The organism is uncultured Shewanella sp. (genome assembly GCF_947501225.1).
Taxonomy (GTDB): Bacteria; Pseudomonadota; Gammaproteobacteria; order Enterobacterales; family Shewanellaceae; genus Shewanella.
This window is the reverse complement of sequence record NZ_CANMUW010000022.1, coordinates 1-57,671: the sequence shown is the minus strand read 5'-3', so window position 1 is coordinate 57,671 and position 57,671 is coordinate 1. Positions and strand designations below refer to the sequence as shown.

Genomic DNA, 57,671 nt, shown 5'->3' with positions numbered 1-57,671 from the left:
TTTCGATGCTAAAGACTTTATCGATGCGCTTTTTACTCAAGAGAGTGATGAGAAGAAGTAGTCAGAACTCTTTTCAATAATAATGAGAGATAGATGATTCGATTTGAGCAGGTAAGTAAGGTTTATCCTGGCGGGCAGCAAGCTCTGTCTGATGTTAACTTTCACCTTAAGCGTGGCGAGATGGCCTTTTTAACGGGCCACTCCGGCGCAGGTAAGAGTACACTGCTCAAATTGATCACTGTGATAGAACGCGCTAATGCCGGACGGGTATTAATTAACGGGCATGATATAGCCGGCCTCTCCCGCGCAGATGTTCCATTTTTAAGACGGGACATAGGGATGATTTTTCAGAATCATCACCTGTTGATGGAGAAGAGTGTTTTCGATAATGTCGCCCTGCCTCTGGTTATTGAAGGCTTCTCACATGCCGAGATAAAGAAAAGGGTATTAGCGGCGTTAGATATGGTGGGCCTCTATGGCAAGGAGCGTCATCATCCCATTATGCTATCCGGTGGCGAACAGCAGCGTGTGGGCATTGCGCGTGCAATCGTTAATAAACCCCCGTTACTGTTGGCCGATGAACCTACCGGTAACTTAGACCCTAAGTTGTCCATGGATATTCTGAGACTATTCGAAACCTTTAATGACTCAGGTACCACAGTACTCATAGCGACCCACGATCTTGGACTCATCGCCCGGATGAAATATCGGACCCTGACCCTGAAGCAGGGAAGAGTACTGGGCGGTGAAGAGATCACCCCCAGGGCAGATGGAGTTAAGGGATAACTATGAGCAATAAACCTCAGTTAACCAGAAGCAAGTTGCCTATCTCGGGTCGTATTGTGATGTTCTTTATCCGTCATATACAACATGCCATGGCCAGCATGGGAGAGCTGTGGCGCAACCCGATCTCTTCTCTTATGACTATGGCGGTGCTTGGGGTCAGCCTGAGCCTGCCTGCGGCGCTACAGGTGTTGGTGAAGAATGCCGAAACTATCACTCAATCGTGGAACAGCGCCGCCGAAATTTCGCTCTTCATCGATGAAGGACGAAGTGAGAGGACGATTAAGAGTTTGATCACTCGCATCAAGGTATATCCTGAAGTGAGTGAGGTTAACTATATTAATCGTGATCAGGCTCTGGAAGAGTTTCAGCGTCTTTCGGGCTTTGGCGAAGCACTCTCATACCTCGATACCAATCCACTGCCCGCAGTTGTTACGGTAACGCCAAGTTTGAAATACTCCAGCCCGGTTGGAGCCCGTGAGCTATTGAAGAAGCTGGAGCTGGAACCTGAGGTCAGCTTTGGGCGGCTCGATATCGAGTGGTTAGAGCGTCTTCAGGCTGTTGTGCGGTTACTGGAGCGAACGGTTCTCGCTATTGCCGCGCTCTTAGTGTTGGCCGTGGTGCTGGTGATAGGCAATACGATTCGTCTGGCTATCATGAACCGCCGCACCGAGATTGAGGTGATGAAGCTCGTTGGTGCGACCGAAGCCTTCATTCAGAGGCCGTTCCTATATACCGGTATCTGGTATGGCATCATAGGCGGGGTCCTGGCATGGATTATCATCAACCTGCTCGTCTGGTACCTCGATAGCGCGCTGGCTGAGCTTTTGGGCTTGTATGGGAGTCAGTTGGAGATGCAGTCTTTGACCCTGATAGAGCTTGCTCAGCTAGTCGGCTTAGCTTCGTTTCTTGGCTGGTTGGGTTCTTATCTCTCGGTACGTCAACACTTAAGGGCAATAGAGCCTTCATAACTGCGGTGATAATTGGCGTATCATAGTCGGTGGAGTGGTAACCTACCGCTTACCTCCTATGGCATTCAAACTGAGTAACCGGAATTATCTTTTATGCCGATTGGTTTCTGAGTTCGGTTTCCCACCGTTTATGAACTAACTTTCATTTGCTTTGTTTACCGTGATAGGGCAAAAATAAACCACTCGCCGCAGGTCCAAGGTTGACATAACTTGTCAGATCGCCGATAGTTCATCAGCTTGACCTTAATCGATTCTAAGGCGGCAGATGAGGCTTTCTCGGTCTCATTGGAAGTTTTTTACTATAAACAGTGCCTTGTTGTATGGCCGGGTAAAAGACTTAGCTAACTTACGCAAAGTTGGCAGTTTGAATTTTTGAAGTATATGTAAGAGTAGGAGCGTGAATGACTAATCAAACGCAATCAATGGCACTGACTGTTCCTCAGGGAAGCGGTAGCCTGGAGGCTTATGTCCACTCGGCCCACAACATCTCTATGTTGGAGCCGGAGCAGGAGTATGAGCTAGCCAAGCGTTTGCAGGAAACGGGTGATCTACAGGCTGCGAAGCAGCTGATTATGTCTCACCTACGTTTTGTCGTGCACGTTGCCAAAGGGTACTCAGGTTACGGTCTACCGCAAGCTGACCTTATTCAGGAAGGCAACATTGGTTTGATGAAGGCGGTAAAGCGCTTCGATCCCGATGTCGGTGTTCGCTTGGTCTCTTTTGCCGTTCATTGGATTAAAGCCGAAATACATGAATATGTGCTTAAAAACTGGCGCATAGTCAAAGTCGCGACAACAAAAGCGCAACGTAAGCTCTTTTTTAACCTGCGTAAATCTAAAAAACGCCTGGGTTGGTTCAGCGATGAAGAGGTCGGCATGGTTGCCGATAATCTGGGCGTTTCCAAAGCCGATGTGACCGAGATGGAGTCGCGTATGGCGGCTCAGGATCCCGCTTTCGATCTCGCCAGCGATAATGATGACGATCAGGATTATGCTCCTATGCATTATCTGGAAGATCACTCATCAGATTTGGCGTCTCAGGTAGAAAACGATAACCTGGAAGCGAATAATCAGGCTCGCCTTCTGTCTGCCATCAAGACGCTTGATGAGCGTAGCCAGCATATTCTTCAGGCGCGTTGGTTAAATGAAGATAAGACGACACTGCAGGAGCTGGCTGCAACCTATCAGGTATCGGCCGAGCGTATCAGGCAACTTGAAAAGAATGCCATGAATAAGCTTAAAGGGCGAATGGAGGCTTAACCGCCTCCCAAAACGGAATAACTGAAACCTGCTACGGCAGGTTTTTTTGTGTCTAAGACTAAGAAGACGCTTCGCTGGTAGAGCTGAGACGATGCTTCGCTGGTAGGTTGTAGGACCGGCTTTAGCCGGGAAAGAATGAACCTTTGAACCTCGGGGCTAAAGCCCCTCCTACAGAATAGGGCGAAGCCCGTCGAATAGGCGGAGCCGTCATCTTAGCGTTAGAATCACTGACTCACATCTTTTTTAAAACCTCTTCAATAACCCGCTTTCTCGACACCTTCAGGCTGGTCGATTCAATTTTCGGCCAGGGGTAATAGACTCTGGGCCGTTTAAATCTGGCTACTCTATCGGCGAGGAACTGGGTTAACTCTTCATATGACGGCATAGCTGATTGAGAGTGGTTAATTTTTACTATTGCTGCGGGAAGGTGGCCAAACTCCTCATCGGGTCGTGGAAATATGATGGCATCTTCGATAACCGGGTGTTGCTTGAGTGCGGCTTCCACCTCTTCAGGTTGAAGATTTTCTCCGCCACAGATAAACATATTATCTATGCGTCCGAGAATGTGAAGCTTACCCTCAGTGTCCCAATACCCTCTGTCCTTGGTGAAGAACCACCCCTCCTCATCCGTTGGGCGTAGCAGTTTATGCTCTCTGATATCATTTTCGCCCTGAGCGTCGAGGTAGCCGAGAAAGAGTGTCTCTCCCCTCACATAGATCTTCTTATCGACAATCTTAAGTTCTCTTGCCGGCAGCAGCCGACCACTGCTGCCGTCACTGCTTGCCGGCCCTGTGGTGATTTGAGAAGCCATCTCGGTCATACCATAACTGGTAAAACAGCTAACCGAGAGCGCCTTCAGCTGCTCCAGGAGCGTCGGTGATATGGCTCCGCCACCGAGAAGCAGTGACTTTACCCCCTTGAGACAATCAACATCCTCTTTCAGTAAGCGCACCAGTTGAGTGGAAACCAGAGAGAGATGAGTGATCTTATCCCGTGATATCTGTATGGAGAGGCCTACACTCCTGTCTTGCAGTGCCACCGTAGCCCCAACTAGAGCGCTGCGGTTGATGATGGCAAGCCCGCCTATATGAAAGAGCGGCAGAGAGAGTAACCAGACATCACCGGGATCGAGCGCTATCAAGCTCCTCGAGCCCTCGGCGCTGACCCTATGATTATTCAGGCTGTGAACGGCGGCCTTAGGCTGGCCACTGCTTCCCGAGGTCAAAATGATATTGGCGGGGGCGAAGTAATCGACACTGGCCGGTGCTCTATCGCTTATTAAAGAGAAATCCAGCGTGACTGGTGTAGGCTCGACTCTGTTTGAGCCTCCACAGTCACTCGGTGCCGGGATTTCAGTTAGCAAGTCGGTGAAAGCACTACCCGTCCATAAAAAATTCAGGTGGTGTAACTCAATGAGCGCTGAGACCTGAGTCGCCGGAAAGCGGGGCGAGAGAGGGCAGAAGAGGATCTGATGATCGATACAGGCCCAGTAAAGCATGACTAACTCGACAGAGTTGTTATCGATACAGGCAAGGCGGTCGCCTCTGCCAAGCCCCTTTGCGGTAAGTTGCTCACCGAGTGCAATGACTCTCAGGCTCAAAGTCCGGTAATCGATCTCTTGTTTGACTCCGCCCAGAGTCTGAGTCAGTGCGATCTGGTTAGGGTATTGCCTGGCGGCCTGATGAAGTGGTGATAGTAACGCTTCCAAGGCCTGCTCCTAACAGCTTTTTATTAAGGTGAGATCGCTCAATGATTGGCAGCGAGCCTTTCCGGAACTGACTAATAGATCACAGCTAAAGGCGCTGAGAGTATCGAGCCCGGGGATCTCATCGGGCGTCATTATCCGGCTTAACTTAGCCAGTGCCTCTATGCCGAGAGTGGCTTCCAGACTGGAGCTTAAGATAAACCTGACACCGGCATGTTCAGCTTTGGCCTGAAGCTTTTGTAGTTTTTCCAGGCTGCCAATCAGCATCGGCTTTACAACCAGAGCGGTCAGCCCCGGCTGCATGGAAAATTGATACGTGGGATCATTCAGACTCTCATCCAATGCCCATGGCATTGCCACTGCCTGATAGAAGGCGGCGTTGTCAGCCGGTCTTTGGCATGGCTCCTCGATATACTCGATAGAGGCTGGAGGGATGCAAGCTGCGAAGTCGATAGCTTGTTCGAGGCTGAATCCCCGGTTTGCATCTAGTCTGAGTTTCAGATCCGGCCTGATGGCCAATATCTGATGGATGAGCTGAACCTCCTCTTCCAGCGAAGTTTGTGCGACTTTCACCTTGGCTGAGTGCACCTGCGCAGGCATGGCCCGGACGCGTTGATGCAGTGCGCTTAACGGTTCATCACTGTTACGGTAGAGCAGAGGGATTATCTTCTGTTCCTGAGATATCGAGTGGCCGTTGAGTTGTCCTGATAGCTTGGCGTGTAACAGGCTGAGACCGAAGGCCAGGGACGGAAGCGCTTCAATGGCAGTGATTTCCAACAAGTGATCTATCGGTGCGTCTACAAACTTTTCCAGCAGGCTTTCAAGCTTATCACTTACCTGAGCCAGACTCTCCTGACTGAAACCATGCAGCGGGTTACCATCGATATCCAGCCCGGAGAGCGGGGCTATCTCAACCCGCTCGGAGAGCGTCTCTCCTGTCTCTGCCTGGGCTTCAACTTGTAATACTAACCCTCTGCGAATATCTATGCGTTGACAGCCGACCGGCAGTAGCCTGTCTAGGGGGATCTGATACTGATAAAGCTGAAGCGCTGTGATGATCATTGCACATCCTCGATTAAGTGTTTGATAAGTTGCCGGCAGAAGAGTGCAGGAGATGCCAGATGTACATTATGGCCTGCATCGGCAATAACATGGACTTGGATACCTGCTATGCTTGCCCATTTCGATGCCACTGCTGAAAATTTGCTGTCATCTTTACCCGTGAAATAGTGGCAGGGCAGCTGTAGCTGGTTGGGTAGATGCCACAGATCCTGCTGCTTTGCGAGAGATGTGGACTCAAAAATAGTGAGCAGGGCTTTCGATCTGTTGTTACTGCGCTTGCGTATCAAAGCCTGGCGCTTCGATTCAGTCAGTTCGGCAAACACTCCCTGCAGATACCACTGTGAGAGAAATGACTCGATGGGTAAAGAGGCGAGTTTCTCGCTCCAGAGGTGGTCGTTACGGGTTCTTGCCTCTCTCTGCTCTTCCGACTGCAGCCCCGGGTGGGATGATTCCAGGCTCAGACTGAGCAGCTTATCCGGGTAAGCCTGTGCCAGGTGAAGCGCGATACGCCCGCCTAATGAATAACCTAACAGGTGGTATCTCTCTATGGATAAACTGCTGAGCGTAGCTTGAATCATATCTGCGACGCGTTCAAACCCTGATGGCCCGGGTGGCAGCGCCGGACTCTCTCCATGGCCGGGGAGATCGATACAGATACAGTAAAAGTGCGGCAGGAGATCGCAGAGAAGACAGTCCCAGTCGTGTTTGCTTCCCAGAAAGCCATGCAGCATCACTAAAGTGGGCTTACGGCTATCTCCGTGACACAAGTGGGCTAACATCAGCTCTGTTTAACCCAGGTTGCAATGCGGGATATCTGTTCACTAGCTTGATCCTGAGCTACCGAGACCTCAATTACCGAGGGCCCCTGAAAGTCTATGGCCTCTGTGTAGGCTTCGTTAAAACTCCCGAAGTCATCGACACGGTTATAGGCCAAGCCGAACATCGCCGCACCATAACCAAACTCCAACCCATGGGCCAGGCGGTAATAATCACTCCTGAGTTTCTCGTCGGGAACCGGCAGTAAGTTAAAGATATTGCCGCCATCATTATTCAAAATAACGATGACAAAGGGGGTCTCAATCGTTCGGGCAATAGCCAGAGAGTTTAGATCGTGTAGCTGGGATAAATCGCCGATGAGTAACGTGGTTGCCTTCCCCTCCTGTCTGGCGACTCCGCAGGCGGTGGCGAGCAGGCCATCGATGCCCGAAGCTCCGCGATTGGTATATATGCGGGGGGAGTCGGGGGTGATCGGAGCATACATGTCATATAGGCGTACCGGCAGGCTGTTACCGATAAAGAGCTGGCTTTGGCGGCCTTGAGCCTTAGCTATTGCACGAACGACCATGGCCTCGCCGAACTCGGCATTGTCAACCTGCTGCTGAAACAGGGTCTCAAGTCCATCATTAAACTGTACCAGTTGCAGTGCCCAGTTAGCGTCGGATGATCGTGGCCAATCAAGGGAGACAAATTCGGATATATCCGAATGCCAAATCTGCTTGGCGCTGTGACTCGGATCCAGCCTCATCTGTCGGGGTAATACCTGCCAGTAGCGCTTCCATCTCTGCTCGTCTAAGAAGCTGATGAGCCGCTTGGACAATAAGCGTCCGCCAAATACCAAAACAGATTCAGCCTGGGTCAGCAACGCCCTGGCCTTAGGTTGATGCAGGAGTTGATCTGCGTGCCCTATCACACCGCAGTGCTGTCTGAGCTGAGATTGGGCATCGGTGAGCAGTGGCCAGCCTAATCTCTGCGAAAGTTCGACAAGAAGTTCCGGCGACTCTTGTGGCGAAAGGGTGCCGGCAATGATGACACCTTTTCCATGAACGAAGCGGGCTAATGAATCCTGAGTTGGCAGGCTCTGCAGTGAGGCTTTACCGTATTGATTAAAGGGAGAGCTTGTGTGTTGCCAATTACCCAGTGTACTCAGGTATTGAGTAAAGTCGGCACTCATGGTCGACGGGTACAGTGGTTCCCGGTACATGCAGTTAATATGAACGGGTTGGCTCTGGTTGCTGATCGCTTCGTCTAACGTGGTTAGCAGCGCCTCGGGTCGAATAGCGATATCCGGTGTCGGCAGGTTAACCTGCCTGGCGTATTGTGCAAAGATAGCCGGCTGGATGATGGCCTGATTGGCACCACAATCGATCAACTCCGGGGGCCTGTCGCCGGAGAGCACAATCAAGGGAACATGGGTTAACCAGGCTTCGATTATCGCCGGATAGAGGTTCGCGACTGCGGTTCCGGAGGTGGTGATGATGGCCACCGGAGCCTGGCTCGCCTTTGCGAGGCCTAATGCCATAAAGCCAAGCCCGCGTTCATCGAAATGCAGATGTTGTTTCAGCTTAGATTGTTTTGCGGCGGCGAGTGTCAGGGGAGTCGAGCGTGAGCCCGGTGCCATACATACATGTTGAACCCCGAGGCGTGCCAGCTCCTCGAGTATTAGAGTGCCCCATAATAGATTTAGCTCTGCTGTCTTGTCGATTTGCATGGATAAGTACCCGGTGATTGATGCCGATATTGTACCCCGAATCAGTTTAAAGGAGTATTTTTTAGCAGGAGTTAGTTGATGGCCACCCTGAGGTGAATTTATATGCTTATGCTTTCTCGTCTTGCCAGGCTAAACACAGCTATTAACGCATATCTAAGATGAACCTTATTTTATTTCCTGATGAGCAGGGCGTGCCTTATATATTCACCATAAACTATGAATAAAACTTTTTACATTTCACTATCGATAAATAAAATCTTATGTAGTTTTATATTATGTTATATGAGTCGTAGATCACCTTAGTAATATCATTTGTTGGGGGGCGTAGCACATAACTATAGTTTCTATGTATGTCATTTACTCACCTGGCTCGATGCTGTTTTTTTATTCATTACAACAACATCTCATTATTTTGAACTTCATCATATTGCTACTGTTTTTGGCTCAAACTTACAGTTAACAAGCTGAGGTGCAGACTTTAACAAACGGTAACCATTGTAACTTGATCTGAGTCTCGACCTCCTTGTTTTTCAAATGGTTAAGTATGCATTTGTTGTATTTGGAAATGATATTCATTATCGGCTTTTGCGGTGTTATATCACAGGTTTTTTATATTTATTAATTGTATCTCAGTTCTATTTGATTATTTTTAACAAATGAAATTTCATATTTAATTCCCCTAAAATATTTATACCTAAACTGAATGTTATTAATTGTTTTATTCCGGTTAATAACTTTGTTTGTTATTTATCTAAGGTCGAGTTAATGATTTATCGTGTTTTCTATAACTTATTTTGTGGGGTGTTCACTGTCTTGTGTTTATCCCTAAGTGCACATGCTACTCCCTGGCAAAATCTCACCGGTGAACAACTTGAGCAAAAGTTAGCTGAAAAATTTTCGGCTGGTGACTATTCACCGAAAGGCGCCGATTCCTGCCTGATGTGTCATCGTAAAGATGAAGCCGTTATGGCTATTTTCGATGGTACCCACGGCAAGATGAACAATAAGCAGTCGCCGATGGCCGGCTTGCAGTGTGAAGCCTGTCATGGGCCTCAGGGCAAGCATAACAGGGGCGGAAAGGAGCCGATGATCGCCTTCGGTAAAGAGAGCAAGCTTTCAGCCTCGGCACAAAACAGTGTTTGTCAGGGGTGTCATAACGATCCTAAACAGATGGCGTGGCACAGCAGCACCCATAATCTTGAAGAGGTGGCGTGCTCTGACTGTCATACTCTGCATAGCGCCAAAGATCCTGCTCTGGATAAGCTCAGTGTGAATGACACCTGTAGCTCCTGCCATACCAAAGAGAAAGCGGATATGAATAAGCGCTCATCTCACCCGCTGAAGTGGGACCAGATGACCTGTATCGATTGCCATTCACCCCATGGCTCTATGAGTGAAAGCGCCCTGAATAAGCCGACGATCAATGATACCTGCTATTCATGTCACAGTGAGAAGCGTGGCCCGGTTTTATGGGAACACGCCCCGGTTACGGAAAACTGTGTTACCTGTCATAACCCTCACGGCAGCGTCAATGAGGGGATGCTGAAGAGTCGCGCACCTCAACTCTGTCAGCAGTGCCATGCGTCAGATGGTCATGCCAGTCGAGTCGTGCAGGAACCGGGAATGGATGCCTTCGGTGGCGGTAAGAGTTGCTTGAATTGTCACAGCAAGATCCATGGTTCTAACCATCCGTCAGGCAGCTTGCTGCAGCGCTAATAGGGAGCAATATTATGAGATTTAAACTCAATATCATCACACTGTCGCTCCTTGCCGTTTCAGGCTCTGCGATGGCGACAAACTTCGGTGTCGGTAACGCCAACACTGACTCGATCAACTTTGATAAGTACGAATGTAAACGCTGTGTCTCAAGTGATGGCTATAACGTTGAGGTATCGGTCTCGGCGGGTTACAACTCTGTGGATGATATTCATGCCGGTAACGTTCTTGGAACCGCCGAAGATGGTGTGATTGCTGCCCTGAGTGGTGATATCCGTTATCAAAATGAAACCGGCTATCAGGCGCAAATTCAGGCTCACCAATTGGGCATGGATAATGGCTTTGCCAACATCAAGGTGGGTAAATCTAGTCTGTATGAGCTGGAGTTGGATTATCAATCGCTTAAGAGTTATCAGGCGGGGGATGTGCAGAGTCAGCTCTGGCATAACAATGGAATCTTAACCCCGAGCCCCTACACCAATGAGTTCGATCTGGCGCTGAAACGCGAGAAGTCGGCGATAGGCTTCAGCTATGGAGAGGGGTTCTATGACACCTTCATCCGTTATAGCCAGGAAGATAAAACGGGCCATCAATCGAAGAGTCTTGTTGCCCCAAGTCCGGTTAACTTTGGCATACCTGTCGATGCTACCACTAAGCAACTCGATGCCGGCGCATCGCTAGCCGGTGATAACTGGATAACAGAGCTGAGCTATTTCGGCAGTTATTACAGTAATAACATCACAGATCTTAGCCTGCCTCACATGAATGATGTGTACTCGGCAACGCCGGATAATGAGGCGCATCAGGTGTCTCTTTCGGGTCAGTATCAGCTCAATCGCACCGTGATGAGCGGGCGCCTGGTTACGGGACGGATGATCCAGGATGACGCGCTTATTCAGATGAGTGGCAATCCGCTGCAGAGCTGGGATGGGCAGATAGATACTCTTGACGGTCGTTTTGCTGTGACCTCTATGTTGAGCAATCGTCTGCGGTTAGGCGGCAGCGTCGATTACAGTAAACGGGATAACAAGAGCTCTGTGTGGGAGTTCACCCAGTACAGCTACAACGGTTTAAGCGGCGCATTTAAGCAAAATGTGCCCCAGGATATCGAGCGCAACACCTATAAGGTCAATGCCAGCTATCGCATTGCCAGCGGTTACCGCCTGCAAGCCGGTTATGACAGGAAAGAGATCGACCGTAGTTATAGCGAGCGCGAGCAGACCAATGAAGATAGTCTGTGGGCCAAATTCAATGTAAGCGCCTTCGACAAGTTCAACGTCAACCTCAAAGCCAGCCATGGCAATCGCGGTGGTTCGGATTATGAGGTGAACGAGATCACCTCTTCACAAGAAAACGCCTTGATGCGCAAGTACTACCTTGCGGATCGTAAACGTAATGCCGTCGAGCTTAAGGTTAACCACACGCCCCTACCCTGGATGAGTATCGACGTAACCGGGCGTTACGCCAAAGATGATTATGATGCCACCGAGGTAGGTTTGACCGAATCGGAAGACTTTGGCTATGACCTCAATCTGAGTCTGCAACTTAGCAAGCAGCTGTCGGCCTATGGTTTCGCCGGTCAGCAGTGGATCAACTCGGCACAAGCCGGTAGCCAGAGCTTCTCCAGCCCGGATTGGAACGCCGATATCGAAGATGAGTTTATCAATATAGGCGCCGGCTTTAGTTATGGCGGCCTGATGCAGGACAAGCTCACCCTGGGCGGTGATTACCTGTTCAGCAACTCAATCAGTGACACCTCGGTCGGTGGCACCCTTGTCACGGCCAACAGCAGCCAGCCATATGGTGACTACTTCTCCTATAACCACAGCGTGCGTATGTATGCCGATTATGCCTTGAGCAAACAGATGGCATTGAAGCTGAGTTATCAATATGAACGTTATTACGACACAGATGCGGCTCAGGTCGCGACCAACGCTGTGCCGGGGCTAACCACGTTAGGTGAGCTTAACCATGACTATAACGCGCACCAAGTGATGTTGTCGTTTAGCTATTTGTTGCGTTAGAGCAATCGTAAGAGGAAATATTAATGGAACGTAGAAGTTTCTTAAAAATGAGTGCAGCCATGGGTTGTGCAGCAAGCGTAACAGGTTGTAAAACCAGTTCAGATGACGCCAATGTTGTGCCGCCGAAGCCGCCTGTAGGTGAAGAGCAGATCACCTGGTCATCTTGCCTGGTAAACTGTGGTTCAAACTGCCCGGTTAAGGTGTTTAGCCGAGACGGTGTCATCACCCGCGTCGAAACCGATCATGACGTTACCGATGGTGATGATGTCTACCAGGTGCGTGCCTGTGCCCGCGGTCGCTCACTGCGCCAGCGAACTTATGCCGTGGATCGCTTAAAAACACCGATGAAGCGTGTCGGTAAGCGTGGTGAAGGAAAGTTTGTTCCTATCAGCTGGGATGAAGCGGCCAAGACTATCGGCACTAAGCTGACCTCTGTGATCGCCGAACATGGTAATAAGGCTATCTTCCGCAGCTACGGCTCGGGCGCTTACTATGGTTTCGCATCTAATGCCTGCTTTAATCGCCTGTTTAACTTAAACGGCGGCTGCCTCAATGCCTATGGCAACTACTCCTGGGCGCAGCAGATGGAAGCGGCAAAGCATACATTCGGTACCGGCAGTACTTCGGGCTCATCGACGGTGACCCTGGCAAACAGTGACTTCCTGCTGGGCGTGGCATATAACCCCAGCGAAATTCGTCAGTCGGGTTCAGGCGAAGGTTATGACTACCTCAAGGCGCTGCAAAAGAGTAACGGCTTGAAAGTGGTGATGGTCGATCCTCGTTACACCGACTCTATGTTAGGCAAGGAGTCTAAGTGGTTGCCAATCCGTCCCGGAACCGATGCGGCCTTTGCCGAAGCCATCGCTTATCTGATGATAAGTTCCGGTTGGGTCGATCAGAACTCCCTTAACTTCATCAACAAGTATGCCGTCGGTTTCGATGCAGCCTCTATCTCAGCGCAGAAAGAGCTGTTTGCCGCCAGTGGCGATGCCACCAAGCAGGAATACGCTAAGGTGATGAAGCCGGAGGAAAACTACCGTGATTACATCTTAAGTCAGGGTATCTATGCCGATCAGCCGCTGAAGACACCTGAGTGGGCAGAAAAGATCACCGGTATTCCGGCTACGCAGCTCAAGCTGATTGCCGATGATCTGATGGCATCAGAAAAACCTTATATCGTTGTGGGCGCGGGTGTTAACCGTCAAGCCAATGGTGAGCAGAGTATGCGCGCCCTCTACATGCTGTCTGTATTAACGGCCAAGCTGGGTACGCTTGGTTCATCGAATGGTGAGCTGCCATATATGAGCAGCATGTCGCGCGCCGGTATTCCAACGGGCAGTAATCCGGTTAAAGAGAGCATCTCATTCTTTACCTGGTCTGAAGCGATCCATAACGGCAAGAATATGACTGCTCGCAGTCATGGTGTACGCGGTACAGATGGTCTGGATACGCCACTGGGTACCAATATCAAGGTCATCATCTCTGCGTCAGACAGTTCCTTGCTGAACCAGCACGCCGAGATCAACAACACGGCTAAGATCTTAGAAGATGAGACAGGTGTGGAGCTGATTGTCAGCTGTGACTGCTGGATGACGCCGGGGGCTAAGTTTGCCGATATCATCCTGCCCGATACCAGCTGGTTAGAGTCAAATGACCTGGTTAACGACAGCTACGCCTCGGGGGCAATGGGTTATATCACCGCGATGAAGTCTGCGATTGAGCCTATGTGGGACTGTAAGTCTATGTACGAGGCCGCGGCGCTGATTGCCAGGTATATGGGGTGTGAAGCCGAATTTACCGAAGGTAAGACCGAGGAGCAGTGGCTGGAAGAGCTGTACCAGAAGACGAAAGACAACAGCAACAACTTAGGTGTTGTGCCTGCATTCCCGGCGACCTATAAAGAGGCGCAGAAGGTCGGTTTCTTCCGTAAAAACATGAACGATAACCATGTTGCCCTGGAAAGCTATATCAAGGGTGGGAAACCCCTGTCGACCCCAAGTGGCAAGATTGAGATCTACTCAGCCGAGCTTGCATGGCGCGCGACTAACTGGGATCAGGAAAACAGTGTCGACAACCCTACCAAGATTAAGGGTGACACCATCACGGCTATTCCTCAGTACACAGTGACCTGGGATGGCTATGAAGATGAAGACACCAGCACCGATTTCCCAATTCAGTTAGCGGGTTATCACACTAAGGGACGCACTCACTCAAGCTATCACAACGTGCCCTGGCTACGTGAGGCGGTAGAAGACGCCGTATGGGTTAACCCTATGGATGCGGCAGAGAACGATCTGAGCTCCGGCGATAAGATTGAGATGTATAACGAGCGTGGTTCGGTTGCCGTTAAGGTGCGCATCACTCCACGTGTCGCGCCTGGCGTGTTTGCGTTGGGTCAGGGGGCCTGGTTTAAGCCTGGAAACACAGTTGGCAGCACGGGTCATATCATAGATGAAGGTGGTGCGATCAACACACTAACCCGTTATCAGCCGAGCCCTGTCGCTAAAGGTAATCCACAGCACACTAACCGTGTTGCAATTAAAAAGATTTAAGAGAGTAGTTAATTATGACTCAACCGACTCAATATGGTTTTTATGTAGACAGCACTAAATGCAGTGGTTGTAAGGCGTGTCATGTGTCTTGCAAAGACCGTCAAAGCAACAAAATTCGCAATAACAGCAATCCGGAGGGGAATGCTCTACCTGCTTTGGAGGGGGTAACCTGGCGCCGCGTGTATGAGTATGGTGGCGGGGAGTGGACCAAGGGTAACAACGGCTGTTTTGAGCAAAATGTATTTGCTTATTACATGTCTATCGGCTGTAACCACTGCTCTGAGCCGGTATGCGTTAAAGCCTGCCCTACAGGGGCCATGCATAAGCGTCGTGAAGATGGTCTGGTTCACGTGGCTCAAGAGCTGTGTATCGGTTGTGAGAGCTGTGCACGAGCTTGTCCTTATGATGCGCCGCAGATTGATCGCGAGCGTAAGGTGATGACTAAGTGTGACGGCTGTTTTGAGCGCATCGCAGAGGGTCGTAAGCCTGTATGTGTCGAGTCTTGTCCGCTACGTGCATTGGACTTCGATACTATGGATAACCTGCGCGCTAAATATGGTGATGGAGACGGTCATATTGCTCCGCTGCCATCACCTTCAATCACCTCTCCTAACCTGATCATCAAGGCTAATGTCAACGGCCGTCCGGCGGGTAGTGGCGAAGGACAGATCTTAAACTTGTCAGAAGTTTAATTTTAAGCCGGTTCATACATGGTTGAACCGTATCAGGCGCCCACCGGGCGCCTTTAATCTGTATATTGGGTCTATTATGCCATCAATCAACACATTCGATTTTCAAGCCGGTCAAGGCGTTGCACGTATTCTGCATAACACTTTACTCAGCTACCCAACCGATGAGTTATTAAATAGCTTTAAGCAATTTGACGTCGCAGAGACCTGGCCTGGGTTCGGTCAATCGAGTGCCAACCAAACGGGAAGAGCGGCACTGAGTCAATATCTGTCAGAGTATTCGGCTGAACGGCTCGATGAGTTGAAACTCGATTATGGTCAGCTGTTTTTCGGTCCCGAAGAGCCCAAAGCCATGCCTTGGGGTTCGGTGTATCTGGGAGAGGAGCTGCTACTCAATGACAAGTCCACACTCGAGTTGTTAGCCTTCTATAAGCAGCAAGGGATCGATTTTGAGTTGGAGTATAATCAGCCTCAGGACCACATCGCCCTGTTTTTTGGTGTGATAGACCAGCTTCTGGGCTTGTTAGTCGTAAATCCCGATGATGAGTCCGTTCGTAGAACAGTGAGTGTGCTACTGCAGCATCATATGTTGCCCTGGTCCCACCGCTGCTTCGAACTTGCCATCGAACATTCTCAAACCGATTTCTATCGTGGTATTGCTCATCTGGCACTGGATTTTCAGACGGTACTGGCAGAGGTTTTTCAGGTGATCCCAATGCCGGTGCGTTTATACCGATAAAGAGGTTGAGATGGGTGTGATTAAGGCATTTGGGCAGCAGCATGCAAAAGCCGAGTGTGCTTACCTGCTGCAGGGTTATTTAAGTCAGGATATCGAGGTGTGCGAGCTGTTCACCGGTGCCACTAACATGACTACCGTGGTAAACCTTGTCGCCGCGTTGAGCTATCGGGAGGGAGATGAGCGTTTTACCCTGACCTCACTCGACGATGCACTGCTGTTTGACCTGCTGTTCGATAGTTTTCATCTGCTGTTTATCAAAGAGGTTCAGCACGGCACTTTAAATCAGGCCGAGCATCTTATTCTGCGACTGGCTCAACATTATGCGGCGAAGCTTGAATCAGGATCTGTAACTGAAGAAAAAAAACAAGTTCAGTCGGAAGGTGATATTGAGCTTGGCAATAAAATAAAGCAGGTGCTTATCGCATCGTCTCAATTGGATCATCTATATCTGCAAAGACGAGAACAGCAGAGTAATATGGGGCGTTAATTTGATTCTCAGCCTTGATTATCTATCCATTCGCTGAGTACTACGTGGGTTTTTATCTTGATGATATCAGTCTGTGCATCGATATATTCACGTATCTCATGTAGCCTTCTCATCGAACTTGCCTGCACATAGACAAGTAGATCCATATCGCCGGTAATGCCGCGGCAGGTCACGACTTCGGGAATGTTCTGAAACACATGTACTACGTCGGCGCATCTGGGACACTGGTGCTGAATCTCGAAGTAGGCCGATACCCCCTCTTTTTGAGACTCACTGAGCAGAACCTGGTAGCCCCTGATCACGCCGTTATGCTCCATTTTTTTTATCCGCTCGGAAACTGCAGAGCGTGACAGGCTGACGGCATCGGCGATATGAGAGATGCTTTGTCGGGCATTTTGTCTGAGCTCTGCGATGATCGCGTTATCAAATTTATCTAATTTGTCCAAGATCTGTTCCCCATTCTCGTGGTGACAATATTGTTGGCCGACATTATGATGGTATTGGTGTCTATTGCCGACATTATGGCGGTTCATGCTGTGTTTGTGCGGGTTAACAACGGCAGCTTGTATGTTTGTTAACATTTATACTTAGGCTATCAATATCACTGTAGTAGTACAAATGAATCATATAAAAGGCACTATAGGGCGCTGGCAGGGCGCAGGTCTGATGGCCACCACTTTGTTGGGAACCGGCGTTTTTATTCTTCCACAGATGACAATCGCTACCGCAGGCAGCGGGGCCTTGCTTGCCTGGTTGCTGCTGACTTTGGCGATTATTCCGGTGACACTCGTTTTTGGTCGACTCGCGAGTGTGTTTCCCCATGCAGCGGGTCCGGCCTACTTTGTGGAGAAAGCATTTGGGCGAACGGCGGGACGGACCATAGGTCTCATTTTTCTGTTGGTCGTGCCTCTGGGTGCACCTGCTGCCATATTAATGACCTTCCAATTTGTAAATGCGCTTGTTCCTCTGTCCGGTTGGGGTCAACTAGGGGCTGAGATGGGGCTGCTAGTCCTGCTTTTTCTGCTTAATTTCAGAGGCATCCATATATCGGCCAAGCTACAGTTTGCCTTAACCTTGGCGATTGTAAGTGTCGTAGTACTGATGTGTGGTGCCGGAGGGATGAATATCGGCAAGCTCGGGGATTTTGTCTCAGGGAGCTCGACCGACTCGACCATGGTACTGGCTGCCGCAGGGATAGCCTTCTGGAGCTTCCTGGGGGTTGAGGCCATGACACACCTGGCTAACGATTTTAAGGATCCCGGTAAAGATATGATCCCGGCGATGATGATCGGCACAGTGCTGGTGGGGTTGGTGTACATTGCCTGCAGCGCACTGCTCTTGTTGACATCATCTGAACCTGAATCTGGGCTGGCTATGGTGAGTGCTTTCGATACTCTTCTCGGAGGGTTTGGCGCAGAGGTTATCGGTGTTCTTGGCATTGCCGGAGGCTTGGCCACCGTAAACGTGTACACGGCGAGCGTGTCCCGGCTCATCTGGAGTTTTAGCCGGGAGGGAATATTGCCGCGTTATTTCGATTCATTAAACTCCCATAGTGTACCGGTAAGGTCACTTAGTGCGGTACTGTTGGCTATGGCTTGCGTGATAGTGCTGACTCATATCTCCGGCCAGGAGCTTGAGCACCTTATTGCCTGGAGTAATGGCGTGTTTGTTATCATCTATCTGGCCTCCATGCTTGCCGCAGCTAAGCTGTTGAGCAAAAAGTATCTGCCCTTGGTGTGCCTAAGTAGCGTTTTTTGCGTCATGTTAGGCGTCGCTCTCGCTGAGAGCATGTTATATGCCATCGTTCTGATCCTGCTGTTGGCGCCACTGCTTTGGTGGCAAAAGCTACACCTTGCCCGTAACGAGATCGTCTCAATGAGCTAGTGCCACCCTTGGTGGCTGTATATATCCTGAATAGTCACCTTGCAGCTTCACAGGCATATCGAATTAATTTCTTACAAATAGTTCATCTTAGCCCTATGAGTTAGGGCTATCATTTTAAAGATATTATTTTGAAGGGAGCTCAAATGAAGTTAATTAAAGGGATTTTATTTACGCTTTCACTGCTTGGTTTCAGCTCGGCTTCGTCGGCCCGTCAGGCGTTAACCTACGACATCTACCACCTTGCGGTTCAGTCTCAATCCCGTCTGGAACGGGATATTAAAAGAGATGCGACTCGTCACCCCAAAGAGGTGTTGGCCTTCTTTGAGATAGAGCAGGGGCAAACCATATTAGATCTCTTTTCCGGAGGTGGTTACTATTCTGAACTTATCTCCTATGTTGTCGGGCCTAAGGGGAAAGTGATCGCTCACAACAACCAAGCCTACCTCCCTTTCGCTAAGGAAGATCTCGATGAGCGGCGTTATGCCACCAGACTGCCTAATGTGACGACTCTGTTGAGTGAGGCCAATGACCTTGATTTGGCAGCCGGCTATTTCGACAGGGTGTTTTATATTCTGGGTTTCCATGACATCTATTACCGCGATGAAACCTGGCCGGAGATAGATGATGAGAAATTGATCGCCAAGCTGTTTCATAGCCTGAAACCGGGAGGAATAGTGGCGATAATCGATCATGATGCTATGCCCGGAACCGGTCTGGAGACGGCACAAGCGTTTCATCGATTATCATCAGAACACGTTATTAAAAAGATGACTCAGGCGGGCTTTATACTGACCGATAGCGCCGAAATTCTGAAGAATGAGGCTGATCCTCTTACCATCTCAGTATTCGATAAGGCTATCAGGGGCAAGACGAGCCGTTACATGTTGAAATTTACAAAGCCGCAGCTCCACTGAACCAGGATGAATCTGAGACCGGTTAAACGGGAGGGGGAGTGTTCAGCGCTGGCTCTCTATGGCCAGATTACGCATCTGAATGAGTTCGCTATGCTTAAGGTGAAGCAGGTCTGATGTGCGGCGAATGATCTGATCTTCATATCGACATAGCTGACCGTCGGCGTAGGCGAGCTTCCACATGGCCAGGATTAGTTTCTGTTTCTGCTCTATGCTGCACTGCCTGTTGATCTCACTGGTGAACTCATACAGTGAAGTCGAGCTTCCCTGTATCTTTTTCGCCTCCTCTATCAGCTCCTCAGCCTCGGCTTGAGTCAACGACAGCGCCGAGGTTAACAGTGCCGGCAGTAGCTTAGCCTCCTCGTCTGATAGTGTCTCATCGGCAAATACGACCTCTAACAGTAAACTCACCGCGGCCAAATTAAGCTGACGAGCTTGCTCTTCCGGCGACACGGCTTGCGAGTGAGAGCTCAGAAACTTTTTTAATTTCGCGATCATGAGTAGGTTACCGTTAATAATCTTCAGTTAAAGCATACAAGGTTAGAGTCGCAGAAGGGGGAAGAGTTCACTTTACCTGATGATGACAGCTGAAAAGTGAACTCCGAAGAGGTTATAGGATGGCGCCTAACCCCTGTATCAGTAGATCTGTGGTGCCACTTTCGGCGTTGGCATCCAGATAACCTTTGACAATCTCTATCATAGGAACCGCCAGCTCCTTTGAGATCCCAAGCTTCTCGAAGGCGTCATAGATCTGTGCACCGCCTTGCAGCGATGCTCCCAGATCGCCGGCTTGAGAAAGAAGTCCGGAGAGACCAGAGTCACCATCGAGAACCGGAGCCGCAGAGAGCAGGCTGTCCATGTTTGGAATGGCGCCGGCAATAGGGCCGAAATCATCACTGCCCAGGGTCGATTGTGCCAGAGAGAATAAGCTTCCCAAACCACCCTCAGCCTGAGCCTGGTTGAGCCCGAGTTGTGACATCACACTGCCAACAAGATCGTTATTCTGGGTTTGAATGACCTGAGGCTTCGTCTCCTCTTTTGATGTCAGAGAGTCAAACCAACCTGCCGTTGCAGGTGAGCTTATCATTAGTGTGCCGAGTAGTACGCCTGTCACAGCAGATAGTTTCATCATTAGCCTTCCGGTGGTGAATTAATCCGAATATTGCGAGTATTCTAGCTTTTTTAACAAAAACATTGCAGCTTTTTTACGATAGATAGCTCACCAAATGTCCATTTCTTCTGTGCAAAAAATATGAAACTTGGGTATTCTATTGGCCCTATTGTCTTATTTAATTTATTAATTGGAAACGCGCATGTCATTGTCCGCGATATTTACCGAAGCATATAACTTCTTTCGCAATCATATTAGTCAGTTAGCTGCTCTTACCGTTCCTATTTTATTTATTCAGGTGGGTATCCAACTTTGGTTGGGTATGGAGATGGCGAACGCAGACCTGGAAAACCCTCAGTTTGGTGCGCTGCATATGGCGGCCGTGATGGCGCTGTTACTGGTATTTTCTCTGTTGATCGCATCTTTAACCCTCTTCATGGAGATACGCTCACAGGGACACGATGCGAATACGGGGCTTATTCTTAAAACGAGTCTCAGTTTCGTACCTCCTCTGCTGCTGGCCGGGGTATTCTCCGGTTTAGCTATCTTAGCGCCCGTTATGCTTTTTGCCGCATTCGGTCCGCTATGGCTGGTGGGACTGGTCATCAGTATCTACGTTTTCGCCCGATTGGCTTATGTGAACTTTATGGTGGTTGTCGAGCGACTGACGCCTCTGGAAGCGATAAAGGGGAGCTTTAAGTTCAGCGGCCCTATCGCATTCAAAACCTTGTTGGTTCTGATGCTCTATATCCCGATCTCTTTGATAGGTGGCACGTTTTCCGCAGCCGCACAAAGCGTCGGATTCCCGCTTCAGTTGATTGTCGAAGTCTTCGTTGCCTTCATCGGCCTTTTCGTCAACGTTGCCCTGTTCCGCTTATATATGGTTTCTCGTCCTAAAGTGGAAGAGCAGGCCTAAGCTGAAAAACCTCTCTGGCTCAGATAACAGACAAGAGTACCTGAGCCAGAGATCTGCAAGTTTCCAGTAACTCGTTAGAGTTGGCATGCTCACTGTTCGGAGTCACCGCTGTGCTTACTGATGTCGAATTCGTTACTCAATTTTCAGCTGAGCTGGGTCATGATTACACAGTGGCCAAAAGCTATGTCCGGGATGTTCCTACCCAAGCCCTGCTGCAGATCCGTAGTTTTACGCATAAGTTAACCGAACTGCTGGCTCAGCCTGAGGGGATAAGCTTCGATAGTCCTAACCTGTACGACAGGATCGAAACGCTTAACCGGAACCGTGTGATCAATGTGCGCACGACCAGAGCGCTGCACAAGTTGCGTGGCGACGGAAATCGTGGTGCGCATCCGGAAAAGTATCACCTGACATCTGAACAGTTGCTGGCGTTGAGTGAAAAGTCGATAGAGAAGCTGCTGAATCTGGTCGAGTCTCTGTTTGTTCAGGTCACCGGTAACTCTCTTCCCGAATACCGCTTCGAACCCTTCGACTCATTTGCCGGACGGGATCTCTGTTACCGGGCTGTGATGGAGTCAGATCCTCAGGCGCAATACCTGGTCGGTATGTCACTTAAGACTAAGGCTTTGATGCAGCGTGAGCAGGAGCAGGCGCTAGCCGAACTGGAGCAAGAGCCCGAATCCCGGAAGAGTCTCTCCGATAGCACATTTAAAAAAGCCGAGTACTGGTTCTCTCAAGCTGCCGACAGTAATATGGATGCGCTCTATGAATCCGGCGTAGCCCTGATTCATGGCTATAGCGGTAAGGTAGATGTTGCTGCCGGTGAGCAAGCAATTGCCACAGCCGCGGCAGCCAATGTGGCCAATGCCATGGCGCTGCTGGGGTACTTCTATCTGGCCGGTGGACAGAGCATTAATCCCGATAGCGAAAAGGCTAAATATTATCTCCAACAGGCTGCGGATCTTGAGCAATCAGAAGCGATAGCCAACTTAGGTGTCCTGTTTTATCAGCAGGGCAACCTTGAACAGGCAAAGCATTTTATCGCGAAGGCGGCTCAGGCTGGATTTCCCCACGCTCAATATCATCTGGCTTTAATGCTGGCTCGTGGTGAGGGTTGTGATGTCGATAAGATTGCCAGTGAGCAGTGGATGGCCGAGGCCGCGGAACAGGGGCAGATAGATGCCATGCTCGCCCGGGCACAATCTATGCTGAATGACGATAACGCCTTCGGTTGCGATCTTTCTCAGGCAGAGCTGTACCTGCGACAAGCGATTAAATATGGTCACAGTGTTCCTGCCATGGTTGAGTTGAGTATCGCCCTTGCCGACGGTATGTTGGGGAAAATTGATGTGGTGGGTTCTGCCGCCCTGCTGAAGTTGGCTCGTGAGCGGGGGAATGCCCAGGAACTGGCAGTGATAGAGCCTTTGTGGGAGTCACTGTCACTCCAAATCGACAACGTATTATCTATGACAGATAGCAAGGAGGAGTTAGCCTCTCTGCAACGTGCAAAAGAGTTACTCTCCTGGCCGGCTTAGTTTAGATACATTGTAAGTACACCTGACCGTATCGATTCCCTGGATATAAATATGCACTTTGCATGCAATATGCAAAATGATAGCATTGTTCATTTATGATCTGTGAATGGACATGACTTTGCCTACCGCAACTCAAGCAGTAAATAACCGACTCAATGATCTGGCCCAGTCCTATGTAAAACTAGTGCTGGCCGTCGGTATGCATGATCCCCTCTATGTAGACGCCTATTATGGCCCTGAAGTATGGCGCAAGGAGTGCGGGCTTTCTTCCCTAGAAGCGCTGAGAGTCGAGGCTCAGGCGCTGCTTAGTGCGTTAGATGAGGTCGCGCTGCAGAATGTAGCCGACAAGCTCATACTTCGGCATCAATTCCTTAGAAAACAAGTTGACTCCATTGGGTATTTTATTCGTCGCCTGTTGGGGGAGAGGAGTAGCTTCGCTCATGAGTCGATAGGCTTATACGATACTCAGGCTAATAAATTCAGTCTGGAATATTATGAGTCGGTATTGCGGGAGTTAGCCGAATTATTGCCTGGGGAAGAGGGGGTAGCGGGGCGCTTCGAAGCGTTCAGATCCGGTTTCATCGTACCTCAGGATAAGGTGCCGTTAGTGTTCGAGGCGGCGGTTGAGAAGGCAAGGGCGCTCACCGCCGTTCATATCTCCCTGCCCGAGAGTGAAAGTTTCAGCATCGAATTCGTCAATGATAAGATCTGGACGGCATACAACTGGTATCAGGGAGACTATCAGAGCCTGATACAGCTCAATCAAGATCAACCTCTCTATATTGAGCGCTGTCTCGAGCTGGCCAGTCATGAAGGCTATCCGGGTCATCATCTGTTTAACCTGCTGCAGGAACAGAGTTTAGTCAGAGGTGAGCAGTGGATCGAATATGCCATCTACCCTCTCTATAGTCCTATCTCATTCTTGTCAGAGGGTAGCGCTAACTACGGATTGCGCCTGCTCATGGCAGAAGATGAAGTGATCGAGTTCGAACGTGATGAGCTGATGCCGTTAGCCGGTATAGAGGGAGATATTGAGCAGTACCATAGGGTGCTCAGCTGCTATAAGAAGTTATCCTACCTGGATAATCTGGTCTGTGAGCAGTTAACCGATGGCCATATATCCGTGAAGAGTGCCGAATCTCTGCTCCGGGATTATGGCTTATATAGTGAGTCACGGGCCAGACAGAGAGTTAAGTTTTTTCTCTCTAATCGTGCCTATGTGATTAATTATAATCACGGTGAAGAGAGTGTGGCGCGCTGGGTGGAGAGGGGGGGCAATGCTACACCTGCTGAGCGCTGGCAACGATTTGGAGCTTTGCTGAGAAGGCCACTGACCGCATCGCAATTTACCGGTTTAGAGTGAGTCGGCAGCAGTGAGAGGCAAGCGTTATTTCAGTTGTAGGCCATAAGCCAGCTAAACTAAAAACGCCTGCCGAGGCAAGCGTTTGTGCGGGTAAATAACGGCATAACCGGTTATTAGCTGGGGTCGTGTTCGAAGGTACGTCCCTGGTGGGGAGTTGGCTGAGGACGCCCACTGCTAAATGGACGCTCTCTGAATATTTGAGGCTCTCTCTCTACCTCTCCCTGCTTTGTTCCGTAGGCGCCCTGTTCCTGCTGGCGAAAGCGTGCGAGCTGCCTCTTAAGGAATAAACGTCCGAATAAGCTCAGTAAAATAAAGCTGACTGCACCGATAAGCAACACAAAAGGAAGCGCTATCAGTGTGAGTGTAATCACGGCCAGACCTATAGCGAAAGCCATCCAGCCTTTAACACCTGAGAATCTTGTCTGGAAGGGTGATTGCTGAAATTGACTGTAGATCATAAAAACTCCAAAAAATAGTCTGAAACTTAGTCTGCATATTTATTGACCTCAGATCACGTTAAATTCAGTTAATCTTGGGCTGAAAATGTAACAGATTGTCTTCAATGCCTCTGAAGTCGTGTTCAGAGGCGATGAATATCCTATGATACGGTATGGATGATTAATGCAGGCTGAATAGCCTTATATACTACTGAAGGCATCGGCAACACTCCTGCAGATGGTTTCCCGTATCCATCTATGTCCGGGCTCGTCATTATTTCGCTCATGCCATAGCAGTACATAGGCCAGGGGAATAAATTCAAAAGGTAGTGGCAGCTCAACCAGTGGGTATAACTTCTTTGCGTGACGAGCGAAGCTTGAGGGGACGGTAAAGATCAGATCGCTGTGGGCACAGACGCTTGCTGCACCGTAAAAGTCCGGTACTGTAGTGGATATGCGTCGGTGCTGTCCCTGCTCTGCCAGGTGATAATCTAACGCCCACCAGTCATTTCCCTCACAGCGAACCTGTACATGTGACATCTCCAGATAGACTTCCAGATTCCAGTTGCCTGTGCTGATGGCAGATAGGATAGGGTGCTCCTCTCTGACCAGGCATATTTGATGATCGGTAAAGAGTAGCTGGTGGGCAATGCCGTCGGGAAGGTGATCGAGGTGAACGTTTGATTGGGGGTGGAGATCGCGCCCGGCAATACCAAAATCGACCTGACCTTTTTGCAGATCTTGTATCGATCTCCCCATCCAATCATAGCTATCCAGCCTTAAGTTAGGCGCATTGCTGAGTAATGGCCCGATAAAGTTGGGCAGTAGAGTCTCATAGGCACTCTCGACCATAGCAAAGGAGAATTGGCGATCGCTGCTCGCAGGTGTAAAACTGGGTGGCTGTGTCAGTTGTGACAGGTTTTCCAACAGGCTTGGCAGCTTATCGCTGAGCTGTACTGCGTGAGCTGTGGGTTTTAAACCATGGGCGGTACGAACAAAGAGTGGATCACCCAATGTTTCCCGCATACGGCTCAGGCTTTTGCTCAGTGCCGATTGGCTCAGGTGTAATCGATTCGCCGCACGGGTGACACTCTGCTCTTCGAGTAGCACTTGCAGAATAACTAACAGGTTAAGATCGATTCTGGCCAGATCATTCAGGTGCATAGATATTCCTACAGGGAAATTCAGTTCTGAAATCATACCATTTCTGTTCATAACTTGCCTGAGATAAAATAGCAGCCATAGAATAACGTTCCAAAATAGAGAGAAATCATGCGTCGAAACCTGTTACCCGTCTTAATGTCTATGGTTATATTGAGCCCCTTAGCCATCGATATTTACCTGCCATCTATGCCAACCATGGCTGCCGAATTTTCGGTGTCGGCAAGTGAGGTGCAGTCGACACTGGTACTCTTTCTATTCGCTATGGGAGTCGGGCAGATAGTCATCGGCCCGTTGGCCGATAGATTTGGTCGTCGTCCCATCGCCCTCGGTGGTATCTTGCTCTACATCTCCAGCAGTATACTCGCGGCTGTCGCCATGGAGTTTCATTGGTTACAGATTGCCAGGGTACTGCAGGGCCTGGCGGCGTGTTCAACGTCGATTGTGGTCTTCAGCGCCGTGCGTGATTGCTTCACGCCAAAAGAGAGCGCCCGCTATTACAGTTACCTGAACGGTGTCATCTGTGTGATCCCGGCGCTAGCTCCCACATTAGGTGGTCTGTTGGCGCTGCAGTTTGGTTGGCGTTCTACCTTTGTCTTTATGATGCTTTACGCCATCGTTATGATGATCTTAGTCGGATATCGCCTGCCTGAGACTCGTCCGGCGAATACTGTGACCACGGGGCCGCTATACCGTTGGTCTCGTTACAAGCCCGTTATCATAGAGCCACACTTTCTTTTCTACGCCTTCTCATGCATGGCGGGTATGGCCGCGATTCTGAGTTATGTCTCATACGCGCCTGTTTGGATTATCGAAACCTTAGGCATGTCAGAGCTGACATTCAGCGGATTATTCGGCCTCAATGCCGGGGTGAATATCATCGCCTGTTTCGCGGCTCCCTTGATTATCACTAAGCTGGGTAATCGTCCCACGGTAATCGTGGCACTAACCACCATGCTGGTGTCGGCCATCATGCAGGTACTGTTGCAGCAGTGGGGACCGGCAACCGGGTTGCCTGCCGCATTAAGCTTTATGTTACCTATGATGTTGCTCTGTATCGGCTTCGCCCTGCTGCTTGGCCCGGCAACCAGCATGGCTCTGGCAGCATTCGGTGAGCGAGCGGGTACCGCAACGGCTATCCTGGGCTTTATCCAGATGAGTGGCGCATCGCTACTTACCGGCTTAGTACAGCAGACAGATCTAACCGCGCCCTATGCCGTAGCATTCGTGATGGGCACTTTGGCTATCACCCTGCTGACCATGATGGCGATGCCCCGCTTCGATAACTGGCATCAGGAGCAGCATGCTCATTGATTTTGAAAGGATTCTGGAAACTAGAACCTGAACACCCCCTTGCCCGTCGACTGCTGACCACAGCTGGCGGGCATTTTTTATGGGGTTAAATTTGGTGGGCTTGAAGCTTAGAAGCGACCATTTATGCCTATTGCGGCAAAAACACCATCGACATCGGGCTCTAACTGTTTAGAGAGATTAAATTTCGCGGAAATTCCATCGGTTAGGCGTAGGGTGTAGGCCGTGTTAATGCCGTAGGGGTCGTCCCAGTCGCTGTCGAACGTGGTCGCATAGGTAGCGCCGACAGACCAGGAGCGGGTGATATACCAATCTACGGCAACACTTAAGTTATCCGATGAGTCAGAAGAACGGTACTCATCACTTGCAGAGATCCCTTTGAAATCATCAGAGGAGTGGCTATACAGTCCGGAGAGTAAGATCCCCTGACCAGATGAGAGGGGAAGATAGCTCTTAACGCCTACTCCATAAGAAGTTGTATCGACTTCGGATTTTAAAACATCACCCATTGAGTCCAGATAATGCAGCTTTGTTTTATTTTCAGACTTGCCATAATTGAAAAATACAGAGGAGGTAGCGTTAAAGTAGTAACCCAGTGTGACTCCGTACGCATCTGTTTCACTCTTGGTGATGGCGTAGTCCGAATCTGCATTTTGATAACGGGCGCCAATGTACCACTTCTCTGCGAAGAGATACTCACCCTCGATAGCATAAGTCGTGATATCAAAATCACTATTTAGCTTACTGTAGTAGCCTCCTAAATGTGAAGTCTGTGCGAGAAACCCACTCAAGGCGTAGGGTACGCTATCCTGGCTGACCGGGGTGAAGTAGTATCGATACTGCCCGTTCCATACTCCATCTGAAAAGCTTTCGCTGGAAGCGGCATAGTTGACTTCGGCTTCATGTTGGTAGGCTGTATCTTGAACGGCGTAGATGTTTGTAGAGGTAAGCCCTAAGAGTACGGCTAGTGTTAGGGTTGTTTTGTTCATTTCTCTTCCTTGTGTTTTGTGAACTCAGGAAGGCTGAAATGTGGATGGCATCAATAATCACTGTCATCCATAATCTGATATTTTAAGTAAGAACAATCGGTTGCCTTCCTGGCGCTCAAACTATAACCGTTATCGGTTGGCTAAGTAAATAGTATAAGAGTCTTTATTCTATATCGGGTTGAGATACACTATAGATATTGATCTTATTGTCCGAGAAGCCTGTGTCCCGTCCCATCTGTCCTGAATGTCATTATCCGCTCAAGGCCTGCCTGTGTGAGAGTATCGAACCTATGCAGGTATCGACCGAGCTGATTGTGTTGCAAGATCCAAGTGAAGTGGGGCATGCAAAGAACAGTGTGCGTCTGCTCGAGTTGGTTATTCAGGATACTCGGGTGTATGTGGGCGAGGTTCCCGACGACTTTGCCCAGCTGCGCCAGCATCTTGAGCAAAGCGTAAAACCTGTATACCTGGTTTATCCTTCTGATCAGAGTCAGGATGTGGAGAGTGTCAGTTTCGAAAAGGATGTGGTTCTGCTCTTTCTCGATGGCACCTGGAGAAAAGCCTATAAACTACTGCAGCTCAATCCCTGGTTACAGGCGTTTCCCGCCCTGCATCTGAATCTTGAGTCGGCTTCAAACTATAAGATCCGCAAAGCGAGCCGGGCAGATAGCCTGTCGACACTGGAGGCCGCGGCTATGATGGTGAAAACCATCGAGCCGGAGCAGGAGGTGTCGCCTTTGACAAATGCATTAAATGCAATGGTAAATCAAAGGATTAGTTCTATGCCCGCTTCTGTAAGAAAACGGTATGAATGATAGATTTCCTGTTTTGTGACGAATATCAGCAATATCTGAATAAAACAATATTTAGATCACGCAAATCATTGATGAAATAGGTTTTAATGTGCGCGAATCATCTGTACTACAGGTGGTGTGAAAGCTGTGTTGGTATGCTGTCCATGCAGGGAGGCAGTGCCGGCTATTTGCCGGTATCGGCACAGCTTTCACTCTAACTCTCTTTCCCTCTTAGCTCTGCACTCTAAGCTATTATTTAGAATAGATTCGTGGATTATCTATCTAATAATTGGTCGAGAAGTTATCGGGGGTGAATCTGGCGGCCTCTTTAGGGTGGCCGAAGAAGTAACCCTGTCCAAAGCCTTTGCCCATCTTCTTCAGTATCTCTTTCTGCTGTTTAGTTTCGATACCCTCCACAACAAAGCTGATGTCCAGTGCCTGGGCAAGCTTTATCATGGCTTGGCACAGCTCCTTACCTTGGGGCTCACTGAGCCTGCGGGCAAAACCGGCGTCGATCTTTAAACTGTCGATAGGGAGGCTGCCTAACTTACTGAGAGATGAGAGGCCGGCACCGAAATCATCGATTGCGATGCTTATGCCCTTGCTCTTCAGTGTGGTCAGGGTCTTTCTGACCCTCTCCGGTTGCCTGAGCAGTGCCAACTCTGTGATCTCCAGAACCAGGGCGTTAGCCGGCAGCTTACTGTAACTCAGTGCGTCGGTGACCTGCTGCACAAAGTCCGGGTGCTCTAACTGCATAGGCGAAACATTAACACATGCTTTTAACTCCGGAGCATGCTGGCTTCGCCACTGCGCGACCTGCAGACAGGCTTGTTTTAGTACCCACTGCCCTATGGTGATAAGCAGTCCGGCCTCCTCCAGCAGTGGCACGAAATCCGTGGCGTTGAGTATCTCACCATCGGGTTTCTGCCAACGAAGCAGGGCTTCGGCACCAATCACCGAGTCACACTCGAGGTTGACGATCACCTGATAGGCGAGGGAGAACTGCTTGAGGTTGTGAGCGTGGCGAAGCTCACTGAGTATCGTCAGTTTCAGCTCGGCCTCTTCATGCATGGAGTTATTGTAAAAGAGCACGTGTTCCGGGCTCTGTTTAGCGCTATACATGGCCGTATCAGCAAGGCTGAGTAGCTTATTGGCTTCTGTGCTGTGCTGCGGGAATAGTGCTATTCCAATACTGGTTCCCAGGTAAAGTTTTTGGTCATCAATCTCAAATGGCGCCTCGAACAGAGACATTATCTGTCGGGAGATATCCTCCACCTCTTGATGATCGCTGCAGTCTCGCAGAACCAGAGTAAATTCATCTCCGCCTAGTCTGGCTATATCTGCCTTCTCAATGCAGCTGGCTTCCAGTCTGGCCGAGACAAGCTGCAGTACCTTATCGCCTGTGGCATGGCCGAAACAGTCGTTAATATTCTTGAAGCCATTGAGGTCCAGAAACATCAAAGCGCCCATCTTGCCGGGTGTCTCTTCGATCTCCAGCAGTGCCTGGTTCAGTAGTAATTTCAGGTGATGCCTGTTGGGTAAGCCTGTGAGTGTGTCAAACATGGCCTGCTCGGTCAGTTTTGCCTCCAGTTTCTTCTTTGTGCTGATATCACTGAAAATGGTGACATAGTAGACCCGTTCATCGGCGATGATCTTCCGGCAACTCTTCCAGGCGGGAAACTCTGTACCATCGGATCTCTGTTTCCATACCTCACCTTGCCAATTTCCACGCTCATCGAGCGCGTTATTGTGTTCCAACTCCTCAGCAGGGGTATGCCTCCTGAGATCGATAACCTCGGCATTTTTATGCAGCAGTTGGTCAGCACTATAACCGCAGATTCGGCACATCGCCTTATTTACGGCGATAATTGTATGTTCGGCATCTGTAATGTAGGCCGCCTCGGCGCTATCTTCCAGTGTGATAGAGAGTAGTGCCTTGGGCAGCGTATCGAAACCATTGTTCGCACTCTCGCGGCTTCTGCTACGTCGGTTTGAGGGCTCGAATAGTGCAACAATGACCGGGCTGCCATCGAGTTCAAACGGAAACAGCGATATCCTGGTGGGCAGCTCAGTGCCCTGCTGGCTCAAGTGAAGCCAGTTGAACTCAGTGACGCTCCCCTCCAATGCATGGCGCATCATCTGCTGGGCATATTCGATACTGTTTCGACCCGAAGATTGAATGCGGGGAGAGAAGTCATAGGGGGTGGCGTCGACGAAGTTATCCGTTTGAGTCTGAAAGTAGGCGAGCGTGAGAGGGTTGGCACCGATAAAATGGTAGCCTCGGATGATGGCCAGGGGCAGGGCGTTGGGTTGTTGCTGCCAAGCCTGAAGCTTCTGGGACAGACTCGGCCTGTCAGAACTCAGCTTAGATAATAAATGTGACCAGTGGTCCATCCTGATACTCCCCTGTCGTAAATCCCTGTTTCCAGCCTGGCCTTAAACTCGGCTAAAAATGCATTTTACATATAGTTAAAAGGCATTTGTCGTGTTAAAAATAACCTGATTTAAGTTTTGACTCAAATCTGAAAGGGTATTTTGTAATAAATAACCGATATTTAGGCCGAATCCAGGCTTTTTACCGTTTTTTTCTGGCATAGTGGTTAGGGGCTGTTTAATCATCAGGTTAGCAAAGTTAACCATGAGACTCATGATCTGAGCCAATTGAGGAGAGTTAGATGGTGTTTTCACTGAGTTCGAAACGTTGGGGGGGGATCCTGATAAGCGGGATGCTCTTTACGCTCGTCTCTGTTTCAGTTCAGGCCTCAGATAAGAGGAGTCTGACAGATAGGGCCGATGACGCGAGAAAGCAATCGAAAACGATCGAGCAGGAACAGTTACAAAAAGCCAGAGATGCCGCCAATGAGACTCAGAGCCGGGAGAGAGAGGTTTTAAAAAGGCAAGAGTCGGCAGATTGGGAGTCCGAACAGGTTGAAAAGGCCCGGCAGGATTTTAATGAGCGCGAGTCCCGGGAGCAGAGGTATCTCAGAGAGGCGAAAGAGGCTGCATCTAAAGAGCGAAAGCTTCCTAAGCCATGATGATGCCATGTACACACGGTAAGAGCCGGGAGGTTACTTGAACGCTTGCCCCCTTTGCGGGAGAGCTTCTCTTCTCTCTTTTTATCAAGATAGATGCAGATCGTATCTCAGGTGTGACAATTGCCATTTAGTCCTTGTCCCTCCTGAGTTTCTTCTCAGCGTCGAAGCGGAAAAAGCTGTCTACGATCAACATCAGAACGACCCTGCTGACGAGAACTATCGCCGCTTCTTATCCCGGGTCTTTGACCCGCTTATTTCGCAACTCCCCAAAGGAGCCAGAGGCCTGGACTATGGATGTGGTCCGGGACCGACCATAAGTGTGATGGCAAGGGAGAGTGGATTGTCGGTGAGTAATTATGATCTTTACTACCAGAATACACCTGAGGTGTTGGAGCATAGTTATGACTTTATCACCATAACTGAAGTGATTGAACATGTCGCCGATGCTAAAGGCTTGCTGGTACTTCTGAATGATCTACTTCGTCCCGGTGGCATTCTGGCTGTGATGACATCCAGGGTGGGAGATGAAGACACCTTTGGCCAATGGCACTATAAGAACGATCCGACTCATATTCGTTTCTACTCTATAGAAACATTTGAGTGGATCGCCCGTTATTTCGACTGGCAATTAGAGGTTGTCGATAAGGATGTGGTGTTTTTTTATAAGAAGTGACACCTTCGCCTGCTTCACTCTCTCAAAATTTAGCTTTAATTCCCGGAGAGCTCAACGCCGATGAATACTATTTTGGCTGTTGCAACAGGTGATTCAGTATCACCTTTTGAACAAAGGTTTCAGTCTCACTCTTTTCATCACTCAGCTCAAATCCGTACTGTCCCCGCATTTTGCCATAGTCAATGTCCTGAATATTCTTGATGGTGATAGGGATAGACATAGGTTCTGCCTCTTGCAGAACCTGAACTCGCAACAGGCACTTTGTATCTACGTTTATCTCCTGAAGTATCTTACCTACGAAGGCTCCGCCGTTAATAGAGATATTGCTTAACTGTCCCGATGAAAGAGGTTGGCTCTGCTCAAGGTCACCGGAATCCTCCACTGGGGGGATTTGAATGCTGGCTTCCAGATTGATAGCGATTCTTGAATGCTGCCTCAGGGCAACTTTTTGCAGTGCCTTAGGGTAGTCGATAATTAGCCAAGGCTCGGTACTGGTGAGTAACTTCCTGATAGAGCTGCGAAAAGCAAGAATATTAGCATCGGGCTCATCACTGTTTACGAGACGAACAATAATTGGCTGACCAGGCTTGAGAAATTTTTTGGCTTCCTGCCAACAGTTATCGGAGCCTAAAGCGAAAATAATTGAACGATGTGGATCGACGCCGATGAGGCGTGTTCTGAGCCTGATGGGCTGACCCGGCGTTACCACCTGAATCGTGACCTCAGTATTGCAAGGCATACTATTCAAATAAGAAAATTCGTAACTAGTTGAACTTCCCACCAATTATCTCCTATTTTTATTCATTGTCAGTATGATATTGCGATTGTGGTTCTTCATTATAACTAATGCCGGTTGCATTAGCTTACAAAGATTTTATGCTCCGGGGGTTGAAATTATTGTCTATTTAACCTCTTATAATTGCTTTGATTTTAACCTTATATGTTGGGCTATGCTCTCTATCGGTTAAAGTAATTTAATTGTCTGCTCATTTAGAAGGAGCTAAAAATGATCCGAAGATTATTGGCGCTGGTCATGGCCGTGGGGTTCATGATGACCTCGCTGGCGACTCAGGCGACGCAAGTAGAAGATATCAAGAGCTTTACGCTTGATAATGGCATGAAAATAATGGTCTTGGAAGATGCATCGATTCCAAATGCCAACATGTATCTTTTCTGGAAGGTGGGATCCAGAAACGAGGTGCCAGGCATCACAGGCATCTCCCACTTTTTCGAGCACATGATGTTCAATGGGGCAAAAAAGTATGGTCCTAAGATGTTTGACCGTACCATGGAGGCTGCCGGTGGAGCTAACAATGCCTATACCACGGAGAATATCACGGTTTACACCGATTGGTTTCCGGCCAATGCATTAGAGACCATATTCGATCTGGAGGCTGACAGAATTGCCGATCTGGATATCAATGAGAAGATGGTGGAGAGTGAGCGCGGCGTGGTTGCGTCTGAGCGTACTACCGGTCTTGAAAACTCTAATTGGCGAACAATTCAGGAGGAGATAAAAGGGGCAGCGTTCCGGGCACATCCCTATAGCTGGTCGGTGATCGGCCATGAATCAGATATCGCGGCTTGGACGTTAGATGACTTAGTTCAATACCACAAAACCTACTATGCGCCTAACAATGCCGTGGTTGTGATAGCCGGTGATGTAAAACTTAATGAGGTCAAGGCCCTCGCAGACAAGTATTTTGCACCAATTCCGGCTCAAGCTCCGCCAAAAGAGGTGAAGACGGTGGAGCCGCTACAAAAAGGCGAGCGTCGGGTATATGTGCATAAAGCATCGGTGAGCACACCCAATGTTATGTTGGCATACCATGTGCCATCCACATCTCATGAGGACTACTATGCGTTAGACCTGCTCTCTTCGGTGTTAAGCACAGGTAATAGTTCCCGCCTTTATCAGTCACTGGTTGAAAAGCAGGTTGCGATAGAGGTGGAAACTTATCTTCCGATGACTTTCGACCCTAACCTCTTCTATGTCATGGGGGTGGCAAATCCCGGGATCACGGCAACCGAGCTGGAGAAGGGGCTGATAACTGAAGTTAACAGGATTGCCCGTGAAGGTGTCACTGAGCAGGAGCTGCAGAAAGTAAAGAATATTAAGCTGATGAACTTCTACCGTTCGATGGAAACGATAAACGGAAAAGCGAATACCTTAGGAACCTACGAGCTTTACTTCGGGAGTTTTGAGAAGCTGTTTAATGCGCCACAAGCTTATGAAAAGGTGACGCCGGCCGATCTGCAACGTGTTGCACAAACCTATCTGCGTCGCTCAAATCGAACCGTTGCCGTATTAGCCGCCATAGAGGAGACAGATGAATGAAAACCTTAACTCATCTATCAAAAAGCTCAAATAAGCTTATTGCTGCCATTTTTGTCGCGGGCATGACTCTGACCGGTTGTGCCACTCAATCGGTATCTACACCGGTAGATACCGGTAGTTTCAGCATGCCAGCCTACGAGCAGTTTAAGCTTGAAAATGGCTTAACTGTCTATTTAATGCCGCAAAAAGAGGTGCCTTTAATCACGGTGAATGCGGTGGTGCGTGCCGGTGCCGTGAATGATACGACCTCAGGTGTCGCTGCAATGACCGCGCAAAGCTTGCTTCTGGGTGCCGGTGGTAAGTCCAAAAGTGATATCGAACAGATGGTCGATTTTCTCGGTGCCTCTATCTATGCCGACGCGGGGAAGGAGGGGAGCTACATAGGTGCCGATTTCATGGCTAAAGACAGTGATAAGATGCTGCCCCTGATCCAGAGTTTATTGTTATCACCTGACTTCGATGCCGCCGAGTTCGATAAGTTACGCCAAAGGGAGATCGCCGGGTTATCACAGGCCAAGGAGAGCCCCCGTGCGGTGATAAGTCGTTATTTTGATAAGCTTATCTATGGTGCACACCCATACGGCAATGCGACATCGGGCAATAGCGATTCGTTAGCCGAGCTCAATATCTCACAATTGAGGGCGTTTCATAAGAGCTTTTACCAGCCGACTAACACCGCGATTAGTATCGTAGGTGATTTTGACGCTCAGCAGATGAAGTCCAGCTTGAATCAGTTATTTGGTCACTGGGAAAATAGTGAAGAGATCGTCTCGCCGATGCTTAAATCCGGTCAGCCGGAGCTTAAGCACAGTCAGGTATTGTTGGTGGATAAGAGTGATGCCATAGAAACCACTTTCCTTATTGGTGGTAAGGGGATCTCACGTGACAATAGCGACTATGTCGGTCTGAAGGTGATAAATACCATCCTCGGTGGACGTTTCACCTCTTGGCTGAATGATGAGTTGCGGGTTAATGCCGGCTTGACCTACGGGGCTCGTTCCGGGTTTGTTCCTTACTCTGAAGGCGGCATATTCAGAATAAGCACCTTTACGAAAACAGAGACGACCAAAGAGGCAATAGACCTGGCGCTGAAGACCTATGCGCGTCTCTGGGAGCAGGGGGTGGATCAACAGACATTGGACTCTGCGAAGGCCTATGTGAAGGGGCAGTTCCCGCCAAAGTTCGAAACCAGTGGCCAACTTGCAGGCTTGCTATCTGACATGTACCTGTATGGTTTCGATGATGCGTTTATCAATGACTTTCAGTCGAAAGTCGATGGCCTGACTCTGGCCGAAGCGCAGCGGTTGGTTAGCACCTACTTCCCTCAGGAAAACCTGCAATATGTGCTTATCGGTAATGCTGACAAGATAGCGCCGATTGCTGCCGAATATGGTGATGTAACCCGCATCGGTATCAAGGCCGTAGGTTTTGGAGGATAGGTAAGCAGGCTCCGGGGCTGTATAGCCCCGGAGACTTGAATCCTGCTGTTTACCAGTGCCGTATCATTCGGCAACTTTCTTTCTCCTGTTCTACACTTTATACCGATCGGTATTATGCAGAGAATTAAGGACAAGGAAGGTCAACATGGTTTTGAGTCAGGTAATGGCTGGTAATGAAAGCAGAGATATTCATCGCAGCGATGATGCCGTGGATTGGTGCCATATCCAGGAGAGTCTCAAGATCTTACTGTTAGCCATGGCACAAATTGAGTTGTCGTTGACCGACGGCGAGCATAATGTCACTGAGTTAGGCTCGCTATTCACCAAGATGGCCAAACACCTGGATGGGGTGAACTCTTATCTGTCACAACAGGCCGATACCCCCGCCGAGATCACCTCTCACGGGGAGGATCTTGCCGCTTCGATCAATGAAGGAGTGGTCGCCTTTCAATTTTATGACCGGGTCTCCCAGCGTCTTCAACATGTCATCATGGGGCTGGCATTGATGGAGGAGGTGTTAAACAGCAAGCAGTTGCGAATATCGCCGGATGCATGGAAAAAGCTACAGCAAGAGATACAGCAAAGCTATTCACTTGATTGTGAGAGAAAAATGTTCGATCTTGTACTTCAAGGCACGCCAATTCACGAGGCATTGAAACTCTATCGAGATGAAAATCAGTCAGCTAAAGAAGATGATATCGAGCTGTTTTAAGTACAGCTTATTCTTATTAATCCCCTCTTTATCTTATGCCGATAAGGCCCGCTTCGGTGATTTCTGCCGGTCGATGGCGGGACAATGGCAGGGAACCTCGGCAAAATTAAAACAGCCGCCAATTCAGACCTCAGTCAGTGCAATTTGCTCGGCAGACGGGCGACAGCTACTGCTCTCTGTCAGCCGTAGTGCAAGGCACCCCTTCAGTGAAACCTGGTGGTTCAGAGAGCGCGGAGAGTCTACCTATCTTATCTACTTCGATGGGGTGGAAGAGGATAAGAGCCAGAGTTTTAGCCTGTATCAACAAAACGGGAGTTATTCACTGCTGGGGGAGGGGAAGCTGGATAAGCGTCCCGCATTAATTCAATTGAGGTTTGAAGCAAAAGATAAGGGGTGGATCTGGCTGCAAAATGTTCAATATCTCGACGATGATACCGATCGTTACCTCTTCTATCGCGGCATCGAGATGATGCCGCCAGCGCATTAATCATTAGTATTGCTGAGCTACGAGCTACGAGCTACGAGCTACGAGCTACGAGCTACGAGCTACGAGCTACGAGCTACGAGCTACGAGCTACGAGTTACGAGCTACGAGTTACGAGCTACGAGTTACGAGCTATACTGCCCCTTCGAATCCCAGTTGCCTCCATGCCTCATAGCTGATGATAGCCACGGCATTTGACAGGTTAAGGCTACGGCTATTAGCTGTCATCGGAATTCTCAGGCGCTGCGTCGTGGGAAGCGACTCTATGACCTCTATCGGCAGTCCCCGGGTTTCCGGCCCGAACAGCAGTACATCGTCTTTCTCATAGGTGAGTTCGGTATGGGGTCTGCTGCCCTTAGTGGTGCAGGCCATGATGCGCTTACCTTCCATCGCCTTTAGAAAGCACTCAAAGTCTTTATGACGGGTGACTCGGGTGAGGTCGCTGTAGTCAAGCCCGGCACGGCGAAGCTTCTTCTCCTCCAGATCGAAGCCCATTGGCTCTATCAGGTGTAACTGACAGCCGTTGTTCGCGCAAAGACGAATAATATTGCCTGTGTTGGGAGCGATTTCCGGTTCAAAGAGTGCGATATGAAACATGCTGACCTGCCTAAAAAATATTGGATGGTGATTATAAGGGAAAAAACAGGGAGCGGAAAACCTGAGCATCAAATTTAAGGTATATTATGACAGCCTAACTACAAGAGTTTTTACCTGTCAGGAGAATGATCGCTTTATGGACCTCATTAAACTCTCGCGGATCAGCATGAAGCATTTGATCACCTTGCATGTGATGTTAGATACCTTAAGTGTGACTGCCAGTGCCGAGAGGTTATGTTTGAGTCCATCTTCAATCAGTAAGACTCTGGGACAGCTGCGAGAAAGCTTAAATGATGAGTTGTTCTATCGCCATGGGAATAAGCTGGTTGCGACGCCATTAGCGCGCCGCCTTGGTCCCGGTGTACATCAGATGATCAATGATATGAACCAGATCATGACGCAAGAGGCCTTCGATCCCGCCCGTTATCGGGGGCGCTTCTCATTGGCCATGCGTGAGAGCACGTTTGAGCTTCTGGCGGCGAAGTTAAGTGCTCATGTGCTGGCCCATGCCCCAAATATTCGTCTAGAGATCTGGTCGAAAGACAGCGTCGGTTTCGATGGGCTGGTGAAGGGGACTTTGGATTTTATCATCTTACCTCATGATCGTAGCCAGCCTCCGAGCACTCACAGCGATCTAGTGTGGGAGACGTTGACCGATGATGAGATGGTTTGCCTGATGAGTCCGGAGCATCCCCTGTTGAGAAAAGACGATGCTGAGAAAACGTTTACCCTCGATGACTATCTGAGCTATGGCCATATCGGCATCACAGATACGGAGCTTAATACGCCATTTTTTGAGATGCAGTTGGCGCAGCAAGAGTTGCAGCGCAAAGTGGCTATCTCTGTGCCGGATTTTGGCGGCGCGGCCTTGATGTGTCATCACAGTGAGTTGTTGTTTACCTGTTCCCGTCGATGGGCCGAAACGGCATTTCAGGCAAAAGGTTTACAGATAAAGCCCCTGCCCTTTAATTATGGTGAGGTGGTGTATAGTTTGGTTTGGCACAAACCGAGTATGAATGATCCGGCGCACCGTTGGTTATATCAACAGATTTTGGAGTGCAGTATCCGGGATTTAAATATAAACGCTGGGTAAAATCAGCGGCTCTACTCCCCGTTCTGTAAGTTGGCTTGCTACTCTTTCGATACTCTCCTTCGAACAGGTTTGCCAGGCTAATGCCTCTCCCGTCACTCCATGGTGTTGAAATGCATTGAGCCTGATTCGTGTCGAGGGGGAAAGCCGGGTCAGCAAGCCCGCCAGCGAGTCGATCTCAGATTCGAAATCGGTGACACCGGGGATCTGTAACAATCGCACCTCATAGAGTTTGTCGTGTTGACTCAATAGCTCCAGGGATCGAAATACCCTGTGGTTATCCCGGCCAGTGATGTATCTGTGGGTCTCCTGTTGCCAGGCCTTCAGATCTATCATGGCGCCATCCATATAGGGCAGGAGCCTTAACCAGCCGGTTTCATTCAAGCTGCCATTACTATCTAGCATGCAAGACAGGTGTTGCAGATCATCATCCGATTTGATGGCCTTAAACAGGGCAGCAATAAAATGCAGTTGTAGCGTCGCTTCACCGCCGGAGAGGGTTACCCCGGAGATGAATAGTGTCTGTTTGCGGATCACCTCCAATAGCTCAGTGACGCTATATTCCCGGGTCTTAGGGCTGGATTGCCTGGGACATACGGTTAGGCAGGTATCACATTGGGAACACAGGTCGCTATTCCAACTGATGAGCGGTTTGCCACCGATTGATCTCATAGTCAGCGCCTGCGTGGGGCAATGTGCAATGCAATCACCGCAACTGTCACACATATCTATGGTATGAGGGTTGTGACAGTTCTTGCAGTTGTAGTTGCACCCCTGCAAGAAAATAACGAGCCTGCTGCCGGGCCCGTCGACACACGAGAAGTTGATGATCTGGTTGACTGTCGCCGTTCTATTTTGCGTAGACAGGGGATTGCTCATGGCTCGTGACTCTGGCTTTGCGATTTAAGATCCCGGTATTGTCCGCCGCTTCGGCGCCCAAACCTGTGGTATTGGTGCGGGAGCCCTGCCGTTTGAAATCGGCAATATCTGATAATTTAATCATGTAGCCAGTGACCCGGACTAAATCGTTAGAGGCTACATTTGCAGTAAACTCACGAAAACCTAGGCTAAGCGTCCCCTTGCATAGCTGGTACATGGCTTCTGGGTTAGATTTTACGGTCTCATCGATAGTTAAGATATCGCTGATCCCGGAGGTGTAATACTGATGATGCTCGGCCAAGGCCCGTACATGAGTGACAGGGTCTGGCTCGGTACCATAGGGGATCCGCACACCGGGAGTCACGTCAATATCGAGACTGATCCCCCCCTGAGAATGCAGCAGGGCACGTCCATGGTAGCCATAGGTGACGGGGGTAGACTTTACTATGCTGTCCAGCGCCGCCGAGATCCTATGACCTAGTTCATTGGCGGTCTTATCATGGCCGTAGTGCTTACTCGGCTTCTCCGAGGCCGTCTCAGACAGTTCCGGCTGCCCCAATAATATGTTTACCGCTTCCGCCATGCCATAGATGCCGAACATAGGCGCGAACCTTTGCTCTTCAATTAGCGCCTCTTTGACCAGAAAACTCCCGAAGAAGTGTGACTCTTCATGGAGGAACTTGCTACGGGCTTCGATCAGTTCATAGGTTAACCGGCAATAATGGGGCAGGGTGTGGCTAAAGAAGTTATCTATGCTACCGGCTTTTAGTGCAACCTCTTTAAGGTTAAGGCGAACCAGAGTATTGGCGCCACCCGCTAAAGGCAGTGAGTTATAACAGCTTACGATGCCAAACCCCTGAGCGTCATAGGCTTGCTTATGAACTGGATAGTTGGCGATATGGGGCTTACTGCACTGGCAGATATTACCCGTTGCAAGTTGCAATAACTCATCCGGTGTAATATCGGGATCGTACATAAAGGTCAGGTTGGGCGCCACCTGCTTGAGCTCGGCATCGACTCTCAGAATTGTGCGGCAGACGATGTTGTCGCTCGGGCCTATGTTTACATGCATAAAGGCATCGGGAAGCGTGCGATCCAGCATGATCCAGAAGAGCTTCAGCTTTCGGTAGACTAGCTCTTCATCAAGGCCATCAACGAAAGGCATAAGTATCTCGTCGAGTTGGCCAAGGTAGACCGGGATATTGGTTACCGAGGGGACATGGTGATAGATGATGGTTAATGCATTGAGTGCTTCATCGAGATCCTGAGCGGCTCGTAGCTCCAGATAATCCGATCCCTGCTGTAAAAATTTACCATAGTCGGGTAAAACGTACCGCGGTTTGAACGGGGCATTGCCCTCAAACATGTCGCAAATAATGCCGGTTTTCATGGCCTGAGTAACGGCCTCTGAAACTGTGAGATAAGCCAGGCTGGCGTCTGCCTCTAACGCCAGATAGTTAGACTTCTGCTTTGGCGACAGTGACGGGTCGCTAACGATTTGAACCAATTTTTCCTGCAAGGTCATCACACAATATCCACTTAAATATCAGGGTTACTAATCTACTCGGGGTTAACCATCTTCAAAAGTGAAAAACTGTGATTGAGAGATTTCCAAAAAGTAAATCCGTGGGTTGGTCTCACACTTGACTCTGTATTATCAGTCTGGATATGGAGTACAAACAGCCATGCCCATGAGGGCATGGCTGTCGCGGCTTCACCTTCTCGGTATTTACCCTCTATCAGAAGAATCCCAGAGGATTAACATCGTAACTAACCAATAGGTTTTTGGTATTCTGATAGTGATCTAACATCATCTTGTGGGTCTCGCGGCCGATACCCGACTTCTTATAGCCGCCAAATGCAGCATGGGCGGGATAGGCGTGGTAGCAGTTGATCCAGACTCGTCCGGCTTGAATGCCACGTCCCATGCGCTGCGCCTTGTTCATATCACGCGTCCACACACCTGCGCCTAAGCCATACTCGGTATCATTAGCGATGGCCAGCGCCTCGGCTTCATCTTTGAAGGTGGTTACCGAGATAACGGGGCCGAAGATCTCCTCCTGGAAGATGCGCATATCATTGGTGCCTTTGAGTATGGTGGGCTCGATATAGTATCCACTGCTTTGTGCTCCATCTAACTTGCACATCGCACCACCGAGTAGTACCTGAGCGCCCTCGTCCTTTCCTATCTGCAGATAGCTGAGTATCTTGTCGAACTGCTCCTGGGATGCCTGAGCCCCGACCTGTGTGTCGGTATCGAGCGGATCACCCTGTTTGATGGTTTTGGCGCGCTCGATAACTTTCGAAATAAAGGGTTCGTAGATAGACTCGTGGATAAGTACCCGGGAAGGACAGGTACAGACCTCCCCCTGATTAAAGAAGGCTAACAGTATGCCCTCGACCGCCTTATTCAGATACTCATCCTCCTGCTCCATCACATCGGCAAAGTAGATATTGGGGGACTTTCCACCAAGCTCGACGGTCGATGGAATTAATGACTCGGCTGCACACTTAAGGATATGGTGGCCAATTTCGGTCGAACCGGTAAACGCCAGTTTTGCTATTCGGTCGCTGGTGGCGAGAGCCTGTCCGGCTTCGGTACCAAACCCATTGACGACATTGAGTATTCCCGGGGGCAACAGATCTTCAATCAACTCCAGCATTACCAGAATAGAGACCGGGGTCTGCTCGGCGGGTTTGAGTACGATGCAATTTCCCGCTGCAAGGGCTGGGGCTATTTTCCAGGCTGCCATCAACAGAGGAAAGTTCCATGGAATGATCTGACCGACCACGCCTAAGGGCTCCGGGAAGTGGTAGCTGACGGTGTTTGAGTCGATATCGGCAGCACTCCCCTCCTGGGCGCGGATACAACCGGCGAAATACCTGAAATGGTCTACGAATAGCGGGAGATCGGCATTTATGGTCTCACGTACCGCCTTACCATTTTCCCAGCACTCTGCGACAGCAAGGTACTCTAAGTTTTGTTCGACTCTGTCGGCAATTTTCAATAGCAGGTTAGAACGCTCGGCTACCGATGTTAATCCCCAGGATTCACGGGCGGCGTGAGCGGCATCGAGAGCGAGTTCGATATCGCGCTCATCGGAGCGGGGGATCTGACAAAACGTCTGTCCATTTACCGGCGAGCTGTTGTCAAAATATTCACCACCGACAGGCGCTATCCATTCACCGCCGATATAGTTGGCGTATTTGGCTTTGAAGTTGACGAGCGCGTCAGAGGTACCTGGTTGTGCGTAGATCATGATTGAATTCCTTTTTTGTCTTGTTGATCGATCTTGTTGTTCTGCATACAGAGCTAAACGCCCTTAATATTAGCCGCTTTAAAACAGCCTGCAGGGAGATAGTTATCCCATCACTACCGGATTGGGTATGGCAAGTCGTGGGCCAGATTGGTAGTAGTTGTGGATTTTTATGGCTAACCGTATGATGAAAAGCTAATTTTGCTTTTTTGAATGTGTGTGGGCCGTCAATAGCAGGATGAGCTCAGAGGTCACACTGTGATAAAAGTGCACACCTGAGGTATGCCACAATACCTGACAATCTCGTTGAATCTGAGCTGTTTGGTTATCATTCCGGCGCCTTCACTGGTGCGAACCGCGGCGGTTATATGGGCAAGATTCGCCAGGCAGATGGTGGCTTTCTGTTTCTGGATGAGATCGGCGAGATGTCTCTGGGGGCCCAGAGTCGGCTATTACGTGTGCTGCAAGAGCGGGAGGTGACTTCGGTCGGGAGTAACAAGGTGTATAACGTCGACATTCAGGTGATAGGAGCGACACATACCGACCTGAAACAGCGGGTTGCCGATGGCCTGTTCAGGCCAGATCTCTACTATCGTCTCAATGGGTTACAGATCCGCTTACCTCCCCTGAGGCAGCGTAGCGATATTGAGCGCATCATAAAAAAATTACATAACAAGCATAAGACCCATGAACAGCGTCTATGTTGCAGCCTGCTGGCTCGGCTCTGTCACTACCGATGGCCGGGAAACCTCAGAGAGCTGGATAATTTTATGCAGGTCGCCAGTATCATGGCCGAAGGGGAAAGTGAGCTTAACTGGTCAGCCTTACCCGATGAGTTACAGGTGCAGTTGATGGATGGTGAAATCACCCAGCTTCCCGAGTCTGAACCTATGGAGCTGAGTGATACGGTGGAGGCCAATGTCCTTGCCGCTTATCACCGTTTTGAAGGTAATGTGAGTCGGTGTGCTAAGCATCTGGGGGTGAGTCGCAACACGTTATATAGAAAGCTGAAGCGACTCGGTTTAAAAAACTAGTGCTGGATCGATTCCTGGGTTATCTGTTCTACCGAATACGTGAGCGATAGCGGGTTCATGTAAATGGATAGGTGTTAATGTGCCGGGCGCATTATATTTATGCAAAATATGCAGTTCAGTCATGTAATATTTTCAACTATGCTTGAAAGTTCATAATTTCAGAGGCGTCCAACATGTTCAAAGCACTGGTATTAACACAAGAAGATAGGGTTACGTTAGCGAATATTTGTCAGCTTCCTGAGACTGACTTGCCTGAGGGCGAGGTGTTAGTCGATGTGGCTTGTTCTTCGCTGAACTATAAAGATGGTTTGGCTGTGACCGGAACCGGGCGCATCATACGAAATTTTCCTATGGTACCGGGTATCGATTTCGCAGGTGTCGTCACAGAGTCTGCCGACCCGCGCTACAAGGCGGGTGATAAAGTTATCCTGACCGGCTGGGGCGTCGGTGAAAATCACTGGGGTGGTATGGCCGAGAAGGCCCGCGTAAAAGCTGACTGGCTGGTACCTATGCCAGAAGCTTGTGATGCCGACAAGGCCATGATGATAGGAACTGCGGGCCTAACGGCTATGCTTTGTGTGCAGGCACTTCAAGATGCGAATATTAAACCTGAATCCGGTGATATCTTAGTGACAGGTGCCAGTGGTGGTGTAGGTTCGGTTGCCGTCACCCTGCTGTCGCGTCTGGGTTATAAGGTCGTGGCAAGCACGGGCCGTGCGGAAGAAAATGCCGATCTTCTCCGCTCACTGGGTGCAAATGAAGTTATGGAGCGTAGTGAACTCGAGCAGGACCCTAGGCCGCTTGAGAAGCAGCGCTGGGCCGGTGTGGTCGATACCGTAGGTAACAAGGTGTTGGCAACGGCATTAGCTCAGATGCAGTATGGCGGCGCGGCGGCAATCTGTGGTCTGGCTGGTGGCTTTGCGCTGCCAACGACTGTGATGCCATTTATTCTTCGCGGTGTCAGCTTGTTAGGCGTCGACTCTGTTTCATGTCCATTTGAGAAGCGCAAGGCGGCATGGGAGCAGGTACTCGAGTTGTTACCGGAAAGCTACTATCAGCAAGCGGGTCAGTCAATCACTCTGGACCAGGTTCCTGAGTTCGCCGATAAGATAGTGAAAGGCCAGGTAACCGGCCGCGTACTCGTAAAGCTTTAACCTGCGAGTAATCTCTGTGTAGCAGTGGTTATCTCCTGTCTGAGCCACTGCTGCCCCTTGTCTGATTCACATCTGGAATGCCAGAAGAGGTTATAGTTCACCGGTGGGAGCTCGAAGGGAAGCGGCTTAACCCTCAGTCTGTGTTTAGTGGCCGCCAGTTGCGCCATCCCCGCAGGTAGCGTGATTAACAGAGGCTGGAAGGGAAGCAGTGCCAGTGCACTATCTAGGTGCGACGTTCTCAGCCTTTCTGTTGGGGTGGGATGACCGGCAACCGCCGCATCTAACAGCGCCTTCACTCCATCACTGATCGCTATGGTTGCATGGGGATAATGCAGATAATCGTCCAGGGTTAACTCACTGTTTGCCAGGGGATGCTCCGGCGACAACAGACAACTCACCCCCACCTTTCCCAGAAACTCATGATTAAGCTGTAATGTCTGTCCTATGGCACGGCAAATCGCCATATCGGCTCCCTGGACACCGAGCTGAGACTGTAGCTCTTTATGCTGAACCGGGACGATTTCAAGCTTGATATTGGGTGCCTTACGATAGATATCCGGTAAGATAAACGGTACTAAGGCCTGCATGGCGTAGTCGGTGGCGGCGATGGTGAACTTTTGTTTGCACTCTTTCGGGACAAACAGCTTAGGCGAGAGCATCTCAATTAACTGACCCGTGGGTTGCTGCAGTTGTTGATAGCAATCGAGGGCAAAGTGAGTAGGCACTAACCTCTGCCCGACTCGTGTAAAAAGCGGGTCTTTAAGCATTTCACGAAGACGGGAGAGAATTCTGCTGGTGGCAGATTGACTCAGATGTAATCGTTTAGCGGCTTGAGTAACGCTGCACTCTTCGACCAGGATCTGTAAAGCGATAAGCAAACTCAAATCCTGTCGGTAGATATCTTCCAGTTCCATACACACTTATTTCGGTATCTATTCTCATAACAGTAACATCTAGATGTGGTCTACGCTTGGTTTTCGAAACCTTTCGAGTATTGTGTTTGATTTTGGAATCGAGTCCAGAATACCTCTAAAGTTGTAATTTCAGGTGAATTTGAACTTAGGCATAACTTTCACGATGTTATCAAATTGTTTTGAACACACTGTTCTGTAACTCCCGTTTTGGAACTCATTCCATCTTTATGATCACCGTGTCGATTAAAACAAATAAAGGTGATGACAGATGAGTAATGTAGATCTGCTTGGACGCCGTAATTTCATAAAAGGAATGGGAGCCGCTGCAGGTGTGGCGATGGCTACTCCAGCTATGGCCATTTCTGAGAAAGCGGACGGAGTAAAATGGGACAAAGAGGTTGAAGTCTTAATTATTGGTTCTGGCTTTGCCGGCCTGGCCGCAGCAATCGAAGCCACGCGCAAAGGTGCGAAAGACGTTCATATCTTCGAGAAGATGTCCTATTTCGGTGGTAATTCAGCCATCAATGGTGGCCTTTTCGCTGCACCGGGTACGCCTATGCAGAAGAAAGAGGGCGTGCAGGACTCTGTAGACAGAATGGTAGCCGATCAGATGAAGTCTGGTCGTGGTATCGCCGATGAAGCGCTGCTACGTCACGTCGCCGAGCACGCGGTCGAAGCGCTGCAGATGACTATGGATGCTGGATCTGAATATCATCCATACCTACAGCAGTTAGGCGGTCATTCGGTTGCCCGTACGTACCAGACTACGGTGAGCTGTGGTGCAGGTATCACTCAGCCGCTTTATAAAGAGTGTAAGCGCATCGGTGTCAAGACTCATAACCGCTCTAAATTTGAAGGCTTCATCATTGGTGAAGACGGTAAAGTTGAAGGCGTTAAGATGCGTGAAGGCTACTACTTCAAAGAGGAAGACTCAGGCAAGGTAGTTTACATCCGTGCCAAGCGTGGCGTGATCGCGGCAACCGGTGGTTTCGCTCAAAATATCGATCTACGTATGGCGCAAGATCCAACTTTGACATCTGAAGTGGGTTGTACCAACGCACCCGGTGCGACCGGTGAAGGCATGTATGAGATGTTCCGTATCGGTGCGATCCCTGTGCATATGGCGCATATCCAATCGGGCCCGTGGGCATCACCTGATGAAGGTGGTTTCGGCTATGTGTCTAACTACTCAATCTATAACTTCCCTCATTCAATGGCGATTAACCGTCTGACCGGCAAGCGCTTCATGAATGAAATTGCCGACCGTAAGACTCGTGCCGATGCGGAGCTCTCTTGCCGTGATGAGAAAGGTGAAGCCTTACCTCCTATCCTGATCACCAGCTATAAGGATTCAAAGAAGCATCCTAATACCAAGAAAGTGATCAAATACAACGTAGGTTGGAAGTTCGACACGATCGAGGAGCTGGCTAAGCATTTTGAGGTGCCACTGAAGCCGCTTAAGGCGCAGATCGAAGAGTACAACAGCTACGTGAAGTCCGGTGATGATAAGCAGTTCGGCAAGAACATGACGAAGGCGAAGGGCAAGTTTATCGAAGCGCCATTTACCGTCGTACGTCTGTGGCCAAAGGTACACTACTGTCAAGGCGGTGTGCAGATCACGACTAAAGCCGAAGTAAAAGATAGCTTCACAGGTAAGCCAATTCCAGGCTTATATGCAGCGGGTGAAGTGTGTGGTGGTGTTCACGGTGTGAGTCGTCTCGGTAGTTGCTCAATCCCTGAATGTATGGTGATGGGCATGACAGCTGCAAGAAGTGTCATGGAAGCCTAATCCGGCCAGATAATAAGAGGAATGAGTAATGAGTATTTTGAATAATAAAATGAATACCGCCCTTGCGCTGGTTCTCGGCTGTTGTCTTGCCCTGTCAGCACAGGCAAGAGATAAGCGTGATTACCACGAAATGGTTTATGATTCAGGCTGTAAGAGCTGTCATGATCAAGGCACTAAGACCTACCCATCAGATGACTCATGCCTGCAGTGTCATGATATTGATGAGTTAGCTGAGCAGACAAAGCGTAGCGAAGAGGATAAGTGGCAAAATCCACATAACAACCTTCACTATGGTAAAGATCTGCCTTGCATCGAGTGTCATGGTGAACATATGCCGAAGAAACCTTTATGTAGCAATTGTCATACTTTCAAGTTTGATAAGCATAAAGAGTAATAATTACATTTAGTTGTAATTAGTTTAAACCAACCGTAAATCCCCCCATTTTTACGGTTGGTATTTGATTCATCTCAAATGTTATTAATGCTGGCTATTAAAAAATAAACATCCCTGCAAAGATAAATTTATTTTTTGTTGGTTTTGCGACACCTTTCTTAATGTTATTAGGGGAGGTGAGTTATTAAATTTAAACAATTTCAAATGTTGGCTTGTTAAATGTGCTGCTGACAAAAGCTTATTAAGTAGGTTGCAAAAACGTTAGAAGTGTGAAGTCAATTCAATATTGTAAAGTTAATTTGAGTTGCTGTGTTAGTTTGAGATGTAAGTTCAGTTTTAAATTAAATGTTGTAATAGAATATATTTAAAGTTTTAAATTGTAGTGCAGGAAAAACTTCGTAGTTGAATATAAAAGTTAATTAATTAAATAAGAGATTACTCTTAATATAATACGATATGGTGATGGAACTATTATGAAAAAAAGTGCGATTTTTTTAAGCTTGGCATTAGCTAATAGTGCTTATGCAGTAGAGACTCCAAGTTTTCTCGATAACAATGATATAAAAGATGCTGAATTTAAGTGCTTGGGTGAAGTTCCAAATTACTCAAAAGCAGATCAGAAATATGTAGATATTCTATGGGATGAGACACTGACTTACTTGAAAGCCTATGCTCAAGCATTAACAAATGGCGAAGAGAGTAATTGCATTAACTCAGATGAGGCGCTGTTTGACTCCACTGAGGGTAAGAAGATGTGCATCATGGATCGCCGTGACATGAAGATCATGGTGAAGAACATCTACCAGGTGATCAATAATCCTGAAAAAGCCAAGCAATGCTTTGGTGCGCGAAGAGATGTTAGCTGGATCTACAGCCCGGGAGGAGAGTTAGAGAAGAATTCACCCGTAGCGCAGTGGGCCAAACGCACATCATTCGAAGAGTTTTTCAATACTAAAGTGACCAACAAAGAGGTCAGAAAGATAGGCCAGAAATTCACTAAAAACTTCGCCAAGATGGTAACCGGTGATGAAGTGAAAATGCCATCCTCTTTCCCATATGATGTGAGCGCCAATGCGCTGCCAAATTTATGGGCCGCTGCCGGTTGGTTCCCTATGTATGGCGAAGAGAGCAAGCGTAACGATAAAAATTTCAACAATATTCGTGGCGGTTACGCCTACGCCGAAGTGTTTGGTCATTGGGGCTTGCTGCGAATCGATGAAATTAACGGTGAAAAAGTAGGTGCAGAAGTGGGGATGACGGTGCAAGCTGTCGATACCCTGTACCCATATCACAACCACGCCATCTCAGAGATCTATTACAACATGCGCAAGCCCGCATGCGCCAATCAGTTCAAGAGCTTCGCAGTAAGAGAAGACTCTCCACTGGTTAAGACGGTAAAAGAAGATAATAAGATGCGCCGGGTACAGTTTGATGCGAGCCAGGCTAACGAAGCTTCTATGTGGAAAGCGGGTAGTGCCGAGCAAGATCCTCTGCTCTATTTCCACCAAAATACCATTCATGCATTCGATGTAGATGGCAGTTGTGAAGCTAAGCCTGAAGAGCGTGCAATTGTGTCGGTATGGGCAAGAAGTAATGCTCATGATAAACGCAATGACTATGGTACAACATTACTTTGCGAGTCGGCTAAAAAACCTGGTACACCAGCAAATCGCGGCGAAGTTATTCAATGTGACCTGACTAAAGTGAAGTGGTAAAGCTAATAGCTAATTCACATTAAAAGTATCCGGTTTATTGTATTGGTTGATATTATTTTTAATAAGCCGGACTTTAATCAATAAAAGTGCATGTGAGTTGGGTGTCTTAATTTAGATGCGTCAGCTTGTTGAAATGTAAAAAATATAAAGTAAATGATGGTGAGAATGATGAGAACAAATAAGTTTGTATTATCTGTGGTGGCGAGTGCTATAGCATTGTCTGGTATGTCGACTTTAGCTCACGCTGAAGATGGTATTAATATTGGCGGCGCAGTACGCGTTAACTATTCATATAAAGATTACAGTGAAAGTTCAAAAGATAAAGCTGGTGATCTGACGTTTGATATGGCGTCACTACGTTTTGACGGCAAGTTGGGTAACTGGGGATTAAAATCAGACTATCGTTTCACTTCCAGCACTAACTATATTAAATACGGCTACGCCTACTACGACCTGAACCCGGAGTGGGAACTGCAATTTGGTATCAACCAGGTGCCTTTCGGCAACATAGGTTATATCTCTAACAGCTACTGGTTCGGCCTGCCATACTACCTTGGTTTCGAAGATGATTATGATGTCGGTGTGAAAGCCACCTTCCAGAAAAATGGTTGGCATACAGATATGGCCTTCTACAAGAATGCCGAATATGCAGCGAGCGAGAACAAGCAGTACGCGGCAGACCTTTATACTGGCACCATCAACGGTACCGAGTATAACAACGAAGAGACAAATCAGATCAACCTTCGCCAGGCTTACACCATGGAACATCAGGGTGGCTCAACTACTTTTGGTGCCTCTGTTGAAGCTGGCCAGATCTACAATGCTAAAACAGGCAACAATGGTGACAGATATGCCGTTGCCGCCCACCTTGACAGCAAGTTCAATGGTTGGAATCTGCAACTTCAAGCCATGCAGTATGAGTATGATGCAGCGGATAGCATGGACGAAAACAAGATCGCTATCTCAGTGGTCAGCTGGCAGTATGAAATTGCCTCAAAGGGGCAGGTATACAGTGTCAACCTCGCAAAAACAATTCCTACCGAATGGGGTAGCGTGAAGTTCTACAACGATTTCGGTTTGATGACACCGGATGTTGCCGACAAAACTTACGATGACAGTATGCAGAACGTATTAGGTGCAGCGATTTCAGCAGGCCCTACCTATACACAGGTAGACTTCATCATGGGTAAGAACATGACCTTCTCAACGGCAAACAACGACCATATCGGTCTGCCTGAAGTCGGTGATGATTGGGACAAGCGATTCAACATCAGCATGGCTTACTACTTCTAAGGGATTTGGAAGTAAATGGCATGGGTTAGGTTACCAAAGCTCCCGGTAACTTATCCCTAACCATATTTTGGCAAAATTGCCGACACCAACCACATGCGCGTGGTTGGTGTTTTTTTGTTACTGAGCTGAGTTTTTATCGTTAAGCCGCAAATCTGCTTTAATGTTGCTTGTCTTGGAGATAACTCGATATTTACTCTGGCGTTGCCAGATTTTCAACATTAGCCTTTATCAGAGTGATTAACTGATTGGTTGCCTTCGTTTGAGTATCGGGATTGAGGTACAGAGACTCATTGAAAACTGGAAGAGGAGGTATGTTGTGCTCAACCGGATCCAGGATCTCCATCTGGTCGTTAATGCGAAACTCTGCGATAGGTGCTATGGCTAAGTCATTTTCAACCGCCATGCACAGAGCGTTTGGCGAGGGAGTGGAAAGCAAAACATTGATTGGGCGCATCGATATCTGATGGTTGGCAAAGACCTGAGCTCGAATGGGACAGTTTTCAGGATAGAGCGCCATGGGTACGGTATCGCGCATATGAGCATTACCTCCCTTGGCTGCTGCCCAGTGAAAACGGCGCTCAAACAGTAGCTCTCCATGCCCAGGTGCAGGGGCCTGCCAGTGTGTAGCGACTATAACATCGAACTCGCCCTGATGCAGACGCTTATAGAGGTTGCCGCTGACATCGGTATCTATCACTAATTCGATGCAGGTAAATTCACGGATAAACTCAAGCAGGCAGCTACTAAGGTAACGGTTAATGTAATCGGTAGGAACCCCGAAGCGTATCACCTCCTTGTTCTGGCACTCTTTGAGTTCGTCGAGTGCCTGAGAGTTAAGCTGCATCATCTTATAGGCGTAGTTGAGCAGGGTTTCCCCAGACTCTGTTAATGAAACACCTTTATTATCTCTCAACAATAATGGTTGACCCACACTCTCCTCAAGCTTTTTAATCTGTAAGCTGAGGGTCGATTGAGTCCGACAGATCTTCTCCGCAGCTTTGGATAAATTTCCGCACTCGGCGACAGCGATAAAACCTTCTAATAATTCAATCTTAAGCATAGGTAGCGGTTTGTTGATATCGAGATAGTAAATAGTGCTATCAGTATTACTCAATATCGAATTGTAGTGAAGCTTGTTATCTTACGATTGTGAAGTTGAAATCAGATTGTTTACTGGAAGTGTGTGAGGTTGATTATGAGTAACTGGGAACAGCGTGGCAACTACCTGATAGAGGTCGCTCAAAGGTGCCTGCAAGGGCATAAGACATTCGATCTATGCCGTTCACACCTTGTGAAGGCAAGCCAGATATCTAAAGGAACCATCTATAACCATTTCCCCTCTGAAGCCGATCTCATCGTTGCCGTAGCTTGCGCCGATTACAGCCGATGGCTGGAGCAAGCCAAAGAAGATGAATTCAATTATAGCGATCCTCTGGAGAGAATTTTATTCCACCACTGCTGGCGCCTGAGGGATATGCTATCTAATCAACGTTTTGTCATCGAGCGTGTGATGCCTAATGCAGAAATTTTAGTGCAAGCGACTCAGTATTACCGCCACCGCTTCGAGAAGCTTCACTCTCAATATGAGCTGTGGAATAAGAGTCTGATCAGCCAAGTCGGTGATGTTGCCGGTTTCGACAGAGCCGAGTTAGTCGTCAACTACCTGCGCGGTGCCATGATAAATAGCGACGATGCCAACAAGCACAGCGGCGATGTGCAGATGTATTACCAATTCAGTTACGCGCTAACTCACCTCATGGGTCACTCAGATAAACGTATTCCGGGTAAACTGGAGTTCTCTGCCTGGTTGGTGCAGGAGAGAGCGGCATCTGCGGCTTAACTTGGTAGCCTTATGGTTACACTAAGTCCGTGTGGATCCATATTAGTTGCGGTAATGCTCCCTTGGTGGGCCATGACTGCGGCCTCGGTGATGGCAAGGCCTAAACCCCAGCCTCCCGATTCTCGCTCGCGCGCCGACTGTGGTCGATAGAAAGGTTTGAAGATCGCTTGAAGATCTTGTTCATTATCTATGCCCGGACCATCGTCGGTGATCACAACCGTCACTTTGCCTAATGCCTTATGAGCCTTGATTGAGACTGAGGATTTTGAGTAACGAATTGCGTTACGTAACAGGTTCTCGATAGCGCGGGAAAGAGGCTTAGGGTAGAGAGGCAGCTCTATCTCTTCATCTATATCGATTGATAACTCCTTACCCTGTTGTTCCGCCTCGAACTCTGCATCGTCCAGTACCTGGCCTAATGTTTCGGCTAAGCCCAGTTCTATTTTGTGTTCATGAACATTGAGTTTCACTTTAGATAGCTCTAAGAGCTCTGAGATCATCTTCTCTAACTGCTCGGCCTCATAGCCAATACGCTCAGTCTCTGTAGACTCCTGACCCTTTTTTCGCGCCAGCGCCAGAGCGAGCTGTAATCGGGTCAGAGGTGTACGGAGCTCGTGTGAAATATCACTGATCAACCTCTGCTGACTGTTAACCATATTCTCTACAGAGTCGGCCATGCCGTTAAAGGCTTGAGCTAATTGGCCTATCTCATCTTTTCTCTTGGTGGTTGCCCTGTCGACTCGATTGGTAAGATCGCCATTGGCTAGAGCATCAGCACTGAGTCTCAGTGTTCTCAGTGGTTTACCTAAGTGCCATGCGAGCAGACCACATAGTAATCCGGACAATGCGATTGCCAGTGTCAGCGTGAGGAGTTTGTTCTCGGTGAAGAAGAAAAACCAGGGACGCGGGTGATGATCGTTAAATCGGCCATATACCGCGTATTGTTTGCCCGAGACGTCAAAATTATAGGGTCCGAAGAGCAGCTCATCTTTGAATTGATGACTGATCGGCTCACTGGCTTCTTCCGCCATCAGCATAAACCGTCTCACTCCACGTGATACTTTTTCGGTATTTATGACTCTTCCCTGGTCGTTGACCAGATAAAAACGAATTGGCTTCCCCTTAAAGTCGCGGCGGTGATTTAGTCGCCTGAATTGATCGCTATTAATTATTTCGGGGTTGTCTATGAGGCGTGTAGCATACCGTTCGAGTAACCTTTCAAGATGGGGAGGTAACGGGGCGCGGTCATGACTTTGCTGTAGCAGAGGCAGCAGACCGACAATGGCTATGATCAAGGAGCTGCAAAGCCAGAAGCCGAGCAGTAACTTGATAAAAATTCGATTAGGGAGTCTATCTTTGATCATTAAGGTAGCCAAATGTAACCCTTACCTCGGATCGTTTTGACTCTGGGACGGCCGTCTGTGCGCTCGGGTAATTTCTTGCGTAAGTTCGAGAGGTGCATATCCAGGCTACGGTCGAAAGGCATCAGCTTTTTCCCTAGTACCTTTTCACTAAGGGTCTCTTTACTGATCAACTCGCCGCCATTTTGCAGCATCTCAAACAGCAACCCGAACTCGGTACCGGTTAATATGAGCAGCTGCTCCTGGCAAAATACCTCCTGCCTGCCGGGATCGAGTTGGATATCGCCATATTCGTAAACGGTCGTGGCTTTCTCTTCCGGTAAAATGTTAGACCGTCTTATAATGGCTTTTATCCTGGCCACCAACTCTCTGTCGTTGAATGGTTTCGGAAGGTAGTCATCAGCGCCAATTTCAAGCCCGACAACCCGGTCAATCTCATCACCTTTTGCGGTTAACATCAGAACCGGAGTTTGTTTGCTGGCACGAAGAGCTTTCAGAACTTCAAATCCATTGAGCTTAGGTAGCATCACGTCTAATAGAATGAGATCGAATTGCTTTTCGAGCGCGAGCTCGAGTCCTCTCTGCCCATCATGGGCAAGTGTAAGCTCAAAACCTTCTAATTCAAGAAGTTGTGCCAAAAGCTCAGACAGCCCCAGGTCATCATCGATCAATAAAATTTGGCTCATAAAACTCTCTACCTTAAAACTAGACACTAACATCGGAAGTATACCCTTTTGGATGTCAATTGCAGTTTATCAATGTAATTCTACGTAAAGATAAGAGATATGCTACAGGCTGCAATAGCCAGTCTTACTTTATTTACAGTCTTTTACGAAACCCAAACCCTGACTTACATAGGGGGCGCTAAAATAGCTAGTGTCGAATCAAGGGGGCTTCCCCATAAACAATCTGAGGCCAGTTATATGAAAGCAAATACATTGAAAGCAGGTCTGCTTGCCATCGTGGCCAGTAGTGCATTATTGACCACAAGCGTATATGCAGAGCAGCAGAGTCGTTGCCAGGATAGTAGTTACCATATGAAAGGTGACAGAATGAGTCATCATGGTGGTATGAAGAGTAGTATGAAGAAGATGTTCAGAGGGTTGGATTTAACCGATGAGCAGCGAACCGAAATCAAAACTTTGATGAAGGCTCAAAAAGAGTCGATGCAGGATAGCCGTCCAACGAGTGATGAGCGCCTTGCACATAAAGCTGAAATGCTCTCTTTAATCACAGCAGGAAGCTTCGATGAGACTCAAGCAAAGGAGCTTATGTTGCAGAAGCAGGCGAAGCGGCAACAGAAGGCTCTGAGTATGCTCAAAGTGCAGAATGAGATATATAAGCTACTGACTCCGGAGCAGCAAATTAAGTTTAAGGAGAACTTCGAAAAGGGTCATTCACGTCACGAACGTAAAGGTGGACGATAGTCGTCAGTAATTTAGGTTGATTTAAGATACAATTAGGATCATGTGCTTCCCCCTGCTATCTAATAGATAATGATAGTAGCTATAGATAGTAGAAATATGATCCTATGAAACAGACTTCCCAATACGACTTCTGGGTCAAGTTAGCTAGCCGCGCAGCAGTGGCTACTGCCTTGACCCTTATTGTTATCAAGATGGCGGCTTGGATGTACTCGGGCTCTGCCAGTATGTTGGCGTCTTTAACAGATTCATTTGCCGACGCACTCGCCTCAATCGTTAACTTTGTTGCAATCAGATATGCAATCGTGCCGGCAGATCAGGATCATCGATACGGACATGGTAAGGCTGAACCTTTGGCTGCACTGGCACAGTCAGCGTTCATTCTGGGCTCGGCTTTTCTGCTTCTGTTTCACGGCGGCGATCGAATCATTAATCCGACACCTATTAACCATCCAATGCTCGGTGTCGTTGTATCCATCATCGCCATTGTATTAACGTTTGCTTTGGTCCTGTTACAAAAGAGAGCCTTGGCTGCGACATCGAGTACCGTCGTTGAGGCCGACGCACTGCACTATAAGTCTGACCTGTTTTTGAATGCAGCAGTATTATTGGCATTACTCTTATCCCAATATGGATGGTGGTGGGCCGATGGCCTTTTCGCCATCCTTATTGCCATATTTATTGGCCAGCAAGCCATAGATCTTGGCTACCGTTCGATTCAGTCATTGTTAGACCGAGAGCTGGATCCTGATACCCGGTTAACGATCGTAGAGCTTATCCAGCAAGATCCGAGGGTAAATGGATTTCACGATCTGAGAACGCGTGAGTCAGGTAAGACCACATTCATTCAATGTCACTTAGAGCTGGATGGTGAGCTTACGTTGAGAGATGCCCATGCAATCGCCGATGAAACTGAGGAGAGGTTACGAAACGCATTCGACCATGCGGAAGTGATCATTCATCAGGATCCAGTGTAACAATACTCTCTGATTATTCGTTATCAGCTAGTGTACCTACCTTCAGATAAGCCGAATGTGGATAACTCTGGGGGTAAGTAGTGAGTACTGTGTGGCTAAAAAATAGATCTTAAAAAAGATCGATTTTTCCTTAAAAAGCCCTTGTGCTCTGGGCTGAGATCCCTATAATGCGCTCCCACTGACACGGCAAGCCAGTCTTCTCAAGGAAAGCTGAAAAGCAGTCAGGGCAACAAGTAAGCTTGATTTTCTTTGTTTTAAACAAAAGCAAATTAAATTTTTAAAAGCGCTTGACGCCAACAACGGGAAGTGTAGAATACGCAGCCCTAGCCCGCTCTACTGAGTTTGAGGCAAACGTTCTTTAACAAGTTAAGACAAGAAATCTGTG

General features: G+C 48.7%; 52 protein-coding genes and 1 pseudogene (1 of these 53 running past the window's edge). 33 read left to right on the top strand and 20 right to left on the bottom strand.

Translation table 11 applies throughout. The features are described from left to right. From ftsY to rpoH, 4 genes are all read left to right on the top strand, one after another. Positions 1–61: the end of a signal recognition particle-docking protein FtsY gene (ftsY, locus tag Q1B47_RS20225; protein WP_299798014.1), read on the top strand. 1,451 nt of this gene lie to the left of the window's left edge; 61 of the gene's 1,512 nt are visible here — the last part of the coding sequence; the start codon falls outside the window, past its left edge; its stop codon occupies positions 59–61. A gap of 32 nt (positions 62–93) precedes the next feature. Then, on the top strand, positions 94–786 hold the full coding sequence (ftsE, locus tag Q1B47_RS20220; protein ID WP_299798011.1) for a cell division ATP-binding protein FtsE: 693 nt from the start codon (positions 94–96) through the stop codon (positions 784–786). A gap of 2 nt (positions 787–788) precedes the next feature. Then, complete coding sequence (ftsX, locus tag Q1B47_RS20215) at positions 789–1,754, top strand: permease-like cell division protein FtsX (RefSeq protein WP_299798008.1); 966 nt, start codon at positions 789–791, stop codon at positions 1,752–1,754. 401 nt (positions 1,755–2,155) lie between these two features. Further along, a complete protein-coding gene (gene rpoH, locus Q1B47_RS20210; protein ID WP_299798005.1) occupies positions 2,156–3,013 on the top strand; it encodes an RNA polymerase sigma factor RpoH in 858 nt (285 codons plus the stop codon). Between the two features lie 232 nt (positions 3,014–3,245). Here the strand turns inward: rpoH and menE are convergent, their stop codons facing one another. From menE to menD, 4 genes are read right to left on the bottom strand one after another with little or no spacing between them, the layout of a single operon-like run. Beyond that, a complete protein-coding gene (gene menE, locus Q1B47_RS20205; RefSeq protein WP_299798002.1) occupies positions 3,246–4,721 on the bottom strand; it encodes an o-succinylbenzoate--CoA ligase in 1,476 nt (491 codons plus the stop codon). Positions 4,722–4,730: 9 nt separating this feature from the next. Next, positions 4,731–5,780: an o-succinylbenzoate synthase gene (gene menC / locus Q1B47_RS20200; protein ID WP_299797999.1), complete on the bottom strand. Its 1,050-nt coding sequence runs from the start codon at positions 5,778–5,780 to the stop codon at positions 4,731–4,733. Beyond that, on the bottom strand, positions 5,777–6,559 hold the full coding sequence (gene menH / locus Q1B47_RS20195) for a 2-succinyl-6-hydroxy-2,4-cyclohexadiene-1-carboxylate synthase (RefSeq protein WP_299797997.1): 783 nt from the start codon (positions 6,557–6,559) through the stop codon (positions 5,777–5,779). Before menH ends, menC begins: the two co-directional genes overlap by 4 nt. Beyond that, entirely contained in the window at positions 6,559–8,268 is a 1,710-nt protein-coding gene (menD, locus tag Q1B47_RS20190; RefSeq protein WP_299797994.1) for a 2-succinyl-5-enolpyruvyl-6-hydroxy-3-cyclohexene-1-carboxylic-acid synthase, read from the bottom strand. Before menD ends, menH begins: the two co-directional genes overlap by 1 nt. 765 nt (positions 8,269–9,033) lie before the next feature. Between menD and Q1B47_RS20185 the strand changes: the two genes are divergently transcribed. The 6 genes from Q1B47_RS20185 to Q1B47_RS20160 all read left to right on the top strand — a co-directional run bounded on the left by Q1B47_RS20185 (position 9,034) and on the right by Q1B47_RS20160 (position 16,475). Further along, positions 9,034–9,984 carry a DmsE family decaheme c-type cytochrome gene (locus tag Q1B47_RS20185; RefSeq protein ID WP_299797991.1) on the top strand — a complete coding sequence of 317 codons (951 nt, stop codon included), beginning with the start codon at positions 9,034–9,036 and terminating at the stop codon, positions 9,982–9,984. Between the two features lie 14 nt (positions 9,985–9,998). After that, complete coding sequence (locus tag Q1B47_RS20180; protein WP_299797988.1) at positions 9,999–12,008, top strand: MtrB/PioB family decaheme-associated outer membrane protein; 2,010 nt, start codon at positions 9,999–10,001, stop codon at positions 12,006–12,008. A gap of 23 nt (positions 12,009–12,031) precedes the next feature. Next, on the top strand, positions 12,032–14,560 hold the full coding sequence (locus Q1B47_RS20175; protein WP_299797985.1) for a DMSO/selenate family reductase complex A subunit: 2,529 nt from the start codon (positions 12,032–12,034) through the stop codon (positions 14,558–14,560). A gap of 14 nt (positions 14,561–14,574) precedes the next feature. Beyond that, the gene (locus Q1B47_RS20170; RefSeq protein ID WP_299797982.1) at positions 14,575–15,252 is read left to right on the top strand and encodes a DMSO/selenate family reductase complex B subunit; all 678 of its coding nucleotides are present in this window, start codon (positions 14,575–14,577) and stop codon (positions 15,250–15,252) included. A 76-nt stretch (positions 15,253–15,328) separates the two neighbouring features. Next, positions 15,329–15,988, top strand: coding sequence for a molecular chaperone TorD family protein (locus Q1B47_RS20165; RefSeq protein ID WP_299797979.1), 660 nt, complete (start codon positions 15,329–15,331; stop codon positions 15,986–15,988). A 10-nt stretch (positions 15,989–15,998) separates the two neighbouring features. Next, on the top strand, positions 15,999–16,475 hold the full coding sequence (locus Q1B47_RS20160; RefSeq protein ID WP_299797976.1) for a hypothetical protein: 477 nt from the start codon (positions 15,999–16,001) through the stop codon (positions 16,473–16,475). 8 nt (positions 16,476–16,483) lie between these two features. Here Q1B47_RS20160 and Q1B47_RS20155 read toward each other — a convergent pair whose 3' ends face one another. Then, the gene (locus tag Q1B47_RS20155) at positions 16,484–16,921 is read right to left on the bottom strand and encodes an Lrp/AsnC family transcriptional regulator (protein WP_299797973.1); all 438 of its coding nucleotides are present in this window, start codon (positions 16,919–16,921) and stop codon (positions 16,484–16,486) included. Between the two features lie 172 nt (positions 16,922–17,093). On the opposite strand from Q1B47_RS20155, the gene yjeH reads away from it, so the two are divergent. Both yjeH and Q1B47_RS20145 read left to right on the top strand, forming a co-directional pair. Continuing rightward, complete coding sequence (gene yjeH, locus Q1B47_RS20150) at positions 17,094–18,359, top strand: L-methionine/branched-chain amino acid transporter (protein WP_299797971.1); 1,266 nt, start codon at positions 17,094–17,096, stop codon at positions 18,357–18,359. 143 nt (positions 18,360–18,502) lie between these two features. Continuing rightward, positions 18,503–19,273, top strand: a complete 771-nt coding sequence (locus Q1B47_RS20145; RefSeq protein ID WP_299797968.1) for a methyltransferase domain-containing protein — start codon at positions 18,503–18,505, stop codon at positions 19,271–19,273. 42 nt (positions 19,274–19,315) lie between these two features. On the opposite strand, the gene Q1B47_RS20140 is transcribed toward Q1B47_RS20145, so the two are convergent. Further along, a complete protein-coding gene (locus tag Q1B47_RS20140) occupies positions 19,316–19,768 on the bottom strand; it encodes a TerB family tellurite resistance protein (protein WP_299797965.1) in 453 nt (150 codons plus the stop codon). A gap of 112 nt (positions 19,769–19,880) precedes the next feature. Next, a complete protein-coding gene (locus tag Q1B47_RS20135; RefSeq protein ID WP_299798046.1) occupies positions 19,881–20,399 on the bottom strand; it encodes a DUF2780 domain-containing protein in 519 nt (172 codons plus the stop codon). Positions 20,400–20,583: 184 nt separating this feature from the next. Between Q1B47_RS20135 and Q1B47_RS20130 the strand changes: the two genes are divergently transcribed. The 3 genes from Q1B47_RS20130 to Q1B47_RS20120 all read left to right on the top strand — a co-directional run bounded on the left by Q1B47_RS20130 (position 20,584) and on the right by Q1B47_RS20120 (position 24,195). Next, a complete protein-coding gene (locus tag Q1B47_RS20130; RefSeq protein ID WP_299797962.1) occupies positions 20,584–21,297 on the top strand; it encodes a hypothetical protein in 714 nt (237 codons plus the stop codon). 110 nt (positions 21,298–21,407) lie between these two features. Beyond that, positions 21,408–22,832: a DUF4145 domain-containing protein gene (locus Q1B47_RS20125; protein ID WP_299797959.1), complete on the top strand. Its 1,425-nt coding sequence runs from the start codon at positions 21,408–21,410 to the stop codon at positions 22,830–22,832. Positions 22,833–22,938: 106 nt separating this feature from the next. After that, positions 22,939–24,195 carry a hypothetical protein gene (locus Q1B47_RS20120; RefSeq protein ID WP_299797956.1) on the top strand — a complete coding sequence of 419 codons (1,257 nt, stop codon included), beginning with the start codon at positions 22,939–22,941 and terminating at the stop codon, positions 24,193–24,195. 113 nt (positions 24,196–24,308) lie between these two features. Here the strand turns inward: Q1B47_RS20120 and Q1B47_RS20115 are convergent, their stop codons facing one another. Both Q1B47_RS20115 and Q1B47_RS20110 read right to left on the bottom strand, forming a co-directional pair. Then, a complete protein-coding gene (locus tag Q1B47_RS20115; RefSeq protein WP_299797953.1) occupies positions 24,309–24,653 on the bottom strand; it encodes a hypothetical protein in 345 nt (114 codons plus the stop codon). 180 nt (positions 24,654–24,833) lie between these two features. Next, complete coding sequence (locus Q1B47_RS20110; RefSeq protein ID WP_299798043.1) at positions 24,834–25,796, bottom strand: LysR substrate-binding domain-containing protein; 963 nt, start codon at positions 25,794–25,796, stop codon at positions 24,834–24,836. 108 nt (positions 25,797–25,904) lie between these two features. Here Q1B47_RS20110 and Q1B47_RS20105 point away from each other — a divergent pair, with 108 nt between their 5' ends. After that, positions 25,905–27,107: a multidrug effflux MFS transporter gene (locus Q1B47_RS20105; protein ID WP_299797950.1), complete on the top strand. Its 1,203-nt coding sequence runs from the start codon at positions 25,905–25,907 to the stop codon at positions 27,105–27,107. A gap of 107 nt (positions 27,108–27,214) precedes the next feature. Here Q1B47_RS20105 and Q1B47_RS20100 read toward each other — a convergent pair whose 3' ends face one another. Beyond that, entirely contained in the window at positions 27,215–28,093 is an 879-nt protein-coding gene (locus Q1B47_RS20100) for a putative porin (RefSeq protein ID WP_299797947.1), read from the bottom strand. 221 nt (positions 28,094–28,314) lie between these two features. On the opposite strand from Q1B47_RS20100, the gene Q1B47_RS20095 reads away from it, so the two are divergent. Next, positions 28,315–28,908 (top strand): tRNA-uridine aminocarboxypropyltransferase, encoded by a 594-nt coding sequence (locus Q1B47_RS20095; RefSeq protein ID WP_299798040.1) that lies wholly within the window; start codon positions 28,315–28,317, stop codon positions 28,906–28,908. A 261-nt stretch (positions 28,909–29,169) separates the two neighbouring features. Here Q1B47_RS20095 and Q1B47_RS20090 read toward each other — a convergent pair whose 3' ends face one another. Continuing rightward, a complete protein-coding gene (locus Q1B47_RS20090) occupies positions 29,170–31,281 on the bottom strand; it encodes an EAL domain-containing protein (RefSeq protein WP_299797945.1) in 2,112 nt (703 codons plus the stop codon). A gap of 281 nt (positions 31,282–31,562) precedes the next feature. Between Q1B47_RS20090 and Q1B47_RS20085 the strand changes: the two genes are divergently transcribed. Next, positions 31,563–31,922, top strand: a complete 360-nt coding sequence (locus Q1B47_RS20085) for a hypothetical protein (protein WP_299797943.1) — start codon at positions 31,563–31,565, stop codon at positions 31,920–31,922. A gap of 37 nt (positions 31,923–31,959) precedes the next feature. Further along, on the top strand, positions 31,960–32,595 hold the full coding sequence (locus Q1B47_RS20080; protein WP_299797941.1) for a class I SAM-dependent methyltransferase: 636 nt from the start codon (positions 31,960–31,962) through the stop codon (positions 32,593–32,595). A gap of 67 nt (positions 32,596–32,662) precedes the next feature. Here the strand turns inward: Q1B47_RS20080 and Q1B47_RS20075 are convergent, their stop codons facing one another. Then, complete coding sequence (locus Q1B47_RS20075) at positions 32,663–33,334, bottom strand: flagellar brake domain-containing protein (RefSeq protein ID WP_299797939.1); 672 nt, start codon at positions 33,332–33,334, stop codon at positions 32,663–32,665. Between the two features lie 267 nt (positions 33,335–33,601). Here Q1B47_RS20075 and Q1B47_RS20070 point away from each other — a divergent pair, with 267 nt between their 5' ends. The 4 genes from Q1B47_RS20070 to Q1B47_RS20055 all read left to right on the top strand — a co-directional run bounded on the left by Q1B47_RS20070 (position 33,602) and on the right by Q1B47_RS20055 (position 37,571). Next, the gene (locus Q1B47_RS20070; protein ID WP_299797936.1) at positions 33,602–34,933 is read left to right on the top strand and encodes a pitrilysin family protein; all 1,332 of its coding nucleotides are present in this window, start codon (positions 33,602–33,604) and stop codon (positions 34,931–34,933) included. Next, positions 34,930–36,372, top strand: a complete 1,443-nt coding sequence (locus Q1B47_RS20065; RefSeq protein WP_299797933.1) for a pitrilysin family protein — start codon at positions 34,930–34,932, stop codon at positions 36,370–36,372. Before Q1B47_RS20070 ends, Q1B47_RS20065 begins: the two co-directional genes overlap by 4 nt. A gap of 145 nt (positions 36,373–36,517) precedes the next feature. After that, on the top strand, positions 36,518–37,084 hold the full coding sequence (locus Q1B47_RS20060) for a hypothetical protein (RefSeq protein WP_299797930.1): 567 nt from the start codon (positions 36,518–36,520) through the stop codon (positions 37,082–37,084). Continuing rightward, the gene (locus Q1B47_RS20055; RefSeq protein ID WP_299797928.1) at positions 37,041–37,571 is read left to right on the top strand and encodes a hypothetical protein; all 531 of its coding nucleotides are present in this window, start codon (positions 37,041–37,043) and stop codon (positions 37,569–37,571) included. Before Q1B47_RS20060 ends, Q1B47_RS20055 begins: the two co-directional genes overlap by 44 nt. Positions 37,572–37,700: 129 nt before the next feature. On the opposite strand, the gene trmL is transcribed toward Q1B47_RS20055, so the two are convergent. Beyond that, positions 37,701–38,165, bottom strand: a complete 465-nt coding sequence (trmL, locus tag Q1B47_RS20050; protein WP_299797924.1) for a tRNA (uridine(34)/cytosine(34)/5-carboxymethylaminomethyluridine(34)-2'-O)-methyltransferase TrmL — start codon at positions 38,163–38,165, stop codon at positions 37,701–37,703. Positions 38,166–38,301: 136 nt separating this feature from the next. On the opposite strand from trmL, the gene Q1B47_RS20045 reads away from it, so the two are divergent. Beyond that, on the top strand, positions 38,302–39,258 hold the full coding sequence (locus tag Q1B47_RS20045; RefSeq protein WP_299797921.1) for a LysR family transcriptional regulator: 957 nt from the start codon (positions 38,302–38,304) through the stop codon (positions 39,256–39,258). Here the strand turns inward: Q1B47_RS20045 and Q1B47_RS20040 are convergent. The 3 genes from Q1B47_RS20040 to Q1B47_RS20030 form a co-directional block, all read right to left on the bottom strand. Beyond that, entirely contained in the window at positions 39,238–40,134 is an 897-nt protein-coding gene (locus Q1B47_RS20040) for a YjjW family glycine radical enzyme activase (RefSeq protein WP_299797918.1), read from the bottom strand. The two genes, Q1B47_RS20045 and Q1B47_RS20040, sit on opposite strands and share 21 nt — an antisense overlap. Then, positions 40,106–41,659 (bottom strand): YjjI family glycine radical enzyme, encoded by a 1,554-nt coding sequence (locus tag Q1B47_RS20035; protein ID WP_299797915.1) that lies wholly within the window; start codon positions 41,657–41,659, stop codon positions 40,106–40,108. Before Q1B47_RS20035 ends, Q1B47_RS20040 begins: the two co-directional genes overlap by 29 nt. Before the next feature lie 214 nt (positions 41,660–41,873). After that, positions 41,874–43,394, bottom strand: coding sequence for an aldehyde dehydrogenase family protein (locus Q1B47_RS20030; protein WP_299797912.1), 1,521 nt, complete (start codon positions 43,392–43,394; stop codon positions 41,874–41,876). 281 nt (positions 43,395–43,675) lie between these two features. Between Q1B47_RS20030 and Q1B47_RS20025 the strand changes: the two are divergent. Next, positions 43,676–44,425 (top strand): annotated as a pseudogene (locus tag Q1B47_RS20025) (sigma 54-interacting transcriptional regulator); the annotation flags it as partial. A gap of 173 nt (positions 44,426–44,598) precedes the next feature. Further along, a complete protein-coding gene (locus Q1B47_RS20020) occupies positions 44,599–45,579 on the top strand; it encodes an MDR family oxidoreductase (RefSeq protein WP_299797909.1) in 981 nt (326 codons plus the stop codon). On the opposite strand, the gene Q1B47_RS20015 is transcribed toward Q1B47_RS20020, so the two are convergent. After that, entirely contained in the window at positions 45,576–46,493 is a 918-nt protein-coding gene (locus tag Q1B47_RS20015) for a LysR family transcriptional regulator (protein ID WP_299797906.1), read from the bottom strand. The two genes, Q1B47_RS20020 and Q1B47_RS20015, sit on opposite strands and share 4 nt — an antisense overlap. A gap of 268 nt (positions 46,494–46,761) precedes the next feature. Here Q1B47_RS20015 and Q1B47_RS20010 point away from each other — a divergent pair, with 268 nt between their 5' ends. From Q1B47_RS20010 to Q1B47_RS19995, 4 genes are all read left to right on the top strand, one after another. Further along, positions 46,762–48,282, top strand: coding sequence for a flavocytochrome c (locus Q1B47_RS20010; RefSeq protein WP_299797903.1), 1,521 nt, complete (start codon positions 46,762–46,764; stop codon positions 48,280–48,282). A 28-nt stretch (positions 48,283–48,310) separates the two neighbouring features. Beyond that, positions 48,311–48,676, top strand: coding sequence for a cytochrome c3 family protein (locus Q1B47_RS20005; protein ID WP_299797900.1), 366 nt, complete (start codon positions 48,311–48,313; stop codon positions 48,674–48,676). Positions 48,677–49,149: 473 nt separating this feature from the next. Then, a complete protein-coding gene (locus tag Q1B47_RS20000) occupies positions 49,150–50,391 on the top strand; it encodes a hypothetical protein (RefSeq protein ID WP_299797897.1) in 1,242 nt (413 codons plus the stop codon). 165 nt (positions 50,392–50,556) lie between these two features. Continuing rightward, positions 50,557–51,684 carry a hypothetical protein gene (locus Q1B47_RS19995; RefSeq protein WP_299797894.1) on the top strand — a complete coding sequence of 376 codons (1,128 nt, stop codon included), beginning with the start codon at positions 50,557–50,559 and terminating at the stop codon, positions 51,682–51,684. 190 nt (positions 51,685–51,874) lie between these two features. Here Q1B47_RS19995 and Q1B47_RS19990 read toward each other — a convergent pair whose 3' ends face one another. Next, positions 51,875–52,744, bottom strand: coding sequence for a LysR family transcriptional regulator (locus Q1B47_RS19990; RefSeq protein ID WP_299797891.1), 870 nt, complete (start codon positions 52,742–52,744; stop codon positions 51,875–51,877). A 135-nt stretch (positions 52,745–52,879) separates the two neighbouring features. Here Q1B47_RS19990 and Q1B47_RS19985 point away from each other — a divergent pair, with 135 nt between their 5' ends. Further along, entirely contained in the window at positions 52,880–53,524 is a 645-nt protein-coding gene (locus Q1B47_RS19985; protein WP_299797888.1) for a TetR/AcrR family transcriptional regulator, read from the top strand. On the opposite strand, the gene Q1B47_RS19980 is transcribed toward Q1B47_RS19985, so the two are convergent. Both Q1B47_RS19980 and Q1B47_RS19975 read right to left on the bottom strand, forming a co-directional pair. Continuing rightward, on the bottom strand, positions 53,521–54,888 hold the full coding sequence (locus Q1B47_RS19980) for an ATP-binding protein (RefSeq protein WP_299797885.1): 1,368 nt from the start codon (positions 54,886–54,888) through the stop codon (positions 53,521–53,523). The genes Q1B47_RS19985 and Q1B47_RS19980 overlap by 4 nt on opposite strands. Next, entirely contained in the window at positions 54,888–55,571 is a 684-nt protein-coding gene (locus Q1B47_RS19975) for a response regulator (protein WP_299797882.1), read from the bottom strand. Before Q1B47_RS19975 ends, Q1B47_RS19980 begins: the two co-directional genes overlap by 1 nt. A gap of 237 nt (positions 55,572–55,808) precedes the next feature. Between Q1B47_RS19975 and Q1B47_RS19970 the strand changes: the two genes are divergently transcribed. Both Q1B47_RS19970 and Q1B47_RS19965 read left to right on the top strand, forming a co-directional pair. Beyond that, a complete protein-coding gene (locus tag Q1B47_RS19970; RefSeq protein ID WP_299797879.1) occupies positions 55,809–56,312 on the top strand; it encodes a Spy/CpxP family protein refolding chaperone in 504 nt (167 codons plus the stop codon). A gap of 104 nt (positions 56,313–56,416) precedes the next feature. Continuing rightward, a complete protein-coding gene (locus Q1B47_RS19965; RefSeq protein ID WP_299797876.1) occupies positions 56,417–57,286 on the top strand; it encodes a cation diffusion facilitator family transporter in 870 nt (289 codons plus the stop codon). The last annotated feature ends 385 nt before the right edge of the window (positions 57,287–57,671 follow it).

Excerpts from the sequence above, each read along its gene's own strand:
- Q1B47_RS20045 (WP_299797921.1), top strand. The coding sequence starts at position 38,302 with ATGGACCTCATTAAACTCTCGCGGATCAGCATGAAGCATTTGATCACC.
- Q1B47_RS20000 (WP_299797897.1), top strand. The coding sequence starts at position 49,150 with ATGAAAAAAAGTGCGATTTTTTTAAGCTTGGCATTAGCTAATAGTGCT.
- Q1B47_RS19990 (WP_299797891.1), bottom strand. The coding sequence starts at position 52,744 with ATGCTTAAGATTGAATTATTAGAAGGTTTTATCGCTGTCGCCGAGTGC.
- Q1B47_RS20100 (WP_299797947.1), bottom strand. The coding sequence starts at position 28,093 with ATGAACAAAACAACCCTAACACTAGCCGTACTCTTAGGGCTTACCTCT.
- Q1B47_RS20120 (WP_299797956.1), top strand. The coding sequence starts at position 22,939 with ATGGACATGACTTTGCCTACCGCAACTCAAGCAGTAAATAACCGACTC.
- ftsE (WP_299798011.1), top strand. The coding sequence starts at position 94 with ATGATTCGATTTGAGCAGGTAAGTAAGGTTTATCCTGGCGGGCAGCAA.
- Q1B47_RS20020 (WP_299797909.1), top strand. The coding sequence starts at position 44,599 with ATGTTCAAAGCACTGGTATTAACACAAGAAGATAGGGTTACGTTAGCG.
- menC (WP_299797999.1), bottom strand. The coding sequence starts at position 5,780 with ATGATCATCACAGCGCTTCAGCTTTATCAGTATCAGATCCCCCTAGAC.
- Q1B47_RS20115 (WP_299797953.1), bottom strand. The coding sequence starts at position 24,653 with ATGATCTACAGTCAATTTCAGCAATCACCCTTCCAGACAAGATTCTCA.
- Q1B47_RS19970 (WP_299797879.1), top strand. The coding sequence starts at position 55,809 with ATGAAAGCAAATACATTGAAAGCAGGTCTGCTTGCCATCGTGGCCAGT.
- Q1B47_RS20070 (WP_299797936.1), top strand. The coding sequence starts at position 33,602 with ATGATCCGAAGATTATTGGCGCTGGTCATGGCCGTGGGGTTCATGATG.
- Q1B47_RS20090 (WP_299797945.1), bottom strand. The coding sequence starts at position 31,281 with ATGGACCACTGGTCACATTTATTATCTAAGCTGAGTTCTGACAGGCCG.
- Q1B47_RS20130 (WP_299797962.1), top strand. The coding sequence starts at position 20,584 with ATGTCATTGTCCGCGATATTTACCGAAGCATATAACTTCTTTCGCAAT.
- Q1B47_RS20145 (WP_299797968.1), top strand. The coding sequence starts at position 18,503 with ATGAAGTTAATTAAAGGGATTTTATTTACGCTTTCACTGCTTGGTTTC.
- Q1B47_RS20075 (WP_299797939.1), bottom strand. The coding sequence starts at position 33,334 with ATGCCTTGCAATACTGAGGTCACGATTCAGGTGGTAACGCCGGGTCAG.
- rpoH (WP_299798005.1), top strand. The coding sequence starts at position 2,156 with ATGACTAATCAAACGCAATCAATGGCACTGACTGTTCCTCAGGGAAGC.
- Q1B47_RS20175 (WP_299797985.1), top strand. The coding sequence starts at position 12,032 with ATGGAACGTAGAAGTTTCTTAAAAATGAGTGCAGCCATGGGTTGTGCA.
- menD (WP_299797994.1), bottom strand. The coding sequence starts at position 8,268 with ATGCAAATCGACAAGACAGCAGAGCTAAATCTATTATGGGGCACTCTA.
- trmL (WP_299797924.1), bottom strand. The coding sequence starts at position 38,165 with ATGTTTCATATCGCACTCTTTGAACCGGAAATCGCTCCCAACACAGGC.
- Q1B47_RS20005 (WP_299797900.1), top strand. The coding sequence starts at position 48,311 with ATGAGTATTTTGAATAATAAAATGAATACCGCCCTTGCGCTGGTTCTC.
- Q1B47_RS20085 (WP_299797943.1), top strand. The coding sequence starts at position 31,563 with ATGGTGTTTTCACTGAGTTCGAAACGTTGGGGGGGGATCCTGATAAGC.
- Q1B47_RS19975 (WP_299797882.1), bottom strand. The coding sequence starts at position 55,571 with ATGAGCCAAATTTTATTGATCGATGATGACCTGGGGCTGTCTGAGCTT.
- Q1B47_RS20110 (WP_299798043.1), bottom strand. The coding sequence starts at position 25,796 with ATGCACCTGAATGATCTGGCCAGAATCGATCTTAACCTGTTAGTTATT.
- Q1B47_RS20035 (WP_299797915.1), bottom strand. The coding sequence starts at position 41,659 with ATGACCTTGCAGGAAAAATTGGTTCAAATCGTTAGCGACCCGTCACTG.
- Q1B47_RS20135 (WP_299798046.1), bottom strand. The coding sequence starts at position 20,399 with ATGAAACTATCTGCTGTGACAGGCGTACTACTCGGCACACTAATGATA.
- Q1B47_RS20015 (WP_299797906.1), bottom strand. The coding sequence starts at position 46,493 with ATGGAACTGGAAGATATCTACCGACAGGATTTGAGTTTGCTTATCGCT.
- Q1B47_RS20055 (WP_299797928.1), top strand. The coding sequence starts at position 37,041 with ATGAAAATCAGTCAGCTAAAGAAGATGATATCGAGCTGTTTTAAGTAC.
- Q1B47_RS20065 (WP_299797933.1), top strand. The coding sequence starts at position 34,930 with ATGAAAACCTTAACTCATCTATCAAAAAGCTCAAATAAGCTTATTGCT.
- ftsX (WP_299798008.1), top strand. The coding sequence starts at position 789 with ATGAGCAATAAACCTCAGTTAACCAGAAGCAAGTTGCCTATCTCGGGT.
- Q1B47_RS20105 (WP_299797950.1), top strand. The coding sequence starts at position 25,905 with ATGCGTCGAAACCTGTTACCCGTCTTAATGTCTATGGTTATATTGAGC.
- Q1B47_RS20040 (WP_299797918.1), bottom strand. The coding sequence starts at position 40,134 with ATGAGCAATCCCCTGTCTACGCAAAATAGAACGGCGACAGTCAACCAG.
- yjeH (WP_299797971.1), top strand. The coding sequence starts at position 17,094 with ATGAATCATATAAAAGGCACTATAGGGCGCTGGCAGGGCGCAGGTCTG.
- Q1B47_RS20030 (WP_299797912.1), bottom strand. The coding sequence starts at position 43,394 with ATGATCTACGCACAACCAGGTACCTCTGACGCGCTCGTCAACTTCAAA.
- Q1B47_RS20160 (WP_299797976.1), top strand. The coding sequence starts at position 15,999 with ATGGGTGTGATTAAGGCATTTGGGCAGCAGCATGCAAAAGCCGAGTGT.
- Q1B47_RS20060 (WP_299797930.1), top strand. The coding sequence starts at position 36,518 with ATGGTTTTGAGTCAGGTAATGGCTGGTAATGAAAGCAGAGATATTCAT.
- Q1B47_RS20165 (WP_299797979.1), top strand. The coding sequence starts at position 15,329 with ATGCCATCAATCAACACATTCGATTTTCAAGCCGGTCAAGGCGTTGCA.
- Q1B47_RS19985 (WP_299797888.1), top strand. The coding sequence starts at position 52,880 with ATGAGTAACTGGGAACAGCGTGGCAACTACCTGATAGAGGTCGCTCAA.
- Q1B47_RS20170 (WP_299797982.1), top strand. The coding sequence starts at position 14,575 with ATGACTCAACCGACTCAATATGGTTTTTATGTAGACAGCACTAAATGC.
- menH (WP_299797997.1), bottom strand. The coding sequence starts at position 6,559 with ATGTTAGCCCACTTGTGTCACGGAGATAGCCGTAAGCCCACTTTAGTG.
- Q1B47_RS20010 (WP_299797903.1), top strand. The coding sequence starts at position 46,762 with ATGAGTAATGTAGATCTGCTTGGACGCCGTAATTTCATAAAAGGAATG.
- Q1B47_RS19965 (WP_299797876.1), top strand. The coding sequence starts at position 56,417 with ATGAAACAGACTTCCCAATACGACTTCTGGGTCAAGTTAGCTAGCCGC.
- Q1B47_RS20185 (WP_299797991.1), top strand. The coding sequence starts at position 9,034 with ATGATTTATCGTGTTTTCTATAACTTATTTTGTGGGGTGTTCACTGTC.
- Q1B47_RS20180 (WP_299797988.1), top strand. The coding sequence starts at position 9,999 with ATGAGATTTAAACTCAATATCATCACACTGTCGCTCCTTGCCGTTTCA.
- Q1B47_RS19980 (WP_299797885.1), bottom strand. The coding sequence starts at position 54,888 with ATGATCAAAGATAGACTCCCTAATCGAATTTTTATCAAGTTACTGCTC.
- Q1B47_RS19995 (WP_299797894.1), top strand. The coding sequence starts at position 50,557 with ATGATGAGAACAAATAAGTTTGTATTATCTGTGGTGGCGAGTGCTATA.
- Q1B47_RS20140 (WP_299797965.1), bottom strand. The coding sequence starts at position 19,768 with ATGATCGCGAAATTAAAAAAGTTTCTGAGCTCTCACTCGCAAGCCGTG.